The organism is Variovorax stachyos (genome assembly GCF_051400855.1).
GTDB lineage: Bacteria > Pseudomonadota > Gammaproteobacteria > Burkholderiales > Burkholderiaceae_C > Variovorax.
This window is the reverse complement of the sequence record NZ_JBLFFN010000010.1, coordinates 1-54833: the sequence shown is the minus strand read 5'-3', so window position 1 is coordinate 54833 and position 54833 is coordinate 1. Positions and strand designations below refer to the sequence as shown.

At 68.0% G+C, this 54833-nt stretch carries 52 protein-coding genes and 2 tRNA genes (1 of these 54 running past the window's edge); 32 read left to right on the top strand and 22 right to left on the bottom strand.

Translation table 11 applies throughout. From position 1 onward, the window contains the following. A protein-coding gene (locus tag ACMGEZ_RS18625) for an aldehyde dehydrogenase family protein (RefSeq protein WP_436823762.1) crosses the window boundary here: on the top strand, nucleotides 1–1310 show its 3' portion. 172 nt of this gene lie to the left of the window's left edge; the window shows 1310 of its 1482 coding nt (coding positions 173–1482); the start codon falls outside the window, past its left edge; it ends in the stop codon at nucleotides 1308–1310. A gap of 57 nt (nucleotides 1311–1367) precedes the next feature. Here the strand turns inward: ACMGEZ_RS18625 and ACMGEZ_RS18620 are convergent, their stop codons facing one another. Both ACMGEZ_RS18620 and ACMGEZ_RS18615 read right to left on the bottom strand, forming a co-directional pair. Then, nucleotides 1368–2549: a M20 aminoacylase family protein gene (locus tag ACMGEZ_RS18620; protein ID WP_436823761.1), complete on the bottom strand. Its 1182-nt coding sequence runs from the start codon at nucleotides 2547–2549 to the stop codon at nucleotides 1368–1370. Between the two features lie 242 nt (nucleotides 2550–2791). Next, nucleotides 2792–3481, bottom strand: coding sequence for a GntR family transcriptional regulator (locus tag ACMGEZ_RS18615; RefSeq protein ID WP_436823760.1), 690 nt, complete (start codon nucleotides 3479–3481; stop codon nucleotides 2792–2794). A gap of 75 nt (nucleotides 3482–3556) precedes the next feature. Between ACMGEZ_RS18615 and araD the strand changes: the two genes are divergently transcribed. From araD to ACMGEZ_RS18600, 3 genes are read left to right on the top strand one after another with little or no spacing between them, the layout of a single operon-like run. Further along, entirely contained in the window at nucleotides 3557–5284 is a 1728-nt protein-coding gene (gene araD / locus ACMGEZ_RS18610) for an L-arabinonate dehydratase (protein ID WP_436823759.1), read from the top strand. A gap of 37 nt (nucleotides 5285–5321) precedes the next feature. Then, nucleotides 5322–6032 (top strand): ribonuclease activity regulator RraA, encoded by a 711-nt coding sequence (locus tag ACMGEZ_RS18605; protein WP_436823758.1) that lies wholly within the window; start codon nucleotides 5322–5324, stop codon nucleotides 6030–6032. 35 nt (nucleotides 6033–6067) lie between these two features. After that, nucleotides 6068–7048, top strand: a complete 981-nt coding sequence (locus tag ACMGEZ_RS18600) for a Bug family tripartite tricarboxylate transporter substrate binding protein (RefSeq protein WP_436823757.1) — start codon at nucleotides 6068–6070, stop codon at nucleotides 7046–7048. A gap of 82 nt (nucleotides 7049–7130) precedes the next feature. Here the strand turns inward: ACMGEZ_RS18600 and ACMGEZ_RS18595 are convergent. Both ACMGEZ_RS18595 and bktB read right to left on the bottom strand, forming a co-directional pair. Continuing rightward, nucleotides 7131–7206: transfer RNA gene (locus ACMGEZ_RS18595), tRNA-Lys, on the bottom strand. 65 nt (nucleotides 7207–7271) lie between these two features. Then, nucleotides 7272–8453: a beta-ketothiolase BktB gene (gene bktB, locus ACMGEZ_RS18590; protein ID WP_436823756.1), complete on the bottom strand. Its 1182-nt coding sequence runs from the start codon at nucleotides 8451–8453 to the stop codon at nucleotides 7272–7274. Nucleotides 8454–8566: 113 nt separating this feature from the next. Between bktB and ACMGEZ_RS18585 the strand changes: the two genes are divergently transcribed. Then, nucleotides 8567–9274, top strand: coding sequence for an SDR family NAD(P)-dependent oxidoreductase (locus ACMGEZ_RS18585; RefSeq protein WP_436823755.1), 708 nt, complete (start codon nucleotides 8567–8569; stop codon nucleotides 9272–9274). A gap of 52 nt (nucleotides 9275–9326) precedes the next feature. On the opposite strand, the gene ACMGEZ_RS18580 is transcribed toward ACMGEZ_RS18585, so the two are convergent. Both ACMGEZ_RS18580 and ACMGEZ_RS18575 read right to left on the bottom strand, forming a co-directional pair. Beyond that, nucleotides 9327–9402 (bottom strand) — tRNA-Ala (locus ACMGEZ_RS18580). 52 nt (nucleotides 9403–9454) lie between these two features. Further along, the gene (locus ACMGEZ_RS18575; protein ID WP_436823754.1) at nucleotides 9455–10432 is read right to left on the bottom strand and encodes a GMP reductase; all 978 of its coding nucleotides are present in this window, start codon (nucleotides 10430–10432) and stop codon (nucleotides 9455–9457) included. A gap of 366 nt (nucleotides 10433–10798) precedes the next feature. On the opposite strand from ACMGEZ_RS18575, the gene trkA reads away from it, so the two are divergent. The 3 genes from trkA to ACMGEZ_RS18560 all read left to right on the top strand — a co-directional run bounded on the left by trkA (nucleotide 10799) and on the right by ACMGEZ_RS18560 (nucleotide 16433). Continuing rightward, entirely contained in the window at nucleotides 10799–12265 is a 1467-nt protein-coding gene (gene trkA, locus ACMGEZ_RS18570) for a Trk system potassium transporter TrkA (protein ID WP_436823753.1), read from the top strand. An 18-nt stretch (nucleotides 12266–12283) separates the two neighbouring features. After that, the gene (locus ACMGEZ_RS18565; protein ID WP_436823752.1) at nucleotides 12284–13750 is read left to right on the top strand and encodes a TrkH family potassium uptake protein; all 1467 of its coding nucleotides are present in this window, start codon (nucleotides 12284–12286) and stop codon (nucleotides 13748–13750) included. Nucleotides 13751–14069: 319 nt separating this feature from the next. Further along, nucleotides 14070–16433, top strand: coding sequence for a UvrD-helicase domain-containing protein (locus tag ACMGEZ_RS18560; RefSeq protein ID WP_436823751.1), 2364 nt, complete (start codon nucleotides 14070–14072; stop codon nucleotides 16431–16433). A 27-nt stretch (nucleotides 16434–16460) separates the two neighbouring features. On the opposite strand, the gene ACMGEZ_RS18555 is transcribed toward ACMGEZ_RS18560, so the two are convergent. From ACMGEZ_RS18555 to ACMGEZ_RS18545, 3 genes are read right to left on the bottom strand one after another with little or no spacing between them, the layout of a single operon-like run. Beyond that, a complete protein-coding gene (locus ACMGEZ_RS18555) occupies nucleotides 16461–17267 on the bottom strand; it encodes a BPSS1780 family membrane protein (RefSeq protein WP_436823750.1) in 807 nt (268 codons plus the stop codon). Between the two features lie 18 nt (nucleotides 17268–17285). After that, a complete protein-coding gene (locus tag ACMGEZ_RS18550; RefSeq protein WP_436823749.1) occupies nucleotides 17286–18338 on the bottom strand; it encodes a homoserine kinase in 1053 nt (350 codons plus the stop codon). Between the two features lie 12 nt (nucleotides 18339–18350). Next, nucleotides 18351–18707, bottom strand: a complete 357-nt coding sequence (locus tag ACMGEZ_RS18545; RefSeq protein WP_436823748.1) for a hypothetical protein — start codon at nucleotides 18705–18707, stop codon at nucleotides 18351–18353. Between the two features lie 96 nt (nucleotides 18708–18803). On the opposite strand from ACMGEZ_RS18545, the gene polA reads away from it, so the two are divergent. From polA to ACMGEZ_RS18530, 3 genes are read left to right on the top strand one after another with little or no spacing between them, the layout of a single operon-like run. Next, nucleotides 18804–21596 (top strand): DNA polymerase I, encoded by a 2793-nt coding sequence (gene polA, locus ACMGEZ_RS18540; RefSeq protein WP_436823747.1) that lies wholly within the window; start codon nucleotides 18804–18806, stop codon nucleotides 21594–21596. 38 nt (nucleotides 21597–21634) lie between these two features. Beyond that, nucleotides 21635–22924, top strand: a complete 1290-nt coding sequence (locus tag ACMGEZ_RS18535; RefSeq protein WP_436823746.1) for a M20/M25/M40 family metallo-hydrolase — start codon at nucleotides 21635–21637, stop codon at nucleotides 22922–22924. Nucleotides 22925–22932: 8 nt separating this feature from the next. Next, nucleotides 22933–23835 (top strand): LysR family transcriptional regulator, encoded by a 903-nt coding sequence (locus tag ACMGEZ_RS18530; RefSeq protein WP_436823745.1) that lies wholly within the window; start codon nucleotides 22933–22935, stop codon nucleotides 23833–23835. Nucleotides 23836–23857: 22 nt separating this feature from the next. Here the strand turns inward: ACMGEZ_RS18530 and ACMGEZ_RS18525 are convergent, their stop codons facing one another. Continuing rightward, the gene (locus ACMGEZ_RS18525) at nucleotides 23858–25069 is read right to left on the bottom strand and encodes a D-amino acid dehydrogenase (RefSeq protein ID WP_436823744.1); all 1212 of its coding nucleotides are present in this window, start codon (nucleotides 25067–25069) and stop codon (nucleotides 23858–23860) included. A 222-nt stretch (nucleotides 25070–25291) separates the two neighbouring features. Between ACMGEZ_RS18525 and ACMGEZ_RS18520 the strand changes: the two genes are divergently transcribed. The 5 genes from ACMGEZ_RS18520 to ACMGEZ_RS18500 all read left to right on the top strand — a co-directional run bounded on the left by ACMGEZ_RS18520 (nucleotide 25292) and on the right by ACMGEZ_RS18500 (nucleotide 29362). Continuing rightward, nucleotides 25292–26173: a transporter substrate-binding domain-containing protein gene (locus ACMGEZ_RS18520; protein ID WP_436823743.1), complete on the top strand. Its 882-nt coding sequence runs from the start codon at nucleotides 25292–25294 to the stop codon at nucleotides 26171–26173. Between the two features lie 132 nt (nucleotides 26174–26305). After that, nucleotides 26306–27064, top strand: a complete 759-nt coding sequence (locus tag ACMGEZ_RS18515) for an aspartate/glutamate racemase family protein (protein ID WP_436823742.1) — start codon at nucleotides 26306–26308, stop codon at nucleotides 27062–27064. 74 nt (nucleotides 27065–27138) lie between these two features. Next, nucleotides 27139–28056, top strand: a complete 918-nt coding sequence (locus tag ACMGEZ_RS18510; RefSeq protein WP_436823741.1) for a dienelactone hydrolase family protein — start codon at nucleotides 27139–27141, stop codon at nucleotides 28054–28056. Between the two features lie 65 nt (nucleotides 28057–28121). Beyond that, complete coding sequence (locus tag ACMGEZ_RS18505) at nucleotides 28122–28991, top strand: ZIP family metal transporter (protein ID WP_436823740.1); 870 nt, start codon at nucleotides 28122–28124, stop codon at nucleotides 28989–28991. Between the two features lie 143 nt (nucleotides 28992–29134). After that, nucleotides 29135–29362, top strand: a complete 228-nt coding sequence (locus tag ACMGEZ_RS18500) for a hypothetical protein (protein WP_436823739.1) — start codon at nucleotides 29135–29137, stop codon at nucleotides 29360–29362. Nucleotides 29363–29390: 28 nt separating this feature from the next. Here ACMGEZ_RS18500 and ACMGEZ_RS18495 read toward each other — a convergent pair whose 3' ends face one another. The 8 genes from ACMGEZ_RS18495 to ACMGEZ_RS18460 form a co-directional block, all read right to left on the bottom strand. After that, on the bottom strand, nucleotides 29391–29600 hold the full coding sequence (locus tag ACMGEZ_RS18495) for a dodecin (protein ID WP_436823738.1): 210 nt from the start codon (nucleotides 29598–29600) through the stop codon (nucleotides 29391–29393). 90 nt (nucleotides 29601–29690) lie between these two features. Further along, nucleotides 29691–30299, bottom strand: coding sequence for a DUF3299 domain-containing protein (locus ACMGEZ_RS18490; protein WP_436823882.1), 609 nt, complete (start codon nucleotides 30297–30299; stop codon nucleotides 29691–29693). A gap of 8 nt (nucleotides 30300–30307) precedes the next feature. Further along, nucleotides 30308–31570 carry an ABC transporter permease gene (locus tag ACMGEZ_RS18485; RefSeq protein ID WP_436823737.1) on the bottom strand — a complete coding sequence of 421 codons (1263 nt, stop codon included), beginning with the start codon at nucleotides 31568–31570 and terminating at the stop codon, nucleotides 30308–30310. Then, complete coding sequence (locus ACMGEZ_RS18480) at nucleotides 31567–32271, bottom strand: ABC transporter ATP-binding protein (protein ID WP_436823736.1); 705 nt, start codon at nucleotides 32269–32271, stop codon at nucleotides 31567–31569. The genes ACMGEZ_RS18485 and ACMGEZ_RS18480 overlap by 4 nt, the downstream gene beginning before the upstream one ends. Nucleotides 32272–32278: 7 nt before the next feature. Beyond that, entirely contained in the window at nucleotides 32279–32824 is a 546-nt protein-coding gene (locus tag ACMGEZ_RS18475; RefSeq protein WP_436823735.1) for a DUF2796 domain-containing protein, read from the bottom strand. After that, nucleotides 32821–33732: a sulfurtransferase gene (locus ACMGEZ_RS18470; RefSeq protein WP_436823734.1), complete on the bottom strand. Its 912-nt coding sequence runs from the start codon at nucleotides 33730–33732 to the stop codon at nucleotides 32821–32823. The genes ACMGEZ_RS18475 and ACMGEZ_RS18470 overlap by 4 nt, the downstream gene beginning before the upstream one ends. 16 nt (nucleotides 33733–33748) lie before the next feature. Beyond that, the gene (locus ACMGEZ_RS18465) at nucleotides 33749–34681 is read right to left on the bottom strand and encodes a DMT family transporter (RefSeq protein WP_436823733.1); all 933 of its coding nucleotides are present in this window, start codon (nucleotides 34679–34681) and stop codon (nucleotides 33749–33751) included. A gap of 10 nt (nucleotides 34682–34691) precedes the next feature. After that, complete coding sequence (locus ACMGEZ_RS18460) at nucleotides 34692–35831, bottom strand: aromatic ring-hydroxylating oxygenase subunit alpha (RefSeq protein ID WP_436823732.1); 1140 nt, start codon at nucleotides 35829–35831, stop codon at nucleotides 34692–34694. Between the two features lie 245 nt (nucleotides 35832–36076). On the opposite strand from ACMGEZ_RS18460, the gene xseB reads away from it, so the two are divergent. From xseB to ACMGEZ_RS18440, 4 genes are all read left to right on the top strand, one after another. Then, nucleotides 36077–36346, top strand: coding sequence for an exodeoxyribonuclease VII small subunit (gene xseB / locus ACMGEZ_RS18455; RefSeq protein ID WP_436823731.1), 270 nt, complete (start codon nucleotides 36077–36079; stop codon nucleotides 36344–36346). A gap of 35 nt (nucleotides 36347–36381) precedes the next feature. After that, nucleotides 36382–37296, top strand: coding sequence for a polyprenyl synthetase family protein (locus tag ACMGEZ_RS18450; protein ID WP_436823730.1), 915 nt, complete (start codon nucleotides 36382–36384; stop codon nucleotides 37294–37296). A gap of 16 nt (nucleotides 37297–37312) precedes the next feature. After that, nucleotides 37313–39196 carry a 1-deoxy-D-xylulose-5-phosphate synthase gene (gene dxs / locus ACMGEZ_RS18445; protein WP_436823729.1) on the top strand — a complete coding sequence of 628 codons (1884 nt, stop codon included), beginning with the start codon at nucleotides 37313–37315 and terminating at the stop codon, nucleotides 39194–39196. Between the two features lie 95 nt (nucleotides 39197–39291). Further along, nucleotides 39292–40371 carry a TRAP transporter substrate-binding protein gene (locus ACMGEZ_RS18440; RefSeq protein WP_436823728.1) on the top strand — a complete coding sequence of 360 codons (1080 nt, stop codon included), beginning with the start codon at nucleotides 39292–39294 and terminating at the stop codon, nucleotides 40369–40371. 32 nt (nucleotides 40372–40403) lie between these two features. Here ACMGEZ_RS18440 and ACMGEZ_RS18435 read toward each other — a convergent pair whose 3' ends face one another. The 3 genes from ACMGEZ_RS18435 to ACMGEZ_RS18425 are packed head-to-tail and all read right to left on the bottom strand — an operon-like array spanning nucleotide 40404 to nucleotide 43000. Next, nucleotides 40404–40865, bottom strand: a complete 462-nt coding sequence (locus ACMGEZ_RS18435; RefSeq protein WP_436823727.1) for a hypothetical protein — start codon at nucleotides 40863–40865, stop codon at nucleotides 40404–40406. After that, nucleotides 40862–42424 carry a TRAP transporter large permease gene (locus ACMGEZ_RS18430; RefSeq protein ID WP_436823726.1) on the bottom strand — a complete coding sequence of 521 codons (1563 nt, stop codon included), beginning with the start codon at nucleotides 42422–42424 and terminating at the stop codon, nucleotides 40862–40864. Before ACMGEZ_RS18430 ends, ACMGEZ_RS18435 begins: the two co-directional genes overlap by 4 nt. A 36-nt stretch (nucleotides 42425–42460) precedes the next feature. After that, complete coding sequence (locus ACMGEZ_RS18425; protein WP_436823725.1) at nucleotides 42461–43000, bottom strand: TRAP transporter small permease subunit; 540 nt, start codon at nucleotides 42998–43000, stop codon at nucleotides 42461–42463. A gap of 159 nt (nucleotides 43001–43159) precedes the next feature. Here ACMGEZ_RS18425 and ACMGEZ_RS18420 point away from each other — a divergent pair, with 159 nt between their 5' ends. Both ACMGEZ_RS18420 and ACMGEZ_RS18415 read left to right on the top strand, forming a co-directional pair. Continuing rightward, nucleotides 43160–44455: an SUMF1/EgtB/PvdO family nonheme iron enzyme gene (locus ACMGEZ_RS18420; RefSeq protein ID WP_436823724.1), complete on the top strand. Its 1296-nt coding sequence runs from the start codon at nucleotides 43160–43162 to the stop codon at nucleotides 44453–44455. 52 nt (nucleotides 44456–44507) lie between these two features. Beyond that, nucleotides 44508–45164: a TetR/AcrR family transcriptional regulator gene (locus ACMGEZ_RS18415; protein WP_436823723.1), complete on the top strand. Its 657-nt coding sequence runs from the start codon at nucleotides 44508–44510 to the stop codon at nucleotides 45162–45164. Nucleotides 45165–45187: 23 nt separating this feature from the next. Here ACMGEZ_RS18415 and paaY read toward each other — a convergent pair whose 3' ends face one another. Further along, a complete protein-coding gene (gene paaY / locus ACMGEZ_RS18410; RefSeq protein ID WP_436823722.1) occupies nucleotides 45188–45790 on the bottom strand; it encodes a phenylacetic acid degradation protein PaaY in 603 nt (200 codons plus the stop codon). A 175-nt stretch (nucleotides 45791–45965) separates the two neighbouring features. Between paaY and ACMGEZ_RS18405 the strand changes: the two genes are divergently transcribed. The 10 genes from ACMGEZ_RS18405 (at nucleotide 45966) to ACMGEZ_RS18360 (ending at nucleotide 54674) form a co-directional block, all read left to right on the top strand. Further along, nucleotides 45966–46769, top strand: coding sequence for an enoyl-CoA hydratase-related protein (locus tag ACMGEZ_RS18405; protein WP_436823721.1), 804 nt, complete (start codon nucleotides 45966–45968; stop codon nucleotides 46767–46769). A 14-nt stretch (nucleotides 46770–46783) separates the two neighbouring features. Then, a complete protein-coding gene (gene paaI / locus ACMGEZ_RS18400; protein ID WP_436823720.1) occupies nucleotides 46784–47221 on the top strand; it encodes a hydroxyphenylacetyl-CoA thioesterase PaaI in 438 nt (145 codons plus the stop codon). Between the two features lie 33 nt (nucleotides 47222–47254). Continuing rightward, a complete protein-coding gene (paaK, locus tag ACMGEZ_RS18395) occupies nucleotides 47255–48574 on the top strand; it encodes a phenylacetate--CoA ligase PaaK (RefSeq protein WP_436823719.1) in 1320 nt (439 codons plus the stop codon). 22 nt (nucleotides 48575–48596) lie between these two features. After that, on the top strand, nucleotides 48597–49604 hold the full coding sequence (gene paaA / locus ACMGEZ_RS18390) for a 1,2-phenylacetyl-CoA epoxidase subunit PaaA (RefSeq protein ID WP_436823718.1): 1008 nt from the start codon (nucleotides 48597–48599) through the stop codon (nucleotides 49602–49604). Continuing rightward, nucleotides 49526–49891, top strand: coding sequence for a 1,2-phenylacetyl-CoA epoxidase subunit PaaB (gene paaB / locus ACMGEZ_RS18385; RefSeq protein ID WP_436823881.1), 366 nt, complete (start codon nucleotides 49526–49528; stop codon nucleotides 49889–49891). The genes paaA and paaB overlap by 79 nt, the downstream gene beginning before the upstream one ends. A gap of 9 nt (nucleotides 49892–49900) precedes the next feature. After that, nucleotides 49901–50674: a 1,2-phenylacetyl-CoA epoxidase subunit PaaC gene (gene paaC, locus ACMGEZ_RS18380; protein WP_436823717.1), complete on the top strand. Its 774-nt coding sequence runs from the start codon at nucleotides 49901–49903 to the stop codon at nucleotides 50672–50674. After that, on the top strand, nucleotides 50674–51207 hold the full coding sequence (gene paaD / locus ACMGEZ_RS18375) for a 1,2-phenylacetyl-CoA epoxidase subunit PaaD (protein WP_436823716.1): 534 nt from the start codon (nucleotides 50674–50676) through the stop codon (nucleotides 51205–51207). Before paaC ends, paaD begins: the two co-directional genes overlap by 1 nt. 3 nt (nucleotides 51208–51210) lie before the next feature. After that, on the top strand, nucleotides 51211–52296 hold the full coding sequence (gene paaE, locus ACMGEZ_RS18370; protein WP_436823715.1) for a 1,2-phenylacetyl-CoA epoxidase subunit PaaE: 1086 nt from the start codon (nucleotides 51211–51213) through the stop codon (nucleotides 52294–52296). A gap of 36 nt (nucleotides 52297–52332) precedes the next feature. Beyond that, nucleotides 52333–53484: an ABC transporter substrate-binding protein gene (locus ACMGEZ_RS18365; protein ID WP_436823714.1), complete on the top strand. Its 1152-nt coding sequence runs from the start codon at nucleotides 52333–52335 to the stop codon at nucleotides 53482–53484. 161 nt (nucleotides 53485–53645) lie between these two features. Then, nucleotides 53646–54674, top strand: coding sequence for a branched-chain amino acid ABC transporter permease (locus ACMGEZ_RS18360; RefSeq protein WP_436823713.1), 1029 nt, complete (start codon nucleotides 53646–53648; stop codon nucleotides 54672–54674). The last annotated feature ends 159 nt before the right edge of the window (nucleotides 54675–54833 follow it).

Sequence of the window (54833 nt, the reverse complement as noted above, 5' to 3'; positions counted from 1 at the left end):
CCGTGGACGCAGCCCGGCGGGCCTTCGTGACGTGGTCCGTGAGCTCCCCTCGAGGCAGGGCCTCGATCCTCGGTCGCGTGCACAGCCTCATCCTCGAGCGGGCGGAGTTGTTTGCCCAGGTGATCTCGCAGGAAATGGGCGCTGCCATCAGCATGGCGCGCAGCGCTCACGTGCCCGTTGCGGCGGAGCACATCCGCGTGGCCCGGGAGCTGGCGGACAGCTATCCTTTCCTCACCCATCGGGGCGGCATGGCCATCATGCGAGAAGCCATCGGCGTGTGCGGCCTGATCACGCCCTGGAACTGGCCGCTCTACCAGATCACCGCCAAGGTCGGTCCGGCATTGGCAGCGGGATGCACCGTCGTCCTGAAGCCCAGCGAGCTGTCGCCCCTGAGCGCAATGCTGTTCGCCGAGGTGATGAGCGACGCCGGCGTTCCCGCGGGTGTTTTCAACCTCGTGAACGGCGCAGGGCCGGAGGTCGGTGCCGCCCTGGCAACGCACCCCGACGTGGACATGATCTCCATCACCGGATCGACCCGGGCCGGCGTCCTGGTGGCCCAGGCGGCAGCGCCGACGGTCAAGCGCGTGGCCCAGGAACTCGGCGGCAAGTCGCCCAACATCATCCTGCCGGGTGTGGATCTCGCACGTGCCATCCCGGCTGGGGTGGCGGCCGGCTTCCGCAATGTGGGCCAGTCCTGCAGTGCACCGACTCGCATGATCGTGCCGCGCGAGCGCCTGGCCGAGGTCGAACGGATCGCATGCGAGGCGGTATCCGGCTTGGTCGTGGGCGATCCGCGCTCGGAGAAGACCACGCACGGCCCGGTGGCGAATCGCGCCCAGTTCAACCGCGTGCAGGAAATGATCGGCGTCGGAATCGCCGAAGGCGCGCGGCTCGTCTGCGGCGGCCCCGGCAGGCCACAGGGGCTCGAGCGCGGCTTCTACGTCCGCCCGACCATTTTCTCCGACGTGCATCCGCAGATGCGGATCGCACAGGAAGAGATCTTCGGGCCGGTGCTTTCGATCATTGCCTACGACAGCGTGGACGAGGCCGTGGAGATTGCCAACGCCACGGTCTACGGCCTGGGCGCCCACGTCCAGGGCCACGATCTGGCCGCGGCGCGTGCGGTCGCGGCGCGGATCCGCTCCGGCCAGGTGCACATCAACTACCCGGCCTGGAGCCCCCATGCCCCCTTCGGCGGATACAAGCGCTCGGGCAACGGACGCGAATACGGGCTGGAGGGCCTCCAGGAATACCTCGAAACCAAAGCCATCCTCGGGTACTCGGATGGCCCGGCGCTCAGTGCCCCCTGAAAGAGCGCCGGTGATTCGCGGCGCGAAGGCCGGTGTGGACGTTGACCGTGAGAGCGCTCACGCCGCGAGCGCGCGCTCGGCGACTTCGCAGAGCCACCGCACGCCGAGCGGCAGTGCGTCGTCGTTGAAGTCGTAGCACGGGTGGTGCAGCGCGCGCTCCCCATCCGGCCCGGGGTCGGCGCGGCCCTGGCCCAGCCACAGGTAGGCGCCCGGACGGCGCTGCAGCATGAAGGCGAAATCCTCCGAAGTGAAGGCGGCGCGCGGCGCGGTATCGGCCTGCAGGCCGACGGCCCGGGCCGCGGCGAGCGCGAGCGCCGCTTCTTCCGGCGTGTTGAGCGTGGCGGGGTAGTAGCGCACGTAGCGCAGCTCGGCCTGCACGCCGCTCGCCAGCGCCACGCCATCGATGGTGGCGCGCAACGCGGCCTCGATGCGGTCCTGCGAAGCCGGATCGAAGCTGCGCACCGTGCCGGTGATCGAGACCTCCGCCGGCAATACGTTGTGGCTGTGGCCGCCCTCGATGCGCGTGACCGAGAGCACTGCCGATTCGCCCGGATCGATGCGCCGCGAGACGATGGTGTGCAGCTGCGCGACGAGCTGGCTTGCCGCGAGGATGGCGTCGGGCGTGTGATGCGGCTGCGCTGCATGGCCGCCGCTGCCGCGCAGCACGATGTCGAAGCGGTCGGCCGCCGCCATGATCGGGCCGGCCCGCGTCTGCGCGCTGCCCAGCGGCAGGTCGGGCCAGTTGTGCAGCGCGTAGACGCTGTCGCAGGGGAAGCGCTCGAACAAGCCGTCCTCGATCATGGCGCGCGCGCCGCCCTTGCCTTCCTCCGCCGGCTGGAAGATGAAGTGCACCGTGCCGTCGAAGCGCCGCGTGCGTGCCAGCTGGCGCGCGGCGCCGATCAGCATGCTGGTGTGGCCGTCGTGGCCGCAGCCGTGGTGAACCCCTTGCGTGCGGCTGGCATGGGCGGCGCCCCCCAGCTCGACCATCGGCAGCGCGTCCATGTCGGCGCGCAGGCCGACGCTTCGCGAAGCGCTGCCGCAGCGCAGCGTGCCCACCACGCCGGTCCCGCCCAGGCCTTCATGCACCTCGAGGCCGAGCAGGCGCAGCGCCTGGGCCGCCACGCCGGCCGTGCGCCGCTCAGCGAAGGCGAGCTCCGGATGCGCATGCAGGTCGCGGCGCAGTGCGATCAGCTCGGGCAGCAGATCGGCCACCGGTGCAGCGATCGCGTCCAGGCTCAACGCACGGCCCCGATCGCGCCGGCAAACGCTGCCAACGTGTGGAAGTGGTACACGAAGGCTAAGGCGGGGGCCTTGAAATCCTCGAGGGACATGGAAGAGCTCCGGTCATGGCGGGATGCCATTCCACAGGAGGATAGGGGCGGACGCCTGGACCTCGGAGCCGAACTGGGGCCGCGTCGCAGCACGGGATTTTTTTGTTGGCGCCGTTCCGGCATGTTCTTGCAGGCGGTGCCTGCGCTCGCTCAGGGCGCGATGTAGTCGGGGTACTGCCTGCAGATTTCATCCACGGCGCTGAGCGTCCCCGACAGGTGCTTGCGCAGCGCGGCCTGGGCGGCCGCCGGATCCTTCCCCTCGATGCCGCGCACGATGGCGCGGTGGTCGCGCAGGATCGCCTCGGTCTTGCCCGCGGTCGGCAGGTGCAGGCGGCGCAAGCGGTCGACGTGGCCCGAGACACGGCCCACCAGCTCCCACAGGTCAGGCACGCCGCCGGCTTCGTACATCAGGCGATGGAAGGCGCGGTCTGCGCCCACGAAGTCGCCATAGCGCTGCGCCGCCGACAGCGCTGCCTGCTGGGCGATGGTGGCCTTCAACGCCTCGACCAGGCCGGCAGGCGCCTCGAGCGCGAGCTGGTGCACCAGCTCCAGCTCGATCGAGCGGCGCAGGAAATGCGCCTGGCGCGCGGCCGCGATGTCGATGCGGCTGACCAGCGTGGCGTGCTGCGGGAACACGTCCACCAGGCCTTCCTCGCTCAGGCGCAGCAGCGCCTCGCGCACGGGCGTCTGGCTCACGCCGAAATGGTCTGCCAGCGCCTGCCTCGCCAGCACGGTGCCGGGGACCAGGTCCAGCGAGAGGATGGCGTCGCGCAGCTTTTCGAGCACCTGGGGCGCGGCCAGGCGGGTGCGGTCGAGTCGGATCTTCGGAAGGGCACTCATCGGGGGTCGGATTCTGGCATTGACGCACTAATATATTAGTGTTTTAATTCGCCCGCACGCCCAGAGACAGCCCTGATGAAACGCCCCTACGAATTCCTGCGCAGCGCCCGCTGGTTCGCGCCCGACGACTTCCGTTCCTTCGGCCACCGCTCGCGCGTGCTGCAGATGGGCTACAGCTATGACGACTGGATGGGCAAGCCCGTGATCGCCATCGTCAACACCTGGAGCGACGCCAACCAGTGCCACGCGCACTTCAAGCACCGGGTGGAGGACGTCAAGCGCGGCGTCCTGCAGGCGGGCGGCTTCCCGCTGGAGCTGCCGGCCATCTCGCTCTCGGAAAGCATGGTCAAGCCCACGACCATGCTCTACCGCAACTTCCTGGCCATGGAAACGGAAGAGCTGCTGCGCAGCCACCCGGTGGACGGCGCGGTGCTGATGGGCGGCTGCGACAAGACCACGCCCGGCCTCACGATGGGTGCGCTCAGCATGGGCATCCCCTTCATCTACCTGCCGGCCGGCCCCATGCTGCGCGGCAACTGGAAGGGCAGGGTGCTGGGTTCGGGCTCCGATGCCTTCAAGTACTGGGACGAGCGCCGTGCCGGGCGCTTGAGCGAGCAGGCCTGGTCCGAGATGGAGGCCGGCATCGCCCGCAGCCACGGCACCTGCATGACCATGGGCACCGCCGCCACCATGATGGGCATCGCCGAGGCGGTGGGCCTGAGCCTGCCGGGCGCCTCCAGCATTCCTGCGGCGGACGCCAACCACACCCGCATGAGCGCCGAGTGCGGACGCCGCATCGTCGAGATGGTGTGGGAAGACCTCACGCCCGCGAAGCTGCTCACCCGCGCCAACTTCGAGAACGGCATCGCCTGCGCGATGGCCATGGGCTGCAGCACCAACGCCATCATCCACCTGATCGCGATGTCGCGGCGCGCGGGCCACCCGGTAAGCCTGGACGACTTCGATGCCTTCAGCCGCCGCGTGCCCGTCATCGCCAACATCCGGCCCAGCGGCGATGCCTACCTGATGGAGGACTTCTTCTACGCCGGCGGCCTGCCTGCGCTGCTGGAGCGCATCCGAGGCCACCTCAAGACCGAGGCGCGCACCGTCAACGGCCGCACGCTCGGCGAGAACATCGCAGCGGCCGAGGTGTACGACGACGACGTCATCCGGCCGCTCGCCAACCCCATCTACGCCGAAGGGGCGCTGGCCGTGCTGCGCGGCAACCTGGCGCCCGACGGCGTGGTGATCAAGCCCAGCGCCTGCGCACCGCACCTGCTGCAGCACACCGGCCGCGCGCTGGTGTTCGACGACTACCCGGCGCTCAAGGCAGCCGTGGAAGACCCGGACCTGGACGTGACGGGCGATGACATCCTGGTGCTGCGCAACGCCGGACCGCGCGGCGCCGGCATGCCGGAGTGGGGCATGCTGCCCATCCCGACCAAGCTGCTGAAGCAGGGCGTGAAAGACATGCTGCGCCTGTCCGACGCACGCATGAGCGGCACCAGCTACGGCGGCTGCCTGCTGCACTGCTCGCCCGAATCGGCGATCGGCGGCCCGCTCGCGCTCGTGAAGACTGGCGACCGCATCAGCGTGGACGTGCCGGCGCGGCGCATTCACCTCGAGGTCAGCGACGAGGAACTCGCCCGACGCAAGGCCGCCTGGACGCCGCCGCCGCCGCGCTACGAGCGCGGCTATGGCTGGATGTTCGGCCGCCACATCAAGCAGGCCGACGAGGGCTGCGATTTCGATTTTCTCGAAACCAGCTTCGGCAAGCCGGTGCCCGAGCCCGACATCTTCTGAGCGCCCTTCCAATTTTTCTCGAGAACGGAGACGACCCTTGAATCCCGCCACCCGCGAGCAGCTCATGAAGGTGAGCACCGCCACCTTGTGCACGGCCTTGTTCAAGCGCGGCCTGCGCCACCAGTTCATCCAGGACGTGCGGCCGCTCGACCCCGGCCTGCCCAACATGGTGGGCGAGGCTTTCACGCTGCGCTACATCCCCGCGCGCGAGGACCTGAATCCCATCGGCGTCTTCCTCGACCGCAACCATCCGCAGCGCCAGGCGGTGGAGCAGTGCCCTGAAGGCGCCGTGCTGGTGATCGACAGCCGCAAGGACGCGCGCGCCGCCTCGGCCGGCGGCATCCTGGTTACGCGGCTGATGAAGCGCGGCGCCGCCGGCGTGGTGACCGACGGAGGCTTCCGCGACAGCCCCGATATCGCCAAGCTGGGATTTGCGGCGTATCACAGCCGCCCCAGCGCACCGACCAATCTCACGCTGCACCAGGCCATCGACATCAACGTGCCCATCGGCTGCGGCGACGCGCCGGTGTTTCCCGGCGATGTGATCGTGGGCGATGCCGAGGGCGTGATCGTCATTCCCGCCTACATGGCCGACGAGATTGCCGCCGAAGCGACAGAGATGACCGTCTTCGAGGACTTCGTGCAGGAAAAGGTGCTCGAAGGCCGCTCCATCCTGGGCCTGTACCCGCCCACCGACGAACAGAGCCGCGCTGACTTCGCGGCCTGGCGCCAGGTTCACGGCCGCTGAGGAATTTCATTCCGACGATTGAGGAGACAAAAACCATGCGTTTCACCCGACGCGCCGCGGCCCTGCTTCTGGCCGCGCTCGCCCCTGTCGCCACCTGGGCCCAGGCGCCTGAATGGCCCGCCGCCAAGCCCATCGTCTACGTGGTGCCCTTCACGGCAGGCGGCTCCACCGACATCGTGGGGCGCACGCTCGCCCAGAAGCTGGGCGAGAGCCTCAAGCAGTCGGTGGTGGTCGAGAACAAGCCGGGCCAGGCAGGCGGCATCGGCGCCGCCTACGTGGCCAAGGCAGCACCCGACGGCTACACGCTCTTCGGCGGCACCATCAGCACGCACGCCATCAACGCCAGCCTCTACAAGAAGCTGCCCTACGACCCGATGAAGGACTTCGAGCCGGTCTCGCTGGTTGCGCGCCTGCCCAATGTGTTGATCGTCAACAGCCAGCTCGGCGTGAACTCAGTGGCCGAACTGGTGGCCCTGCTGAAGAAGGACGAGAGCAAGCGCACCTTTGCCTCTTCCGGCGCCGGCACCTCCACCCATCTGGCCGGCGAGATGTTCGCCGACCTGATCGGCGTGAAGCTGACCCACGTGCCGTACAAGGGCACGCCGCCCGCCATGACCGACGTGGCCGCGGGGCTGGTGCCCTTCATGTTCGACCAGGTGACGGCGGCGCTGCCGCTGGTCAAGAGCGGCAAGCTCAAGCTGCTGGCCGTGACGACGGGCAAGCGCATCGCGCTGGTGCCGGAGCTGCCGACGATGATCGAATCCGGCATTCCGGGCTTCGAGATGTCGTCGTGGCAGGCCGTGTATGCGCCCAAGGGCACGCCCAAGCCGATCGTGCAGCGCCTCAATGCCGAGATCGTCAAGGCGCTCAAGCAGCCCGATGTGCAAGCCAGGCTTTCGGACCAGCTCGCAATGGAGATCGTGGGCAGCACGCCGGAAGAACTGCACGACCACATGGCCAGGGAGATCCCGCGGTGGGCCGAACTGGTGAAGAAGTCCGGGGCGACGGCAGATTGAGGGCGCCCGCCCGGAGCCGCCTCCAAAGAAAAAAGCCCGCCATCTTTGGGATGGCGGGCTTTTCAGCGTTGGCGCGGTATTTTGGTGGGCCCTGAGTGACTCGAACACTCGACCTACGGATTAAGAGTCCGCTGCTCTACCAACTGAGCTAAGAGCCCCTGATCGACATTGCTGTCATTCAGGCAATCCAAAGATTATAGCCAGAAATGTTTCCGCCCTCGGCTCAGGCGCGCTCAAAAATGCAGGCGATGCCCTGCCCGCCGCCGATGCACATGGTCACCAGCGCGTAACGGCCCTGAACCCGCTCCAGCTCGTACAGGGCCTTGACGGTGATCAGCGCGCCGGTGGCGCCGATCGGGTGGCCGAGGGAGATCCCGGAGCCGTTGGGGTTCACCTTCGCAGGGTCGAGGCCGAGGTCCTGCGTGACCGCACAGGCCTGCGCGGCGAAGGCCTCGTTGGCCTCGATCACATCCATGTCCGAAGCCTGGAGGCCCGCCTTTTCCAGCGCCTTGCGCGAGGCCGGTACGGGCCCGATGCCCATGTAGTTCGGGTCCACGCCGGCGAAGGCATAGGCCACGATGCGCGCCATCGGCTTCAGGCCGCGGCGCGCCGCCTCTTCCTTCTCCATCAGCACCACGGCCGCGGCGGCGTCGTTGATGCCAGAGGCATTGCCGGCCGTCACCGTGCCGTTCTCCTTCAGGAAGGCGGGCTTGAGCTTGGCCATGTCTTCCAGCTTGGCGTCGAAGCGCACGTGCTCGTCGGTGTCGAACTGCGTCGGGCCTTTGCGGCTCTGCAACGGCACCGGGACGATCTGGCTCTTGAAGTAGCCGCCCTCGATCGCCTTCTGCGCACGCTGGTGGCTGGTCAGGGCGGTCTGGTCCTGCATCTCGCGGCTGATGTTCCACTTCTTCGCTACGTTCTCGGCAGTGACGCCCATGTGGATGTTCTCGAAGGGGTCGTGCAGCGCGCCGATCATCATGTCGACCAGCTTCATGTCGCCCATGCGCACGCCCCAGCGGGCAGTGAGCGAGGACAGCGGGGCGCGGCTCATGCTCTCGGCGCCGCCGCCGACGGCCACCTTCGCGTCGCCGAGCTGGATGCTCTGCGCCGCGCTCACGATCGCCTGCAGGCCCGAGCCGCAGAGGCGGTTGACGGTGAGCGCAGGCGTTTCTTGCGCGCAGCCGCCTTCGATGGCAGCCACGCGGGCCATGTACATGTCGCGCGGCTCGGTGTTGACCACGTGGCCGAAGACCACATGGCCCACGTCCTTGCCGTCGACCTTGGCGCGCGCGAGCGCTTCCTGGGTCACCAGCGCGGCGAGCCGCGTGGGCGGCACGTCCTTGAGCGCGCCGCCGAAGGTGCCGATCGCGGTGCGAACGCCACTCACAACAACAACTTCTTTCATGACAAGTCTCCGAGTGCAGTGAAGGGGGACGAAAGGGGGAGGGGGAAGGGCAATGATGCACGTTTCCTGCGTGGCCGCGGCGTTACGATGCCTGCCCGAACAAGGAGCCGCGAATGATCGACCCCAACACCTCCCGCCACATCGTGGTGACAGGCGCCGCCGGCGCGCTGGGCCGCGCCGTCGTGCAGCACTTCCTCGACCAGGGCGCCCGCATCGCGCTGCTCGACCACCGCATGGAGCACATCGTCAACGTCTTCCCGGGCCTCGACAACTCGCAACACCTGTTGCTCGAGGTTGACGTCACGTCCGTCGAGAGCATGGGGGATGCGGCGGGTCGCATCCTCGCAGCCTTCAAGCAGGTCGATGCGCTGGTGCACATCGCCGGCGGCTTCGAGATGGGCGGAGAGGTGCACGCGCTGAGCCGCGCTGCTTGGGATCGCATGATGAACCTGAATGCATGGTCTTTCGTCGCGGTTTCGCAGGCGCTGGTGCCGTCGATGATCGAGCGCAAGGCAGGCAGCGTGGTCGCGGTCACGGCCAAGAACGCGGCGCGCGGGACCGCGGCCATGGCGGCCTATATCGCGTCGAAGAGTGCGTTGCAGCGCCTCGTCGAGGCTTCGGCTGCCGAATTGAAGCCGCATGGGATCACGGTGAACAGCATCGCCCCCAGCGTGCTGGACACGCCGGCCAACCGCCAGGCCATGCCCGATGCCAAGCCCGAGAGCTGGGTCTCGACGGCCGTGGCGGCGCAGACCATCGGTTTCCTGGCCTCGCCCGCAGCCGCGGCGCTGCACGGCCAGCACCTGACGCTGGACGCCTGAAAAGACCCTGAAAGCAAAAGGCCCCGGCGGATGCCGAGGCCTTTGAAAGAGTTGGTGGAGAGGAGGAGGATCGAACTCCCGACCTCCGCATTGCGAACGCGGCGCTCTCCCAGCTGAGCTACCCCCCCAACGCAGCGCAAATTCTAACCAGAATCGAGCGGCCCGGGCGTGGCCGGCGGCTTACATCAGCAGGTGCTCGCCCGCGTTGTCGCCGCCCAGCGTGACGTAGTTGACCTTGCGGATGTCCATGAGCTTGCGCCCGCCCGCGTAGCTGATGGAGCTCTGGATGTCCTGCTCCATCTCGACGAGGGTGTCGGCCAGCTTGCCCTTGATCGGCTCGAGGATGCGCTTGCCTTCGACGTGCTTGTACTCGCCCTTGTTGAAGTCGCTGGCCGAGCCGTAGTACTCCTTGAAGAGCGCGCCGTCGACCTCCACCGTCCTGCCCGGCGATTCCTCGTGGCCGGCGAACAGCGAGCCGATCATCACCATCGAAGCGCCGAAACGGATGCTCTTGGCGATGTCGCCGTGGTCGCGGATGCCGCCGTCGGCAATGATGGGCTTGGTCGCCACCCGCGCGCACCACTTGAGCGCCGACAGCTGCCAGCCGCCGGTCCCGAAGCCGGTCTTGAGCTTGGTGATGCAGACCTTGCCCGGCCCGATGCCGACCTTGGTCGCATCGGCGCCCCAGTTCTCGAGATCGATCACCGCCTCGGGCGTGCCCACGTTGCCCGCGATCACGAAGGCCTTGGGCAGCTTCTTCCGGAGGTAGGCGATCATGTTCTTCACCGTCTCGGCGTGGCCGTGTGCGATGTCGATGGTGATGTATTCGGGCGCGAGGCCCTCGGCGGCCAGGCGGTCCACCGTCTCGTAGTCCGGCTTCTTGACCCCCAGCGAGATGGACGCGAAGACGCCCTTGGCGTGCATGTCCTTCACGAACTGCACGTTGTCGAGGTCGAAGCGGTGCATCACGTAGAAATAGCCGTTCTGCGCGAGCCAGGTGCAGATGGTCTCGTCGACCACCGTCTTCATGTTGGCAGGCACCGTCGGGATGCGGAAGGTGCGGCCGCCCAGCGTGACGCTGGCGTCGCACTCGGAACGGCTTTCCACCACGCATTTGCGCGGCAGGAGGAGGATGTTGTCGTAGTCGAAGATCTGCATGAAACCAAGCTCCTGAGGAGGTCGTTGAAGAACGAATGAGCGCTTGGTCTGGCCGGTTTTCGAGTACGTTCCGCAAGGGAAGCGCGCGCAAAAAACCGGGCGCAAGAAACTTGGGCCCGGTGAGCGATTCTAGTAGTGCGACGGCGCGTGTGCCGGCTGGTTTCGGAATACCAGCTATACATGAGGGCTGATGAGCCTCCGGTGCAGTGCACGCACGCGATTGCCTGGCGCACCAAGTGAACCCTAGGTTAAACCACCCAGCTTCTTGTCAGCGCCACGCGCCGCTGCATGCTGGACCAAGGGCGTAGAAACACCACTCTCGGGCGATCCCTTCGGGCGTATAAATCGATCCGAAGGGTCTACACCTTGAGAATAATCATTGTCGGCGCAGGCCGAATTGGCGAGAGCGTTGCCGGCACGCTCGTGTCGGAGCGCAACGACATCACGGTCATCGACACCGATGTGGCACGCCTGCGCGAACTCGAAGAGCGCGTCGAACTGCGCGGCGTGGTCGGCAGCGGCATCGAGCCGGACGTGCTGGCCGAAGCCGGTGCGCGCGACGCCGACATGCTGATCGCCTGCGCCGCTCAGGATGAGACCAACCTGGTCTGCTGCAAGGTGGCACACCAGGTGTTCGGCGTTCCGACACGCATCGCGCGCGTGCGCTCCAATGCATTCAAGGACGACAGCCCGCTCCTCGGCAAGGAAGGCTTTGCCGTCGACCGCGTGATCTGCCCCGAGGAATCGCTGACGCGCTACATCGGCAAGCTGGTGGAGTACCCCGAGGCGCTGCAGGTGCGCGAGTTCGCCAACGGGCTGGCCTGCCTCGTGGCGGTGCGCGCCGTGGCGGGTGCGCCAATGGTGCGCCACAGCATCGCCGAGTTGAGCGAAACCGTGCCCGGCGCGGACATGCGCATCGTCGGCATCTACCGCCGGCTTGAAGGCGAGCCCGACCGCTTCATTGTCTGCGAAGGCAAGACGCTCATAGAGCCAGGCGACGAGGTGTTCGTGCTGTCGGCACGCGAGCACCTGCAGTCGGTGCTGTCTGCGCTGCACCGCTACGACCGGGCTGACCATCGCGACGTGGAGCGCATCATGATCGCGGGCGGTGGCCGCGTGGGGCTGCGGCTCACAAGACAGCTCATCGAGACCGGCCGCAACTACCGCATCAAGGTGCTGGAGCGCGACCATGCACGTTGCGTGCAGCTCGCCTCCGAACTGCAGCACAGGGTGCTGGTGCTGCACGGCGACGGGACCGATGAGGACTTGCTGGAAGACGAGGGCATCGAGAACATCGACCTGTTCCTCTCGCTCACCAGCGACGACGAGGACAACATCATGGCCAGCCTGCTGGCCAAGCGCCTGGGCGCGACCCGCGTGCTGGCGCTCATCAACCGGCGCAGCTATGCCGACCTGATGCATGGCACGCAGATCGACATCGCGCTGTCGCCCGCGCAGACCATGCTCGGTGAACTGCTGGCCTATGTGAGGCGCGGCGACGTGCATGCGGTGCACAGCCTGCGGCGTGGCGTCGCCGAAGCCTTGGAAATCGTCGCGCGCGGCGACCGCAAGACTTCGCGCGTCGTGGGCCGCAGGATTTGCGAGCTCAATCTGCCCAAGGGCGCGCAGGCCGGGCTGATCATGCGCGGGTTGCCGGAGCTCGGCGAGGGCGCCGTCCCGTCCGGCCAGGCGCCGATGACGCCGGCGAAGGTGATCATCGCGCGCGGCGACACCGTCATCGAGAGCAACGATCACGTCGTGATCTTCGTGCCGCGCAAGCGCCAGCTGCGCGACGTGGAGAAGTTGTTCAGCGTGAGCGCGACTTTTTTCTGACGGCGTCGCCCTCGTTCCATGAGCGACTTCTTCCCGGCGTTGCGCGTGCTCGGCGCGCTCCTGTGCTTCTTCTCGCTCGGCATGTTCGTGCCGTGGGTCATCTCGTGGACGCACGCCGACGGTCTGCGCCATGTGTGGGCCCTCTCTGCAGCGATCTCATTCGTGTGCGGAGCGGCGTTGTGGGTTGGGCTGCGGCGCTACAGGCACGAGCTGCATCCGCGCCACGGCATCTTCCTGGTGTCGTTCACCTGGGTGCTGCTGCCGCTCTCTGCCACGCTGCCGCTGATGTGGGCGCTCGACACCATCGGGCGGCCGATCAACTTCACGCACGCGTATTTCGAGGCCGTGTCGGGCATCACGACCACGGGCGCGACGGTGCTCTCCAAGCTGGACGAGTTGCCCGTGTCAATCAATGTGTGGCGCACCTTCCTGCAATGGCTCGGCGGCATGGGGATCCTGGTCCTGGCCGTGGCCATCCTGCCGCTGCTGGGTGTGGGCGGCAGCCAGCTCTTCAAGGCCGAGGTGGCCGGCCCCATCAAGGACAGCAAGCTCACCCCGCGCGTGAAGGAAACCGCCAAGGGGCTGTGGGGCATCTACGCGACCTTCTCCGCGCTCTGCTTCCTTGCGTACTGGGCCGGCGGCATGACGGCGATCGACGCACTGATGCACATGTTCTCTACCGTGAGCCTGGGCGGACTCTCGTCGCACGACGCGAGCTTCGCGCACTTCGCCTCGCCGCTGCTCGAAGGGGTGGCCGTGCTTTTCATGCTCGCGGCCAGCTGCAACTTCGCGCTGTATTTCGTCGCGATGCGAAAGGGGCGCTGGCGCGGCTTCTGGCGCGACCCGGAGCTGCGCGCCACGCTCGTCGCGCTGATCGGAAGCGGGTTTCTGGTGGCGGCGGTGCTGTGGGTGAAAGGCACCTACGGGCCGCTGGATGCGCTGCGCCACGGCGTGTTCCACGCCATCTCGGTCGGCAGCACCACCGGCTATGCCACCGTCGACTACCTGCACTGGCCGGTGTTCGCACCGCTTTTCATGCTGCTGCTCTCAGGCGTGGCGACCAGCGCCGGGTCCACGGGTTGCGGCATCAAGATGGTCCGGGTACTCATCCTTGTGAAGCAGGCGCGGCGTGAGATGGAGCGACTCGTCCATCGGCACGCGGTTCAACCGGTGACTCTCGGCAGCATGGTTGTCGACCACCGCGTGATCTTCTCTGTGCTGGCCTTCATGTTGGTCTACGGCGTGACGACGATCTCGCTGAGCATGTTGCTGGTGCTGACCGACCTCGACCCGGTCACCGCCTTCAGCGCCGTGCTGGCCAGCGTGAATTGCACCGGGCCGGGGCTCGGCACGGTCGGGCCCGCCGGCAACTTCAGCGGCCTGACGAATTTCCAGCTGTGGGTGTGCACCTTCGCAATGGTGCTCGGCCGGCTCGAAATGCTGAGTTTTATCGCGCTTCTGACCCCCGCGTTCTGGCGCAAGTAGGTGCGGGCGGACGGGGCGCGATCGCTATGCGCCGCCTCGGTCAACGCTCACTGCCGGCCGGGCATACGCAAGGATTGTCTGGCGCACCGGTTTGGCTAGCCTGTCGATGAGATATCTATCTTCCGGTTTGCCGAGTGCTGACTTCGGCGGGAGCCCCGAGCCGTGTGTGTAGCGGAATGTCGAGTCACTTGGGACGCTGCCTACAAATACATCGTCCGTAACGGCTGAGTCACGGATCAGCGGAAAGGGTTCGATTGCATCTCATCCGCCCCGGTCGGCGCGCGCTGCTGCTGCGCGACCATGCTTCCTACAATGCACCATGCTGTTCGAAGACCCCGCGCCCGCATCCCCCTTGCTGCAAAACCTCAACCCCGAGCAGCTCGCCGCCGTCACGCTGCCCGCCGGCAACGCCCTGATCCTCGCCGGTGCCGGCTCCGGCAAGACCCGGGTCCTGACCACCCGCATCGCCTGGCTGCTGCAGACCGGCCAGGTGTCGCCCGGCGGCATCCTGGCCGTCACCTTCACCAACAAGGCGGCCAAGGAAATGATGGCGCGGCTCACGGCGATGCTGCCCGTCAACGTGCGCGGGATGTGGATCGGCACATTCCACGGCCTGTGCAACCGCTTCCTGCGCGCGCACTGGAAGCTCGCCGGGCTGCCGTCCACCTTCCAGATCCTCGACACCCAGGACCAGCTTTCGGCCATCAAGCGGCTGATGAAGCAGTTCAACGTCGACGAGGAGCGCTTCCCGGCCAAGCAGACCCAGTGGTTCATCGCCGGCGCCAAGGAAGACGGCCTGCGCCCGCGCGACATCGAGAGCCGCAGCGAGGACGACCGCAAGAAGGTCGAGCTCTACCAGCTCTACGAGGAGCAGTGCCAGCGCGAAGGCGTGGTCGACTTCGGCGAGCTGATGCTGCGCAGCTACGAGCTGCTGCGCGACAACGACCCGGTGCGCGAGCACTACCAGCGGCGCTTCCGCCACATCCTCATCGACGAATTCCAGGACACCAATCGCCTGCAGTACGCCTGGATCAAGATGCTCGCCGGTCACACGGTGGAGGGCCGCTTCGTGCCCGGCGACAACAGCGTGCTCGCGGTCGGCGACGATGACCAGAGCATCTACGCCTTTCGCGGCGCGCGGGTTGGCAACATGGCCGACTTCGTGCAGGAGTTCGAGGTCACGCACCAGATCAAGCTGGAGCAGAACTACCGCAGCTACAGCAACATCCTCGATTCCGCCAACGCGCTGATCAGTCACAACAAGAAGCGGCTGGGCAAAAACCTGCGCACCGACCAGGGGCCCGGCGAGCCGGTGCGCGTCTACGAATCCACCAGCGACTTCGCCGAGGCGCAGTGGATGGTGGAGGAGATGCGCCAGCTCGTGCGTGAAGGCATCGAGCGCAAGGAGATGGCGGTGCTCTACCGCAGCAACGCGCAGAGCCGCGTGATCGAGACCGCGCTCTTCAATGCTGCCGTGCCCTACCGCGTGTACGGCGGCCTGCGCTTCTTCGAGCGCGCCGAGATCAAGCATGCGCTGGCCTACCTGCGGCTGCTGGAGAACAAGGACGACGACACCAGCTTCCTGCGCATCGTCAACTTCCCGCCGCGCGGCATCGGCGCGCGCAGCATCGAGCAGCTGCAGGACGCGGCCCGGGCCGCGGGTAGATCGCTGCACGATGCGGTCGCTGCCGTCGGCGGCAAGGCCGGCGCCAACCTGTCTGCCTTCGTCGCCAAGATCGACGTGCTGCGCGAGCAGACGCAGGGCCTGTCCTTGCGCGAGATCATCGAGCTGGTGCTGCAGCACAGCGGCCTGATCGAGCACTACCGCAGCGAGCGCGAAGGCGCCGACCGCATCGAGAACCTGGAGGAACTGGTCAACGCGGCCGAGAGCTTCGTCACACAGGAGGGCTTCGGCCGCGATGCGGTGGCGATGCCAGTGGACGAGCTGCGCCAGTCGCCGGCCAGCCAGGGGCTCGATCCCAACCTGCCGATCACCGACGAGCCGCTGGTGCCGGACGCCGAGACCGGCGAAACCATGAGCCCCCTCGCTGCCTTCCTGACGCACGCCGCGCTGGAATCGGGCGACAACCAGGCGCAGGCCGGGCAGGACGCGGTGCAACTGATGACCGTGCACGCGGCCAAGGGCCTGGAGTTCGACTGCGTGTTCATCACCGGCATGGAGGAGGGCCTCTTTCCGCACGAGAACTCGTTGTCGGACTACGAAAGCCTGGAAGAGGAACGCCGGCTGATGTACGTGGCCATCACGCGTGCACGAAAGCGCCTCTATCTGAGCCACTCGCAAACGCGCATGCTGCACGGCCAGACCCGCTACAACCTCAAGAGCCGCTTCTTCGACGAGCTGCCCGAGACCGCGCTCAAATGGCTGACACCGAAGAACCAGGGCTTCACGCCTTCGGCTTTCGGCTACGGCGGAGGCTACGCGAGCACGCGCGGCGGCAGCTACGGCAGCAAGGAAAGCTTCGCCAGCCCGCCCGTGCCGCCGCAGAAGACCGCGCCTTCGCATGGCCTGCGTTCGGGCATGCAGGTCTTCCACAACAAGTTTGGCGAGGGCACCGTGCTCGCGCTGGAGGGCACCGGCGACGATGCGCGGGCGCAGATCAACTTTCCGCGCCATGGCATCAAGTGGCTGGCGCTGTCGGTGGCGAAGCTGACGCCGGTCTAAGCCCTTCGCTCGGTTCGCGTTCCCGTATCAGTCCGCCCGAAAACTGTCCCTGAAGGTGAACCAGGTCGAGCTCAGCGACATGGCTGCCAGCACCAGGGCGCTGCCGATCATCAGCGCGCTGCCGATGGCCGAGGCGCCGCCGCCTCCCATGCCGATGGCGCCGACACCGACCAGCACCGTGGCCAGCAGCCCGATGGCGATGCCGGCGACCAGGAACACGCCGAACCACGAGAGGCAGAACATCGCGTAGGCGCCGAAGTTGCGGAACAGCGCGACCAGGCTGAAGAACAGGCTCTTGACCGGTTCGACGTGATGCCAGTGCACCAGCGCCGGCGCATGCCACATGGCGAGCGACAGCGGCAGATTGAGCACCATGACGAACAGGCGCGCGGTCTGGAAGTCGCTGCTGGCCATCACCTCGGGCGCGAGCGTCTCGTCGAGCAGGTAGGCGCGCGCCAGCTGCCCCCCGTCCAACAGGGCCGAGACGCCCACTGCCAGGATGAAATAGGCGGCCGAGATCAGGCCCAGCACGATCATCGGCCGCCACTCGCTGCGCACCGCTTCGGCCGCGGCCGCGAACATGGCCGGCGCGGCCGGCTTCTGCCGGTCGTTGGCATAGGCGACCGAGGTGGCGACCATCAGCCCCAGCGTCATGAAGGGCAGCAGGATCGGCGCAAGCACGCTGCCGATCAGCGGCAGCTGGGAGGCGATCGAGATCGACGCCATGAACAGGAAGAACAGCGAGATGAAGGCCAGCGGCTGCCGCCAGAAGGTCTTGAGCCCGACGCGGACCCATTCGGCGCCGGTGCGTGCCGGCACGAGGTTCAGTTTCATGGATGGACCGGCCCCCGTTCAGGCGGCCTGCGGCTCGCCGCGGGCGGCGGAAAAGGGGAGAACGGGCGCGGCGGGTGCGCTGGAGCGCTCGCGCAGCACCCGCTCGAAATGCGTGGGGTCATGGGCCTTGAGCATGCTCGCTTCGCGCGGCAGGTGGAAGTCCCACAGCCGGGAGATCCAGAAGCGCAGGGCGGCAGCGCGCAGCATGGCGGGCAGCAGGGTGCGCTCGGCGCCGGTCAGCGGCCGGACAGTGCCGTAGGCGGCCAGGAGGGCGTTGGCGCGGACCGCGTCGTGCCGGCCGGTGGGAAGGTCGATCGCCCAGTCGTTGAGGCACACCGCCAGGTCGAAGAGCCAGGTGTCGGTGCCTGCGAAATAGAAGTCGAACACCCCGGTCAGGCGCGGCACCTCTTCACCGATGGCGAACATCGCGTTGTCGCGGAACAGGTCGGCGTGCACCGGACCGCAGGGCAGTGCCGCGTAGGCGGACGATTCGGCGATGTGGTTCTGGTAGGCCAGCTCGCTCTTCAGAAGCGCGGCCTGCGGGGCCTCGAGGTGGGGCAGCACCACCGGCGCGGTGTCGTTCCACCAGGCCAGGCCGCGAAGATTGGGCTGGATGCGGGGGAAGTCGCGCGCGGCCTGGTGCATGCGCGCCAGCAGGCGGCCCAGCTCGGCACAATGCGCCGGGGTGGGCGCCAGCTCGCTCCTGCCTTCGAGCCGCTGCACCAGCGCCGCCGGCTTGCCCGCGACCCGGTGCAGGAACTCGCAGGGCGCGTCCGCCGGGATGGAAAGAGGATGCCCGAGGGGCGGCTCGATCGCCGGGTCGGCGACCGGTTCGGGCACCGGGATGCCGCGCGAGGCCAGGTGCTTCATCAGGCAGAGGTAGTAGGGCAGTTGATGCGGCCCCAGGCGCTCGAACAGCGTCAGCACGAATTCGCCCGAAGCGGTGCTGGCGAAGTAGTTGGTGTTCTCGATGCCGCCCTCGATGCCTCGCAGCGCGGTGAGCGGACCCAGGCCGAGGCGCTGGACCAGCGCATCGGCCTCGTCGAACCCGACTTCGGTGAAGACCGCCACGGCCGCCCGTGCTCAGAACTTGAGCACGTTCCAGACCCGCGCGCCGTTGCCGTTGCCGCCGCCCGCGTCGGTGGGCCCCTGCCGATCGAGCCCGGTGTTGTTGGGGAGCACCTCGTAGGAGGGCACGTTCGCCTTGGGCTGGACCGTGATGCTCTGGGTCCGGCCGCCGTAGCGCACCTCGTCGACGCGGGCACCGGAATCCTCGACGTGGATGTGCTCGATCTTCTGGTTGCGGCGCGGCGACTCGGGCGTGGCCTGGGCCGCATCGGGCGGCGGCGCGCTCTGGGCATGAACGGCGGCCAGCGGTGCGGCGCCGGCCAGCGCGGCCAGCAGGGCGGCGCGGGCAAGCAGAAGAGGAGTGGAGGACATGGCTCGATTGTAGGCGGGGCCTCAGGGCCTGCTGTCAGCCGGAAGCGACGTTCCCCGTCGTGCTGAGGCCCAAGCGCGGCACGGCAAAATGCTTCGATGACCGACAAGAAAACATTGCTGCTCGTGGATGGCTCGAGCTATCTCTACCGCGCCTTCCACGCGATGCCCGATCTGCGCGCGGTGCCGGGCGATCCCGGCAGCCCGGCGACCGGGGCCATCCGGGGCATGATCAACATGCTGCAGGTGCTGCGCCGCGAGGTGCGGGCCGACTACGCCGCCTGCGTCTTCGACGCGCCCGGGAAAACCTTCAGGGACGCGTGGTATCCCCAGTACAAGGCCAACCGCTCCGCGATGCCCGACGACCTGCGCAGCCAGGTCGAGCCCATTCATGAAGTCGTCAAGCTCCTGGGCTGGCCGGTGCTCTGCGTGCCCGACATCGAGGCCGATGACGTGATCGGCACCCTGGCGCGCACAGCGGCGAACCAGGGCGTCGAGGTGATCGTCTCCAGCGGCGACAAGGACATGAGCCAGCTGGTCGATGAGCACATCACCATCATCGACACCATGAGTGGTAAGAAGCGCGACGTGGCCGGCGTCACGGCCGAGTTCGGCGTGCCGCCCCACCTGATGGTCGACTACCAGACGCTGGTGGGCGACAGCGTGGACAACGTGCCCGGCGTCGAGAAGGTCGGCCCGAAAACGGCCGCCAAGTGGCTGCTGGAGTACGGCTCGCTCGATGCGCTCATCGCCCGCGCCGGCGAAGTCAAGGGCCAGGCGGGCGAGAACCTGCGCAAGGCTTTGGACTGGCTGCCGCAGGGCAAGCGGCTGGTCACCATCCGCACCGATTGCGAGCTCGACGGCCATGTGTCCGGGCTCCCGTCGCTCGAAGGCATTGCCATCGGCCCGCAGCAGGTCGACGAGCTGAAGAGCTTTTACGAGAGGTACGGCTTCAAGAGCCTCGTGAAGACGCTGGAGGCGCATGAAGTCCCGCCCGAGCTCATCGAGGAGAACAAGGCGAAGCGCGGCCCCGAGGGCGGCACCGGCCTGCTCGAGGAGCCGGCCGCCGACGCCGCGGCCAAGGCCAGCAACCTGGTTTACGACATCGTCCTCGACTGGGCGCTCTTCGACACCTGGCTGGCGAAGATCGAGGCGGCCGAACTGGTCGCGCTGGACACGGAGACCAACTCGCTGGACGAGGTCCACGCCGAGATCGTGGGCATCAGCTTCAGCGTCAAGCCGGGCGAGGCGGCCTACATCCCCCTGGCGCACAACTACGGCGACGCGCCGGCGCAGCTGCCGCGCGACGAGGTGCTGGCAAAGCTCAAGCCCTGGCTGGAGGACGCGACGAAGAAGAAGCTGGGCCAGCACGTCAAGTACGACCGCCACGTGTTCGCCAACCACGGCATCGAGGTGCGGGGCTACGCGCACGACACCATGCTGCAGAGCTACGTGCTGGAGGTGCACAAGCCGCACGGCCTGGCCAGCCTGGCCGAGCGCCACCTGGGCCGCAGCGGCATCGACTACGAGGACCTGTGCGGCAAGGGCGCGCACCAGATCCCATTCAGCCAGGTGTCGATCGACAAGGCGGCCGAGTACGCCTGCGAGGACTCCGACCAGACGCTGGACGTGCACCTTGCGCTCTGGCCCAGACTGCAGGCGGACGACAAGCTGCGCTTCGTCTACGAGCTGGAAATGGCCTCCAGCGAGACGCTCTACCGCGTCGAGCGCAACGGCGTGCTGATCGACGCGCCCACGCTGGCGGCGCAGAGCAACGAGCTGGGCAAGCGCATCATGGCGCTGGAGCAGGAGGCCTACGAGCTCGCGGGCCAGCCCTTCAACCTGGGCTCGCCGAAGCAGATCGGCGAGGTCTTCTTCACCAAGCTGGGGCTGCCGGTGGTCAAGAAGACGCCCAGCGGTGCGCCGAGCACCGACGAGGAGGTGCTGGAAAAGCTCGCCGAGGACTTCCCGCTGCCGGCCAAGATCCTCGAGCACCGGGGCCTGTCCAAGCTCAAGGGGACCTACACCGACAAGCTGGGCCAGCTGGCGCATCCGCGCTCGGGCCGCGTGCACACGCACTACGCGCAGGCCGTGGCGGTGACGGGGCGGCTGTCCAGCAACGAGCCCAATCTCCAGAACATCCCGATCCGCACCCCCGAAGGGCGGCGCGTGCGCGAGGCCTTCGTGGCGCCGCCGGGCAGCGTGATCGCGAGTTCCGACTACTCGCAGATCGAACTGCGCATCATGGCCCACATCAGCGGCGACGCTTCTCTGCTGCGCGCCTTCACCGAGGGCATCGACGTGCACCGCGCGACCGCGGCCGAGGTCTTCGGGGTGGCGGTGGACCAGGTGTCGAGCGAGCAGCGCCGCTATGCCAAGGTCATCAATTTCGGGCTGATCTACGGCATGAGCAGCTTCGGCCTGGCGCGCAACCTCGGCATCGAGACCAAGGCCGCGGCGTCCTACATCGACCGCTACTTCGCCCGCTACCCGGGCGTGAAGATCTACATGGACGAGACCAAGGCGCTGGCCAAGCAGCGGGGCTACGTGGAGACGGTGTTCGGCCGGCGCCTCTACCTGCCCGAGATCAACTCGCCCAACGGCCCGCGACGCGGCGGGGCCGAGCGGGCGGCCATCAACGCGCCGATGCAGGGCACGGCGGCCGACCTGATCAAGCTCAGCATGGTCAAGGTGCAGGAGGTGCTCGACGCCGAAAAGCGCCGTACCAAGATGATCATGCAGGTGCACGACGAACTGGTGTTCGAGGTGCCCGAGGATGAAGTCGAGTGGGTCCGCAGCGAGATCCCGCGGATCATGGCCGGCGTGGCGGAGCTCAAGGTTCCGCTGCTGGCCGAGATCGGCTTTGGCCCGAACTGGGACAAGGCCCACTGAAAGAAGACAAAGAAGTCAACCCAAGGAAAGACAAGAAGATGAAGCTCTCCCATTCCCTCCGCACCTTCGCGCTCGGCGCCGTCTGCGCCGCCTGGCTGGGCATCGCCTCGGCAGCACCCGACGAGCGCATCGCCGCGCTGGCCGCCAAGGAAAAGCCCGCCCTGCTCGACACCTTGAAGCAGCTGGTCTCGATCGAATCTGGCAGCCGCGACCTCGAAGGCCTGGACAAGATCGCCAACCTGATCGCCGAGCGGCTGAAGGCGATGGGCGGCCAGGTCGAGCTGGTCGACCCGACGGCCGAGGCCTACCGCATGGAGGACACGCCGGAGAAGATCGGCAAGGCGGTGCGTGCCACGTTCAAGGGCACCGGCAGCAAGAAGATCATGCTGATCGCCCACATGGACACGGTCTACCAGATCGGCATGCTGAACAAGCAGCCCTTCCGCATCGAGGGCGACAAGGCCTACGGCCTGGGCATTGCCGACGACAAGCAGGGCGTGGCCGTCATCCTGCACGCGGTGGCGCTCCTGAAGGCGCTGGACTTCAAGGAGTACGGCACGCTCACGGTGCTGATCAACGGCGACGAGGAAATCAGCTCGCCCGGCTCGCGCGCGCTCATCAGCCGGCTCGGCGCGGAGCACGACGTGGTGATGTCGTACGAGGGCGCCTCGGTCAAGGAAGACAAGCTCTCGCTGGCCACCGCCGGCATCGCGTCGGTGTCGCTCAACGTCACGGGCAAGGCCTCGCATGCGGGGTCGGCGCCGGAGCTGGGCGTGAACGCGCTGTACGAGCTCTCGCACCAGATCCTGCAGATGCGCGACCTGTCCGATCCGGCGACCGGGCTCAAGATGAACTGGACCATCTCGAAGGCGGGCTCCAATCGCAACGTGATCCCCGCGTCGGCAAGCGCGGGGGCCGATGTGCGAGTGCTCAAGGTCAGCGACTACGACCGCATCGAGAAGCAGGTGCAGGAGCGCGTGAAGAAGCAGCTGATCCCCGAGGCCAAGGTCGAGATGAAGTTCGAGCGCCGGCGCCCGCCGCTGGAGGCCACCGACGCTTCGCGCGCGCTCGCCTCGCATGCGCAGGCGATCTACAAGGAACTGGGCCGCGATCTGGGCGCGGACGACAAGGTGGCCGGTGGCGGCACCGATGCCGCCTTTGCCGCGCTGCAGACCAAGGCGCCAGTGGTGGAGCGCTTCGGCTTGCAGGGCTTCGGCGCGCACTCGGCGGATGCCGAGTACGTGTTGATCGACTCCATCGAGCCGCGGCTTTACCTGGCGGCGCGGATGGTGATGGACATCTCGCGCGGCAAGGTCGCGGCCAAGTAAACCGCTCGATGCGCCTGCGCCACATCGAGGTCTTCAACGCCATCATGCTCACCGGCAGCGTGAGCGCGGCGGCCAGGCTCATCAACATCACGCAGCCTGCCGTCAGCCGCACGCTGCAGCACGCGGAGATCCAGCTGGGCTTCCCGCTGTTCCAGCGTGCCAAGGGACGGCTCACGCCGACCACCGAGGCGCAGGCGCTCTATCCGCATATCGAGCGCCTCTTCGCGCAGCTCGACGAGGTGCAGCGGCTCGCGGCCCACCTGCGTACCGGCAGCGATGCCGGCGAGCTGCGCATCCTCACGGTCCTGGCGCTGAGCTATGAGGTGCTGCCGCGTGCGCTCAAGGCCTTCCGGCAGAAGCATCCGGGCATCGCCGTCACGGTGGAATCGCTGCATTCGCCGCAGATCATGTCGGCGCTGCTGCGGCAGGAGGCCGACGTGGGCTTCGCCTTCAGTCCCGCGGTGCATCCCTCGCTCACCCAGGAAACGCTCGCCGACAGCCGCATGGTGTGCATCGCGCCCAAGGGGATGTTGCCGCGCGCGCTGGTGCGCAACGGCTCCGCGGCACTGCACGACCTGGTCGACCTGCCCGTGGTGGGCCTCGACAGCCGGGACCCCGTGGGCACCAGCCTGAGCCAGGCTTGCCGGCAGGCCGGCGTGGGCTTCCAGCAGGCGGTGGTCACGGTGCAGACCTACCATGCCGCGCTGGCCATGGCGCACCACGGGTTGGGTGTCGCCCTGGTCGACGGTTGCACCGCCGGCTCGGCCGATCGCGACAAGGTGGATGTGCTGGCGCTCGAGCCGCGCATTCCGGTGCCGATCCGTGCCTTGCGATTTGCCGAGCGGCCCGATTCGGTGGCGGTGCGCGGCATCACGCGCTGCATGCGCGAGGCGATCGAAGGGGTGGCCTAGGGCCTGTTGACGTCAACGGGCCCTAGGCCGCCAATTGCCGCGCTACGCGCTCAGCCGATCCGAAAGCCAGCGTGAAGCCAAGGGCGCCGTGGCCGGTGTTGAACACCACGTTCGACGGCGCACCGGCCAGTCGCCCGACGATGGGCACGCCTGTCGGCGTGGCCGGGCGCATGCCGGTCCAGGGATGGAGCGCCTCCATGCGGCTGGCCTGCGGAAACACGGCGCGCGTCGCCGCCGCCAGCGACTCGATGCGCGTGGCCGGGATGCTGGCATCGTGCCCCACCAGCTCGGCCATCCCCGCCACGCGCAGGCGCGAGCCGATTCGCGCGAACACCACCTTGCGTGCGCTGTCGGTCACGCTGACCTGCGGCGCGTCATCGGGCGCACCATCCACATCGACCGTGATGCTGTAGCCCTTGAGCGGATACACCGGCAGGTAGGCGCCGAGCTGGCGGCCCAGCCGGTGCGAGGCGGTGCCGAGGGCCATGACGAAGGCGTCCGCCTCCACGTTGCCTGCGCTGGTCTGCGCCGCTGCCACGCGGCCATCGCGCCGGTCGAAGCCCTGCACCTCGCAGTCGAGCAGGAAGCGCACGCCGCGCGCCCGCAACGCCCGCTCCAGCGCAATGCAGAGCTTGAGGCAGTCGGCCGCGCATTCGCTGGGCGTGTGAACGGCGCCTGCCATCTGCGTGCGGTAGGCGGCGAGCGCGGGCTCGATCGCGATGCATTCGTCGGGCGTGACCAGGCGCTGCTCGCTGCCCATCGTGCGCTGGAGCTCGAGTTGACGGCGGGCGGCGTCCAGCGAGGCGGCACTTCCATACAGCACCAGCTTGCCGGTGCTGGAGAAATCGCAATCGGGCTCGAGCTCGGCCAGCATGGCTTCGAAGGCGGCGCGGCTTTCGGCCGCCAGTGCGAGCAACCGGGCCGTGGTTTCGCGCGAGGTGCGCGCATTGCAGGCCGCGAGAAATGCCACGCCCCAGCGCCATTGCAGCGGATCGAGCTGGGGCCGCAGCTTCAGCGGGGAAGAGGGCGAGAACAGCAGCTTGGGCAACTGCTTCCAGATGGAAGGGTCGGCCAGCGGCTGCACGTAGGAGTAGCTCAGTTGAGCGCCGTTGCCCCCGCTTGCGCCGGACCCGGGCGCCGCGCGATCGATCACGCTCACCTGCACGCCCCGCTGGCTCAACTGCCACGCCGTGGCCAGGCCCACGATGCCGGCACCCAGCACACCCACATGCATGACGCTATCTTCCTGTCGCTTTGTTGGAATGCGCCGACTCTAGGTCCTGGCCGCGCGTGCGTGAAATGCCAAAAGCGTCGCAGCCCATAGCCAAAGCTCATGCCCTCTGGGAAGAAGGCCATAACTTTTGGTCATGGCCGTGGGCGCAAAAGGAATTGTGACGGACGCGCGAATCGTTCCTACACTTCGCAACACATTCCAAATCCGACCGAAAGGGCTCGCATGAAGATTTCCGTACTGATGGCCGCAGTGGCGCTCGCCGCTGCCGCAACGGGCGCGCAGGCTGCCGACACCCTCGCCAAGATCGCCGCTTCCGGCAAGATCACGCTCGCCTACCGCGAGTCCTCGGTGCCCTTCAGCTACCTGGATGGAGGCAAGCCGATCGGCTTCTCGGTCGAGCTCTCCAACGCGGTGGTCGAGGCGGTCAAGAAGAGGCTCAACAAGCCCAACCTCGAGGTGGCGATGATGGCCGTGACCTCGCAGAACCGCATCCCGCTGCTGAGCAACGGCACCATCGACCTGGAGTGCGGCTCCACCACCAACAACAGCGCACGGGCCAAGGACGTGAGCTTTGCCATCAACCACTTCTACACGGGCACGCGCCTGCTGGTGAAGAAGTCCTCCGGCATCAAGGACTACGCCGACCTCGCGAAGAAGACGGTCACCAGCACCACCGGCACCACCAACGCGCTGGTCATGCGCAAGTACAACGCCGAGAAGAACCTCGACATGGACATCGTGCTGGCCAAGGACCATGCCGACGCCTTCCTGCTGGTCGAGAGCGGCCGCGCGGTCGCGTTCGCGATGGACGACATCCTGCTGTACGGATTGATGGCCAACGCGAAGAACCCGGCCGAGTTCGAGGTGGTGGGCGAGGCACTGCAGGTCGAGCCCTATGCCTGCATGCTGGCCAAGGACGACACGGCCTTCAAGAAGCTGGTCGACGACACCTTCATCGGCCTGATGAAGAGCGGCGAGTTCGAGAAGCTGTACAACAAGTGGTTCCTGCAGCCGATCCCGCCCAAGAACGTGCCGCTGAACCTGCCGATGAGCCCGCAGCTGCGCGAGAACATCAAGTCGCCCAGCGACAAGCCTGCCACATAAGCTCTCCCGCAGGCTTCGCGCACTTCGTGTCGCTCTCGCCAACCCCCTTCCGGGGGCGACACCAGCGGCCCGGCAAAGCCGGTTCCGCGGTGTCTCTGGAATGAAGCCAGGGCTCATTGGGAACCTCGACCTGTGACTCACGTCGTCGGTATCTTGGGCGGCATGGGGCCGGCTGCGGGCGCCGACTTCGTGCGTCTCTTCGTCGAAGCCTGTGCCCGGCTCATGCGCGACCGCGGCGAGCCCGTGCGCGACCAGGCCTTTCCCGAGCACTGGCTCGCGCAGGTGCCGGTGCCCGACCGCAGCGGCGCGCTCGAATCGAGCGCGCTCGGCGCCCACCAGCCACTCGAGCCCATGCTGCAGGCGCTGGGACGGCTGGCCGCCTTGGGCAGCCGCGCCGTGGCGATCGCCTGCAACACCGCCCATGCCTGGCACGCCACCCTGCAGGAGCGATTTCCGCAGATCGAGGTATTGCATGTGGCGCGCGAGGTCTCGGCGCAGCTCGCGGCCGAGGGCGTGCGCGGCACGGCGCTGATGGCGACCGAAGGGACCTACCGCGTGGGCCTCTACGAGCAGGCGCTCGCCGATGCGGGCCTGGCCTGCCATCTGCCACTGGCCGAGGAGCGCAGGCTGCTGATGCGCGGCATCTACGAGGGTGTGAAGGCCGGCGACATGCGCCTGGCGGAGCGTTGCTTCAGCCGGGTCGCACTGCAACTGGCGGATCGGCATGGGCCCGTAGCCCTCGTCATGGGCTGCACCGAGATCCCGCTGGGGCTGCAAGGCTCGGCGGCCGTGGCCGGGCTGCGGCTGGTCGATCCGGCGCGGGTCCTGGCTGCGGCGCTCGCCCTGCGGGCCTATGACGGGGTTCCAGCGTCACAACGGATTCACGCCTGATCGCCTACAGTGCGGCCTTTGTGCCGGCGCGCGGCTGCGTGCCTGGTTGTCGATCCTTCGAGGAGTTCGTACCGATGCCCCTGATGCCCCATCCCCAGTCCGGTTCCGATCTGCAAGCCGAGTTCGATTCGCTTCGCCCAGGCGAGAGCACCGAGCAAGGCACCACGCGCCGCACTGCGCTCAAGGCCGCCATCGGCGTCGGCTATGCGGCGGCCACGCTGCCCATCGCGGCGCAGACCGCGATCAACACCTCGGCCGACGGCCTGAAGGCCGGCCCCGTCAAGTACAGCGTCAACGGCTTCGACGTGCCGGCTTACGCCGCCGCTCCCGCCGGCAAGACCGGCTTGCCCGTGGTGCTCGTGGTGCAGGAGATCTTCGGCGTGCACGAGTACATCGCCGACACCTGCCGCCGCTTCGCCAAGGCCGGCTACTACGCGATCGCGCCCGAGCTCTATGCGCGCCAGGGCGATCCGCGCAGCTACACCGACATCCCCAAGTTGCAGGCCGAAGTGGTCAGCAAGGTGCCCGACGCGCAGGTGATGGCCGACCTCGACGGCGCCCTGAAGTACGCCGCGGCCAACGGCGGCGACGCCGGCGAGGCCGCGATCACCGGCTTCTGCTGGGGCGGCCGCATCGTCTGGCTCTATGCGGCCACCGGCAAGGTCAAGGCGGGCGTGGCCTGGTATGGCCGGCTGGTCGGGCAGCCCGGAGCGCTGACGCCGAAGCACCCGATCGACCTGGTCGCCGATCTGAAGGCGCCGGTGCTCGGCCTCTACGGCGGCAAGGACCAGGGCATCCCTCTTGACACGGTTGATAAGATGAAAGCGGCTCTGGCCACCGGCTCGCCGGCGGCCAAGGCCTCCCAGTTCGTCGTGTACCCCGAAGCGGGCCACGCCTTCCATGCCGACTACCGGCCGAGCTACGTCGCGGGCCAGGCCGAGGACGGCTGGAAGCGTGCCTTGGCCTGGTTCAGGACCCACGGCGTGGATTGAGAAAGCGCTGCTTTCTGCCGAAAGCCGTCCGATGGGCGGCTTTTGTTTTTTCTCGTGAAGCCGACATGAACCTGCTCATCATCATCGCCGCGACCCTCGTTGCCGGCATCGGAAGTGTCTGGATCGCCGCGCTGCTGTTGCGCGTGGGCGTGCGCCGCGGCGGCGGCGTCGATCCGCAGCACCTGCTGAGCCTGGCGGCCGGCGCGCTGCTGGCCACCGCCTTCATGCACCTGCTGCCCGAGGCCTTCGAGAGCCGCATCGAGCCGGGCCTGCTGTTCGGCGTGCTGCTCGGCGGGCTGGTGCTGTTCTTCCTGCTCGACAAGGCCGAACTCTGGCACCACGGCCATGAGCACCATCATGGCGAGCAGGAGCACCACGACCATGGACACGGACACGCGCATTCGCACGGCCACGACCATCTGCGCAAGGGCGGCGGCTGGGCAGTGCTCACCGGCGACAGCGTGCATTGCTTCGGCGACGGCATCCTGATCGCCTCGGCCTTCATCGCCGACCTGCGTCTGGGCCTGGTCGCGGCGATCGCGGTGCTGGCGCACGAAGTCCCGCACCACATCGGCGACCTGGTCGTGCTGCGCCAGAGCTCACCCAATGCAAGGGCCGCGTTGGTCAAGGTGTCGCTCGCCGGCACCATGACGGCGCTGGGCGGCCTGGCCGGCTGGTGGCTGGTGGACCAGCTCCATGGCTGGCTGCCCTACTTCCTGGTGCTGGCCTCCAGCAGCTTCGTGTACGTGGCGCTGGCCGACCTGATCCCGCAGTTGCAGAAGCGTCTGGGCGCGCGCGAGACCGCATGGCAGATCGCCTGGCTCGCTGCGGGCCTCCTGCTGGTGATGGGTGTCAGCCGCCTGGCCCATGGCGAACACGAACATGCCCACGAGCACGCCGAACCCGCTCACGAGGAACACGGACACAGGCACTGAAGGCAGGCACTGAAGGGCGCGGACGCGGCACTCTCCGACACGCCGCCCGTTCGGTCAGTTGCAAACTCGGGCTACCCAAGTCGGGCGAGGAGGCTCACACTTGGGGCTCGCCAACGCGAGCCATAACAGCCTAGGAGCCGATCATGAACCGCGCCGATCCACCGCTGCGCTCCGTCGAACCCGTCGACGATCCAGCGGAAGAAGAATTCGAGGACGATGAGCTGTCCGCAGATGAAGCTCTGGACGACGAAACCGAAGTAGCCGACGAGCTTTCCGAAACCGGCATCGACCTGAGCGACGCCAGCGAGCTCGATGCCGACAACGTACCGGCCGACGAGGAATCCGATCGCGTCATGCAGGCGCCGGACTGAGACGCCCGCACCGGGCCTTTCTTTCTCTTCAGTCCTCGAGGGTGAAGCCCACTTTCAGCGTGACCTGCCAATGCGCGATCTTGCCGTCCTGCACGTGGCCACGGGTTTCGGTGACCTCGAACCACTGGATGTTGCGCACCGACTCGTTCGCTTTGGCGATGGCACGCTGCACGGCGTCGTCGCTGCTCGTGGGCGAGGAGCCGGTGAGTTCGAGGAGTTTGTAGACGTGATTGGACATGGAGCGCTCCTTGGGTAATGAAACCGGGCGCGCTGCCGTCGAAAGGGCAGCGTCGCGTTCATCATAGGCTTCAGGCCCTGCATCTGTCCGCTACTTCGCTCCACCGGTGTACTTGGTGACGCTCTCCGCCGTCATGTGGTAGCCGCTCACGCCCATCATCGAATCGTTGCGCAAGGTCTGGAGCTTGCCGGTGATCCACACCGTGTCCATGGCGCGGAACTTCGCGCCCTGGCGCGGGCGCACGTGCACGATCTGATTGGCCGGCGGCGGCGGGGTGTGGATGCAGGCGCCGAAGTAGGGCACCAGCAGGAACTCCGTGACCTCGCCCTTGTTCTCTTCCAGCGGCACGATGAAGCCGGGCAGCTTGACTTCCACGCCGTTCATCGCCGGGTTGGTGGGCGCGTTGTTCGAGACTTCCTGCATCTTCATCAGCAGCTCGTTGGCGCGCGGATCGCCGTCCTCGAGCTTGCTCAGGTCCATGCCCTTGAATTCCTTCATCGGGTCCCAGTCCTTGGGCACCAGTTCTTCCCAGGCGATCAGCCGCGGCTGGCCCGGCGCGGGCTTGGCGGCGGCGTTCTTGCCGCCCAGAGGATTGGTGGCCGAGGTCGACTGCGGCGCCGGATCGGCCGCGAAGGCCGCGAAGGCCGCGAAGGCCGCGGCGCACAGCGCCAGGAGCAGGGGACGCAATGTCTTCTTCATCATCATGTTCAGGTCCTTGGGGAGAGGCCGTCGGCGAGCGAGAGACGGTAGGCGCGCACGCCCGGCAGCAGGCTGGCCAGCCAGCCCGCCGCCAGCAGGCCGGCGAGCAGGGTCCATTCGTTGAGTGTAGGTTCGGACAGCGAGAGTGCCAGCCCGAACTGGGCCTGCAGCCATGGCGAAAGCAGGGCAATGCCCAGCGCCGCCGCGACGAGGCCGAGCACCACGCCCAGCATCGTGACGATCGCGCCTTCGAGGGCCAGCAATGCCAGCACATGGCGCAGGCTGGCGCCCACCGCGCGCAGCACCGCGAGCTCGCGGCGCCGCTCGTTCAACCCGGCCATCACCACCGACACCAGCCCTGCCAGGCTGACCAGCGCGACCAACGCGGCCATCAGAAGCAGCGCGTTCTCGCCGACGCCGATCACGCTCCACAGCTCGTCCAGTGCCACGCCGGGCAGGATGGCCATCAGCGCCTCGGGCTGGTAGGTCGAAACCCAGCGTTGCACCGAGAACACCGCGGCCCGGTTCTTGAGCCCGACGAGTGCGGCGGTCACGGTCTTGGGCTTGAGATCGAACTTGCGCACCTGCTCGGCCGGGATGCGCACGCCCGGCAGCGGCGCGCCGCCGCGCCATTCGAGGTGCAGGGCCTCCATCGCCTCCAGGCCGATGTGGACCGTGCGATCGACCGGCGTGCCCGTGCGCGCGAGCACGCCCGTCACGACGAAGGGCTTGTCCGCGTGCTCGGCCGCGTTGAGCTCGCCGCTGCCGTGTGCCAGGGTGATGCGCTGGCCCACGTGGTAGCCCAGCCGATCCGCTACCTCGGCGCCGATCACCGTGTCGAAGAGTTCGGCGAAGGGCTTGCCCTCGCGCAGCCGCAGCGGCTGGCGGTTGCCGTAGCGGAAATGCTGGAAGTACTCCGGCGAGGTCGCGAGCACCGCGAAGCCGCGGTGCGAGTCGCCCAGCGACAGCGGCACCACCCAGTCCACGCCCGGGTGCGCTGCCAGCGCCTGCACGCTCTGCCACTGCATGTTGTTGGTGGCGGCGCCGATGCGGAACACCGAATACAGCAGGAGTTGCGAGGAACCGGTGCGCGCGCCCACGATCAGGTCCGTGCCCGAGACGGACGCGGAGAAGTTGTCGCGCAGCTCGGTGCGGATGCGCTCGACGCCCAGCAGCAGAAAGGTGGACAGCGCGATCGACAGCACCGTGAGCGCCAGCGTGAAGCGGCGGTTCCAGGCGCTCTTCCAGGCGATCGTGATGAGCGTCCTCATGCCTGCGCAAGCTCCACCGCGCGGTTGATCTCGGGCAGGAGCAGATGCCGGCCGAAGCGCGCCGCGATGCGCTGGTCATGGCTCACGAACACCAGCGCGCTGCGGTTCGCGCGGCAGGCCTCGACGAGCACGTCGAGGAAGGCCTCGCGGCGGTCCTCGTCCAATGCCGAGGTGGGCTCGTCGGCGATCACGACCTCGGGGTGCCCGATGAGCGCGCGGGCCGCGGCCACGCGCTGCTGCTGGCCGACCGACAGCTGCATCGCCTGGCGTTTCCACAAGGCTTGCGGCAAGCCCATGGCTTGGAGCAGTTGCGCGGCCTGCGCGCGGGGGCCGCCTTCGCGCCCGGCCTGCTCGCGGCGGCGCGCCGAGAAGCGGCAGGGCAACAGCACGTTGTCGAGCACGCTCAGGTAGGGCAGCAGGTTGAACTGCTGGAAGATGTAGCCCACGTGCGCAACGCGCTGGCGGTCGCGCGCGGCGCCCGAGAGCGCGGCCCAGTCCTGGCCGAGCAGGGTGGCGCGGCCCGCGTCGGCCACCAGCACGCCGGCCAGCAGCGACAGCAGCGTGCTTTTGCCGCAGCCGCTGGGCCCATGGAGGAACACGGCCTCGCCGGCCTCGATGTCGAGTCGCTCGATGTCGATGCAGGGGACGGAGGCGCCGGGCCAGGCAAAGCGCAGCGCTTCGACGGAAAGTACAGCGCTCACCGAGCCGTCACTTGCCGCCCCACGTCAGGCGCGTCGCGGGGCGCTTGAGCGTGCGCTTGAACTGACCATCCGGCGAGACGATCTGGACGTCGACCTGGCGCACGCCCTTGAAAGCATTGACCAACGCCAGCTCGATGAACTTCGCCTCCGTGGCCTTGGTGCAGTTGAACGCGAAAGTCCCATCGAGATCCGCATGGCCTTCACCCGCGCCGGTCTCGGCCTTGCCCAGGCCCAACGCCGCGGAACGCAGCGTGACCGGCCCGAGCTTGCAGTTGGCGGCGGGGTCGATCTTGAACAGCTGATCGGCCGCGCGCAGCTGCGCAACGGCGTCGTCGGCCATCTTCTTCTCGGCCTCGGTCTTGGGCGCATGCTCGTAGCCGACGAAGTTCTCGAGTGGCGATTCCATCTCGATCACCACGGTCGGCCCCTCGATCGCGATGTCGAGCTTGAGCTGGCCGTGCACATGCGCGCGTGCCTGTGCCGTCGCGGCCAATGGGGCTGCCGCGACCAGGCCCGTGAACGCGAAGGTCCAGAGAAGGCGTTGAAGATTCATGCGTCCGCACCTTGCCGGGTCGGCAGTCCCGGCGTGTTGCTCCATTCGCTCCAGCTGCCGGCATAGAGCGCGGTCGGTCCGAGCCCGGCAATCTGCATCGCGAGCACGTTCGGCACGGCGCTCACGCCGCTGCCGCAGTGGTGGACAACCGTGGCGGGGTCCCGGCCCTGCAGCAGCGCTTCGAACTCGGCGCGCAGCTGCGCGGCCGGCTTGAACTTGCCCTCGGGGCCGAGGTTTTCGGTGAAGGGCCGGTTCAGGGCCCCGGGGATGTGACCGGCGATCGGGTCCAGAGGTTCCACCTCGCCGCGATAGCGGGCGGCGGCGCGGGCATCGATCAGCGTCTGGTCAGCTTTCTCCAGCCGCGCGGCAACGGTGCGTGTGTCGACCAAGGTCACGAGCGGTTCGCCGGCGACGAAGTTCGACTGGAATCGAGCAGGCTCTTCGCCTTGGCTGATCGCGCCGCCCGCCGCCTGCCACGCCTGGAGGCCGCCGTCGAGCACGGCCACGGCGTCGTGGCCCATCCACTTCAGCATCCACCAGAGCCGGCCGCAGTAGTTGGCGCCGTTGCGGTCGTAGACCACGGCCTGCATGTTGTTCGCAAACCCGATGCTGGAGAGCCAGGCCGCGAACTTCTCGCGGCTGGGCAGCGGATGCCGGCCGCCCGATGCGGGCGGGCCCTCGTCGGCCTGCGCCACGACGACTTCGCCGTTCGCGCCCGGCACGCCATGCCTGGCGCTCAGGTCGGTGTCGAGGTTGACGTAGATCGCTCCGGGGATGTGGGCCGCGCGGTACTGCGCGAGGCCGGCCTCGGGCTTCATCAGGTCGAAGCTGCAGTCGAACACCATCTGCGGGGCCCCGCTGCGCTGCAGGTCCATGAGCTGGTCGACGGAGATCAGGGTCTGGTACATGGCAGTCCTTCCTTGCTCAATGTTCTTCGGCGGGCGCCTTGGGCAGCGAGCGCTCGCGCAGCACGGTGGCCGCAATGCCGCTGCCGACGATCAGCACCATGCCGGCCCAGCCGGCCGCGTCGATGCGGTCACCGAACAGAAGCACACTGTAGATTGCCGCAAAGACAATGCCGGAATATTGCAGGTTGGCCACGACGAGCGTACCGCTTTGGGTCTTGGCGCTGGCATAGGCGCGCGTCATGCAAAGTTGGCCCAGGGCCGCGAGCACGCCGACCGGCAGCAGCCACGCCGCGTGCGCCCAGGTCCATTGCGCCCAGGGCGTGAAGCTGCCCAGAAGCGTGACGAGGCCGCCCGCCACGGCCGAGCCGACCGCGAAATAAAAGACCGTGCGCGACTCGGGCTCGCCCACGCGCGAGAGGGCAACGACCTGCATGTAGGCGAAGGCGGCAGTCAGGCCCGACAAAAGGCCCACCAGCCCCGCGAAGCCCTGGCTTTCGCCGACGCTGGGCTTGAGCATCAGCACCACGCCGCCGAAGCCCGCCAGCACGGTCAGCACCAGCGGGCCCTGCAGCGGCGGCCGCGCCACGCGTCCGTCGCGGCCGGGCACCGGCACCCAGGCGAGCAGGGCCCCGCCGACCAGGAAGGCCGCGATCCACACGCTGCTCATGTAGTTGAGCGTCATGGCGGTCGCCAGCGGCAGGTGGGCGATGGCATAGAACCAGGCGCCCATCGAGAACACGCCGATCAGGCTGCGCCAGGCGTGCATGCCAGGGTAGGGCGTAGCCAGCGTGACGCCGCGCTGGCGCGCCAGCGCCCACAGGAACAGCATGCCGATCAGGCCGCGGTAGAGCACCAGCTCTGCGCTCGTGAACCAGGCCGAGGCGATCTTCACGCACACGCCCATGGTGGCGAAGATCAGTGCGGCGAGCACCATCCAGAGGGCTTGCATCCCTCCGGCTCTAGGCAGCCATCTCGCGGCGATACCACTCGTGGAACTGCTGCATCCCGTCTTCCATCGGGCTCTGGTAGGGGCCGCTCTCGTCGACGCCGCGCAGCATCAGCGCGCGGCGGCCGGCGTCCATGCGCTCGGCGATCTCGTCGTCTTCCACGCAGGTTTCCATGTAGGCGGCCTGCTGCGCCTCGACGAACTCGCGCTCGAAGGCGACGATCTCCTCGGGGTAGAAGAACTCCACCATGTTGAGCGTCTTCTGCGGCCCCATCGGGTGCAGCGTCGAGACGGTGAGCACGTGCGGGTACCACTCGATCATCACGTGCGGGTAGTAGGTGAGCCAGATCGCGCCGTACTTGGGCGGCTTGCCCTCGCGGTACTTCAGCAGCTGCTCCTGCCACTTCTGGTAGACCGGGCTGCCGGCGCGGCCCAGGCGGTTGGCGACGCCCACCGTCTGCACCGAGTGGTGGAGGCCGAATTCCCAGCGCAGGTCCTCGCAGGTGACGAAGCTGCCGAGACCGGGGTGGAAGGGACCGACGTGGTAGTCCTCGAGGTACACCTCGATGAAGGTCTTCCAGTTGTAGTTGCACTCGTGCAGCTCGACGCGGTCCAGCGCATAGCCCTCGAAGTCGAGGTCCGCGCGCGGGCCGAGTCGGGCCAGGTCGGCGGCGACATCGCGCCCCGCGCCCTGCGGGCTGCGCTCGAACAGCAGACCGTTCCACTCGGTCAGCGGATAGTTGTGCAGGTCGAGGCAGGGGTCCTGCGCGAAATGCGGTGCGCCGATCAGCTTGCCGGTGGTGCGCGGGTCGGCGGCGGCGTAGGTCCAGCGGTGCAGCGGGCACACGATGTTGCCGCCGCCGGCCTGCGGATCGAGCTTGCCCCGGCCCTGCAGGATCAGCGCCTGGCGATGCCGGCACACGTTGGAAATCAGCTCCACGCCCTTGGGCGTGTGCACCAGTGCGCGGCCCTGCTGCTCCTGCGGCAGGGCGTGATAGTCGCCCGGTTCGGGCACCGCGAGCCGGTGGCCGACGTAGCGCGGACCGCCGGCGAAAAGGGTTTGCAGCTCGCGGGCATAGAGCGCCTCGTCGAAGTACGCGGAAACCGGGAGTTGGCTTGAAGCCTGCTGCAGTTGAAGACTTAAATCAGACATGGGTGACCTGACCAAGCTCCCCACAGGGAGGAAAGAACGAAAGGCGGTGCCGCTGAAGCTTAGGCGGCCCCAAGAAAAATCGCCGGCGGACGCCGGCGCGAGAGCAGGAAATTGTACCCCGGGGAAAATATGCGTGCTGCTGCTTTGCCCTCCATGCGGAGGGCTTTCCAGGCGGGGCAGAGGCCGCCGCGGGGCGTGCCCTGGTGCCCCCGTCCTAAAATGCCCGGTTTCATCCCCATCCCCGCATGCCCAAGGTGCCCCCTACGTCCTCACCAGCTTCTTCACCCGCCGCTCCCGACACCGGCGCGCTGCCCGCGAGCTACGAAGCCGGGCTTCAGGAACTCGAAAAGCTGGTGGCCGAGCTCGAATCGGGGCAACTGCCGCTGGACCAGTTGCTCGGCAGCTACCAGCGGGGCGCAGCGCTGCTGGCCTTCTGCCGCGACAAGCTGCAGGCAGTCGAAGATCAGATCAAGGTGCTCGACGCGAACGGCCTCAAGGCCTGGGCAGGGGAATGAGCGCCGTTCGGCCGCCCCAAGGCGAAGGTGTTCCGATGGCCGCCGCAGATGCCCTGCGCTGGGACGCACAGCGGCTTGCGGCCTGGAGCGAGCCACTGCTCGCACGCGTCGAGGCCGCGCTGTCGCGGTGGGTGGGTGTCGACGCGCCGGTGCTGCTGGGCGATGCGATGCGCTATGCGGTGCTCGACGGTGGAAAGCGGCTGCGGCCCTTGCTGGTCTTCGCCGCCAGCGAGTCGGTGGGCGGCCAGGCCGAGGCCGCGCTTCGCGCCGCTTGCGCGGCCGAGCTGATCCATGCCTATTCGCTGGTCCACGATGACCTGCCATGCATGGACAACGACGTGCTGCGCCGCGGCAAGCCCACCGTGCACGTGAAGTTCGGCGAGGCCGACGCGCTGCTGGCCGGCGATGCCCTGCAGGCGCTGGCCTTCGAGCTGCTTACGCCCGAGGACGAAGGCGTCGCGCCCGTGGTGCAGGCTCGGCTGTGCCGCCTGCTGGCACGCGCGGCCGGCAGCCAGGGCATGGCCGGCGGCCAGGCGATCGACCTGGCCAGCGTCGGCCTCGCGCTCGACGAGGTCCAACTGCGCGAGATGCATCGCCTGAAGACCGGCGCCCTGCTGCAGGGCAGCGTCGAGATGGGCGCCGCCTGCGGCACCATCGACGCCCCGGGGCTCGATGCGCTGCGCGCCTACGGCGCCGCAATCGGCCTGGCCTTCCAGGTCGTGGACGACATCCTCGACGTCACGGCCGACTCGCAGACCCTGGGCAAGACCGCGGGCAAGGACGCGGCGAGCGACAAGCCCACCTATGTCTCGTTGCTCGGCCTCGACGGCGCGCGTGCGCAGGCGCGCGCGCTGCTGGTCGACGCGCTGCAGGCGCTCGACCGCAGTGGGCTGGCCGATACCGGCGCCCTGCGCGCATTGGCCTACATGGTCGTGGACCGCGATCGTTAGAGAACTACAAACCCCCATGGCCCCGCTGCTCCCCACTCTCCACGACCCCTCCGCCCTGCGCCATTTCGACCGCGCCCAGCTCAAGCAGCTGGCCGACGAGGTGCGCAGTTGCGTGCTCGACAACGTCTCGCGCACCGGCGGGCACCTGAGCTCCAACCTCGGCACGGTCGAGCTCACGGTGGCGCTGCACCACGTGTTCAACACGCCGCACGACCGGCTGGTGTGGGACGTGGGCCACCAGACCTATCCCCACAAGATCCTTACCGGCCGGCGCGAGCGCATGCCCAGCCTGCGCCAGATCGGGGGCATCTCCGGCTTCCCGCAGCGCAGCGAAAGCGAGTACGACACCTTCGGCACCGCGCACTCCTCCACCAGCATCTCGGCCGCGCTCGGCATGGCGCTGGCGGCCAAGCAGAAGGGCGAGGACCGGCACGCGGTCGCGATCATCGGCGACGGCGCGATGACCGCCGGCATGGCCTTCGAAGCGCTCAACAACGCGGGCGTGTACGACTGCAAGCTGCTGGTGATCCTGAACGACAACGACATGTCGATCAGCCCGCCCGTGGGCGCGCTCAACCGCTATCTCGCGCAGTTGATGAGCGGCAACTTCTACGCCGCGGCCAAGAACGTGGGCAAGAGCGTGCTGCGCGCCGCGCCGCCGCTGTTCGAGCTGGCCAAGCGCCTGGAGCAGCATGCCAAGGGCATGGTGGTTCCGGCCACGCTCTTCGAGCAGTTCGGCTTCAACTACGTGGGGCCGATCGACGGGCACGACCTCGATTCCCTGGTGCCCACGCTCGAGAACCTCAAGCACCTGCCGGGCCCGCAGTTCCTGCACGTGGTCACGAAGAAGGGCCAGGGCTACAAGCTGGCCGAGGCCGACCCGGTGGCTTATCACGGGCCCACCAAGTTCGATCCGGCCATCGGCCTGGTCAAGCCTGCCACCGCGCCCAAGCAGACCTTCACGCAGGTCTTCGGCCACTGGCTGTGCGACATGGCGGCACAGGACAGCCGGCTGGTCGGCATCACGCCCGCGATGCGCGAGGGCTCCGGGCTGGTGGAGTTCGAGCAGCGCTTCCCCGAGCGGTACTACGACGTCGGCATCGCCGAACAGCACGCCGTCACCTTCGCCGCGGGCCTGGCCTGCGAGGGGCTCAAGCCGGTGGTCGCGATCTACTCGACCTTCCTGCAGCGCGCCTACGACCAGATGATCCACGACGTGGCAATCCAGAACCTGCCGGTCGTGTTCGCGCTCGACCGCGCGGGCCTGGTGGGTGCCGACGGCGCGACTCATGCGGGCGCCTACGACATCGCCTTCATCCGCTGCATCCCCAACATGAGCCTGGCCTGCCCAGCGGACGAGGCCGAGTGCCGGCAGCTGCTCTCCAGCGCCTTCGCGCAGGACCATCCGGTGGCGGTGCGCTATCCACGCGGCGCCGGCGCCGGCGTTGCGACCCCGCCCGGGCTCGAGCCGCTTCCCTTCGGCAAGGGCGAGCTGCGCCGTTCGGGACAGCGCATCGCGATCGTGGTCTTCGGCACCTTGCTGTACCCGGCGCTCAAGGCCGCCGAGGCGCTCGATGCCACGGTGCTCAACATGCGCTGGGTCAAGCCGCTCGACGTCGAGCTGCTGCTGAAGACCGCGACCACGCACGAGTGCATCGTGACCCTCGAGGAAGGCGCCGTCATGGGTGGCGCGGGCAGTGCCGTCATGGAGGCGCTGCAGGCGGCCGATGTGCAGCGGCCCGTGCTGCAGCTGGGCCTGCCCGACCGCTTCATCGAGCACGGCGATCCGGCCAGGCTGCTGGCGAGCATCGGGCTCGATGCGGCCGGCATCGAGCAATCGATACGCGAGCGCTTCGGCGCGAGCAAGCCCGCAGGGAAAACCCGCCCCGGCGCCATGTAAGCATTTTTTACAATCTTGCTGCCTCGACAACAGAGTCGGCAACGCGGCCACGAGCCGCGTTCTTGTTTTTTCCAAGCACTCGGAGTCAACCTCAAATGGATCGTCGTTCCCTCATCAAAAACGCAGGCATCGCCGGCGTCCTCGCTGCCGGCATCGCGCCCGCAGTCCACGCCCAGGCGGCAGTGCGCTGGCGCCTGGCCTCGAGCTTTCCCAAGTCGCTGGACACAATCTATGGAACGGCCGAGGTGTTCGCCAAGCAGGTGAGCGACGCGACGGGCGGCAAGTTCCAGATCTCGGTGCATGCGGGCGGCGAGCTGATGCCGGCCTTCGGCGTGGTGGACGGCGTGCAGAACGCCTCGGTCGAGATGGCGCACACCGCGCCCTACTACTTCTACGGCAAGGACCCGACCTTCTGCCTCGGCTGCGCGGTGCCCTTCGGCATGAACACGCGCCAGATGAACGCCTGGATGTACGAAGGCAACGGCCTCAAGCTGATGCGCGCCTTCTATGCCAAGTACAACATCTTCAACCTGCCCGGCGGCAATACGGGCGCGCAGATGGGCGGCTGGTTCCGCAAGGAGATCAAGTCGGTCGCCGATTTGAAGGGCCTGAAGTTCCGCACCAACCCCTTTGCGGGCAGGGTGCTCGAGCCCTTCGGCATGATCCCGCAGTCCATTCCCGGCGCCGACCTGTACCCCGCGCTCGAGAAGGGCACGCTCGATGCGCTCGAATGGGTCGGTCCTTACGACGACCAGAAGCTGGGCTTCAACAAGGTCGCGAAGTTCTACTACTACCCCGGCTGGTGGGAAGGCGGCCCGCAGCTGGACTTCTACATCAACACCAAGGCATGGGAAGGCCTGTCGGCCGAGTACAAGGCCATCGTCGAAGCGGCAGCCGCGCAGGCCAACATCACGATGACCGCGAAGTACGACGCGCGCAACCCCGTGGCGCTCAAGCAGCTGGTCGGCTCGGGTACCGTCCTCAAGCCCTTCACGCAGGACGTGATGAACGCCGCCTTCAAGTCCGCCCAGCAGATCTACTCGGATCTGAACAACACCAACCCGGAGTGGAAGAAGATCTACGGCGACTGGGCCAAGTTCCTGGCCGACCAGAATGCGTGGTTCCGCTTCACCGAAGGCACCTTCGATCGCTTCATGCAGCAGCAGAAGCTCTGATCCGGACCGTTGCCAACAAGAAACTCCGCTGCCTACAGCGGGGTTTTTTTATGCCCCATGCGCTCGGCCACGCGTTGGGCAAACCCCGTCAGCAGCCGCGCATCGGCGGAGTGGAACCAGGTGACCGCCGGGCCTTGCCGCACCAGCAGGCGCGGCGCGACGATGCGGTCGAGCCAACGCCAATGCACCAGCTTGAGCTGCGTGACCTTGGCCGCGTCCGCTCGCCGGTTCCAGATCCAGGTCTGCGTCAGCACATCGCCTTCCAGCCGGGTGCGGCTGTAGACGATCCAGTAGCCCACCCACACGATGCAGAGCGCGGCCCCGCCGAACAGCAGCAGGCTCGGCGTCGACCACTCTGCGCTGCGCAGCGCGGGCAGGCTCCACAGGCCGAAGGCGAGCAGGTCGACGACCAGCACCACGGCCAGGATTCGCACCAGCGGCGGATAGGCGGGGCTTTCGAGCGGCCCGCCGGTGTCGGCCTCGGCGGCGCTCACTGCTTGCTGTCGGGCCCGGGCCCGGGCGCGGGGGCGGGCGCCGCTGGTTCGGGCTCGGGCATCGGCAGCGCATCAGGCTCGCCGGACTTCCTGTTGCCGAACGGGTCGTCCATGTTGATGCCGCTGCTGCCGGGACCCTGCAGGTCCGTCGGCATCTCCAGCTGGATCTTGTCGACGTCGACCTCGACCTTCTTGTCGAGGAACACGGTCACGGTCTGCGGGAAGAAGATCACGATGCCCACCAGCAGCAGCTGCAATCCGACCCACGGAATGGCGCCGAGATAGATGTCGCGCGATTCGATCTTGCGCGGCAGCGCGCCGTTCTTGAACAGCGTGTCGGCGATACCGCGCAGGTAGAACAGCGCGAAGCCGAAGGGCGGGTGCATGAACGAGGTCTGCATGTTCACGCACAGCAGCACGCCGAACCACACCATGTCGATGCCCAGCTTGGCCGCCACCGGGCCCAGCATCGGCAAGATGATGAAGGCGATCTCGAAGAAGTCGAGGAAGAAGGCCAGGAAGAAGACGAAGATGTTCACCGCGATCAGGAAGCCGATCTGCCCGCCTGGCAGGCCCGAGAGCAGGTGCTCGATCCACTTGCCGCCGTCCACCCCCTGGAACACCAGCGAGAACACGCGCGAGCCGATCAGGATGAAGACCACCATCGCGGTGAGGCGCATGGTGCCGTTCATCGCTTCCTTCAGCATCGGCCAGTTCAGCCGCCGGTGGATGGCGGCCAGGACCAGCGCGCCCACGGCACCCATCGCGCCGGCCTCGGTCGGCGTGGCGATCGCGTGGTCCATGAAGGGCAAACCGCCCATCGAGCCCAGCACCGCGAAGATCAGGATGGCCGAGGGAATGATGCCGCGCAGGCACTTGGCCCACAGCGTCCAGCCATGCAGCGTTCGCGCCGAGGGCGGCACGCCCGGCACGTAGCTGGGCCGGATGCGCGAGACCAGGAAGGTGTAGATCGCGAAGATCAGCACCTGCAGGATCGAAGGACCCCAGGCGCCCTTGTACATCTGGCCGACGTCGGTGCCGAGCTGGTCGGCCATCACGATCAGCACCAGCGAGGGCGGCACCAGCTGCGTGATGGTGCCCGAGGCCGCCAGCACGCCGGCGGAATAGCGCATGTTGTAGCCGTAGCGCATCATCACCGGCAGCGAGATCATCGCCATCGCGATCACCTGGCCGGCCACCGTGCCGGTAATGGCGCCGAGAATGAAGCCCACGATGATCACCGAGTAGCCCAGGCCGCCGCGGGTCGGGCCGAAGAGCTGGCCCATGGAGTCGAGCATGTCCTCGGCCAGGCCGCACTTCTCGAGCACCGCGCCCATCAGCGTGAAGAAGGGAATGGCCAGAAGCGTCTCGTTGGACAGGATGCCGAACACGTTGAGCGGCAGGTTGGCCATGAAGCCCGGCGGGAACCAGCCCATCTCGATCGCGATGAAGCCGCTGAGGAGGCCGAGCGCCGACAGCGAGAACGCCACCGGAAAGCCGATCAGCATGATCAGCACCAGCCCCGCAAACATGATCGGGGCGAAATTTTCCATCTGCATTTTCTTGTCCTGGGAAGCGGTGCGTCGGGGTGGTGCTTACTGCACCGGCTTCTCGTAGTGCGTGTCCATCTCGATCAGGCCGCGCAGGTAGGCGATGCGCTTGATGACCTCGGCCACGCCCTGCAGGAACACGGCCCCGAAGCCCAGCGGCATCATCAGCGCCGCCGGCCAGCGGATCAGGCCACCAATGTTTCCGGACATTTCGCCGCTCCTCAGCATGCCGAGGAAGAAGGGGAGGGTGAGCCAGAACAGCAGGCCCATCACCGGCAGCAGGAAGAAGAGCAGCCCGAAGAGATCGACGTAGACCGGGCCGTTGCCCTTGAGCTTGCCGTAGATGATGTCGACGCGCACATGCTCGTTGAGCTTGAGCACCAGCGGCGCGCCGAGCATCACGGTCGCCGCGAACAGGTACCACTGGATCTCGAGCCAGGCGTTGGAGCTGACGTCGAGGCCGTAGCGTACGAAGGCGTTGCCTGCGGAGATCAATGCGGCGGCGAGCACGGCCCATGCCGCCAGCTTGCCGAGCCGGGCGCTGATCCAGTCCATGGCCAGCGCGAACTTGAGGAATGCGGACAAGGTATGTCTCTGTGGGGTGGTTTCGGCGCCAGTCGGGTAGGGTCGGCGCAAAGCCCGGAATGTTAACTCGCCGCCGCAGAGCGCCCGTCCGGCGCACTTGGCGGGTTTACCCGGGGAAGTCCTCCCGCGAGGTGCAAGGGCGGTGGCCATAATGAACTCATGCCTTCGAGTCCGCCGTCCCGCACGCCCTTCGGCAGCTCCGGCCCGCCTCCCCATGCCATCGATTCGCCCGAGATGCGGCGCGCCGGCCGCGAGCTGCTCTCGCTGGCCCTGATCGACGCGCGCAACCACACGCTGCACCTGCTGTCGCTCTACGAGCAGGCGTTGGGCTCCGAGACACTGGCGGTGCCGCGGCAGCAAGGCATCGATCCGCCGCTCTGGCTCGCCGGCCACATCGGCTGGTTCTCCGAATGGTGGATCGCGCGCAACACGCAGCGCGCATTCGGCCCCGACTGCCCGGTGCGGCCGACGCGGCTGGCTGCCATCGAGCCGCAGGCCGATGCCTGGTGGAACCCGGCGCAGATCGATGCCAAGGCGCGCTGGTCGCCGGAGCTGCCGGATCTCTCGCTGACCAAGGCCTATCTGCTCGAGACGCTCGAGAGCACGCTCGAACTGCTCGAGCATGCGGTCGAGACCGATGCCGGCCTCTACTTCTACCGCCTCGCCCTGTTCCATGAAGACCTGCGCGGCGAGCAGCTTGTCGTGATGGCGCAGACCCTCGGCCTGCCGCTGGGCATCGAGGCCCGTCCCGCGCCGGTGGAACACGGCCCGCTGCTGGTGCCGGCCACCGCCTGGACGCTCGGGCTCGACGAGCCCGGCTTCGCCTTCGCGCAAGAGCGCGGCCAGCGCACGCTGGAGGTGCCGGAGTTCGAGATCGATGCCCAGCCCGTCACCTGGAGCCAGTACGTGGAGTTCGTCGACGACGGCGGCTACGACCGCGAAGAGCTGTGGCTGCCGGGCGGGCTGGCCTGGCTCGCCGGCCAGACCGAAGGGCGCCGCGGTCCGCGCCATGTGGAGCAGATCGGCGCGGCGCGGCGCGGCAGCGGCGGCTCGGTGCTGCAGCAGCGATTCGGCCGCCCCATGCGCGCGGCCGGCAATCAGAGCGCGGTGCATGTGAGCTGGTGGGAAGCCGATGCGTGGGCGCGCTGGGCCGGGCGCCGGCTCGCGACCGAAATCGAATGGGAGATCGCCGCCCACACCGCCGCGCGGCGCGGCTTCCGTTGGGCCGACGTGCACGAGTGGACCGCAGGCACCCTGCAGCCCTGGCCCGACTTCCGTGCCGACCCGTGGAGCGCCGGCACCGAGTTCGATCCGCAGCCCGCCTTCGGCGCGGCGCGCGTGCTGCGCGGCGCTTCCACCGCCACCCGCGCGCGCCTGCGATCGCCCAAGCGCCGCGGTTTCGCCTGGCCGGATCGGGACGACGGGTTCTTCGGTTTCCGGACCTGCGCGCTCTAGCGGCGTGCCATCATCGGCGCCGGCACAACATCGACTGAAAGGGCGCTGCCGGATGGCTCGCGTGCGTGACCCGGCTGGCTACGACGGCCAGCGAGAAATGATTCTTTCGAACGCGGCGCAGCTGTTCGCGCAGCGCGGCTATGCGGGCACGTCGATGAACGAGGTGGCCGCGGCTTGCGGCGTCTCCAAGGCCACCCTCTACCACTACGTGCGCGACAAGCACGACCTCGCCGTGCGCATCGCCGAGGAGCACGTGCAGCGCCTCGAAGCGGTGGTGGACGAAGTGCTGCGCGAACACGACACGCCCGAGGCCCGCCTCGGCGCGCTGATCCGCAGCTTCGTGGCCGAATACGCGATGGCGCAGAACGCCCAGCGCGTGCTGACCGAGGACGTGCGCTTCCTGCGCGAGGAGGATCAGCAGCGCATCCTCGGCGTCGAGCGGCGCGTGGTCGCCGCCTTCGCGCGCACCATCGCCGAGGTGCGCGGCGACGATCCGGCGAGCAAGCTCGGCAAGCCGATGGCGATGCTGCTCTTCGGCATGATCAACTGGATGTTCACCTGGATGAAGCCCGGCCGCGAGCTCGACCACGAGGCGATCGGCGAGATCGTCGCCGACCTGTTCTTCGGCGGCGTGCGGGCCGTGGAGCTGCCGTCGGCACTGGCGGCGAAGGGCGAGCGCGCGCTGGCCGGCGCGCGCAAGCTGCGTTGAAGCGCCAGGAGAGAGAGGCGGGCTCAGCCGCGCCGCGTGGCGATCAGCGGGCGCACGTCAGGCGACTGCAGGCGCGGCCGGTTCTCCTCCGCCGCCGCCAGCGGCTGCACCTCGACCAGGCTGGCGAGGCAACGGCGGGTGAGGTCCTGGTAGGTGCGCGTGCCTTCCTGCTTCCAGGCGATCTCCTCCTCGCCGAGCTGGCGCCGCACGCGCGCCGGCACGCCGGTCACCAGGCTGCGCGCCGGCACCTTCATGCCGGCCGGCACGAAGGCGCAGGCCGCGACGAAGGCCGATTCGCCGATCTCGGCCTCGTCCATCACCACCGCGTTCATGCCCACCAGCGCATCGCGCCTCACCACGCAGCTGTGCAGCACCGCGCCGTGGCCGATGTGGCCGTCTTCCTCGACCACCGTGTCCTGGTCCGGGAAGCCGTGGATCACGCAGTTGTCCTGCACGTTGGCGCCGCGCTCGAGCACGATGCGCCCGAAGTCGCCGCGCAGGCTGGCGCAAGGTCCGACGTAGCAGCCGGCGCCGACGATCACGTCGCCGATCAGCACGGCGGTGGGGTGCACGTAGGCGCCGGGGTCGACCACGGGCACCACGCCTTCGAGCGCATAGCAGGGCATGAACTCCGCTCCGTACTGGTTGGAAAAATGGGCGGCCCGCGCTAGCCTTCAGGGTTAGCACCGAGGACTAAAGCTTGCGAGGGCAAGATCGCGAATCCTATAATCAACCGAACGGTCGGTCAATTATTCGGGGCGCATCCTCTGGCCGATCGTCAATTCCACCAGCAGCACCACGATGAACGAACCCTTGGTACGTAGCACGCAATCGGGCGCCGTGCGCATGCTCCAGCTCAATCGGCCGGAGGCGCTCAACAGTTTCACCTCGCAGCTGCATGCCGCGCTCATGGCCGCGCTCGACGAGGCCGCGGATGATTCCGCAGTGCGCTGTGTCGTGCTGGGCGGCGCGGGGCGCGCCTTCTGTGCCGGCCAGGACCTGTCCGACCCGATGGTCGCGCCGGACTTCACGCCCGGCGCCGCGCCCAAGGACCTGGGCCAGGTGATCGAGTCGCTCTATGCCCCGCTGGTGCTGCGCATCCGCTCGATGCCGGTGCCGGTGATCGCCGAGGTGCATGGCGTCGCCGCCGGCGCAGGTGCCAATCTCGCACTGGCCTGCGACCTGGTCGTTGCCGGCCGTTCGGCCAGCTTCATCCAGGCCTTCTCCAAGATCGGCCTGGTGCCCGACACCGGCGGCACCTGGCTGCTGCCGCGCCTGGTCGGCCAGGCGCGCGCGCTGGGCCTGGCCATGCTGGGCGACAAGCTGCCGGCGGCCGACGCAGCCCAGATGGGCCTGATCTGGAAATGCGTGGAGGACGACGAGCTCAGCCTCACCGTCGACTCGCTTGCGCAGCGCCTGGCGGCGATGCCCGTGCGCGCCCTGGTGGCCACGCGCAAGGCGCTGGCCGATGCAGAGACGCTGGACCTGCCCGCAGCGCTGGCGCACGAGGCCACCTTGCAGCGCGAGCTCGGCGCCGCTGCCGACTACCGCGAAGGCGTCGAGGCCTTTCGCGCCAAGCGCCTGCCGCAGTTCAACGACCGTTGAGAAAGCCCCGATCGATGAGCGACACCCATGCCCAGCACACCGCCGAACGCGTGCGCGATGCCATGTTCGCCAGGGACCGCGCCGTGCGCGGCCTCGGCATGGAGATCGAGGCCATCGCGCCCGGCCGCGCCGACGTCACCATGACCGTGCGCGAGGACATGCTCAACGGCCACGACATCTGCCACGGCGGCTTCATCTCGGCCCTGGCCGACTCGGCCTTCGCCTATGCCTGCAATTCCTACAACGAGGTGACCGTCGCATCCGGCTTCGGCATCGACTTCGTCGTGCCGGCGCGCGAGGGCGACCGGCTGGTTGCGCGCTGCACCGAGGTCTCGAAGACGGGCCGCACGGGCGTCTACGACACGGAGGTGCTGAACCAGCGCGGCGAGCGGGTCGCGGTGTTCCGGGGGCGTTCCTACACGCTCAAGGGCAAGCCGGTCGCGTCGGCCTGAATCGCACCAGCCTCAGGATTACAGGAGACATCCATGCCCGTCCGACGCCCTTCGCCTGGCGATCTCGAGCCCATCGAAACCGCGAGCCGCGACGAGATCGCTGCGCTGCAGCTGCAGCGCCTCCAGGCCACGCTGCAGCGCGCCTACGACAAGGTGCCCCACTACCGCAAGGCCTTCGACTCACGCGGCGTGCATCCCGGCGACCTGAAGCAGCTGAGCGACATCGCGAAGTTCCCCTTCACCGTCAAGAAGGACTTGCGCGAGAACTATCCCTTCGGCATGTTCGCCGTGCCGCGCGAGCAGGTGGCGCGCATCCACGCGTCCTCGGGCACCACCGGCAAGCCGACCGTCGTGGGCTACACCCTACAGGACATCGAGCACTGGGCGAACCTCGTTGCCCGCTCGATCCGCGCCGCGGGCGGGCGGCCCGGCGACATCGTGCACGTGGCCTACGGCTACGGCCTCTTCACCGGCGGCCTGGGCGCGCACTACGGCGCCGAGCGCGCCGGCTGCACCGTCATCCCGATGTCCGGCGGCCAGACCGAGAAGCAGGTGCAGCTGATCCGCGACCTCCAGCCCGACATCATCATGGTCACGCCCAGCTACATGCAGGTGATCATCGAGGAGTTCCAGCGCCAGGGGCTGGATCCGCGCGAGAACTCGCTCAAGGTCGGCATCTTCGGCGCCGAGCCCTGGACCGAAGCCATGCGGCGCGAGATCGAGCACAAGGGCGGCATGGACGCGGTCGACATCTACGGCCTGTCGGAAGTGATGGGCCCCGGCGTGGCCAGCGAATGCATCGAGAGCAAGGACGGCCCGGTGGTCTGGGAAGACCATTTCTACCCCGAGATCATCGACCCAGAGACCGGCGAGGTGCTGCCCGACGGCGAAGAGGGCGAGCTGGTCTTCACCTCGCTCACCAAGGAAGCGCTGCCCATCGTGCGCTACCGCACGCGCGACCTCACGCGCCTCTTGCCGCCCACCTCGCGCAGCTTCCGCCGCATGGGCAAGATCGTCGGGCGCAGCGACGACATGCTGATCATCCGCGGCGTCAATGTCTTCCCCACGCAGATCGAGGAGATCGTGCTCGCGCACGAGAAGCTCTCGGGCCAGTACCTGATCAAGGTCAGCCGCGAGGGCCACCTGGACAGCGTGGAAGTGCGCTGCGAGCTGCAGCAGGCCGCCGCCGGCATTCCCGACGCCGAGTGCGACCAGATCGCCCAGTGGGTGCAGCAGCGCGTCAAGACCCTGGTCGGCATCTCGACCACGGTGCTGGTGCAGCCCCCTGCCACGCTCGAACGCACGCTGACCGGCAAGGCCCGGCGCGTGGTCGACGAGCGCCCCAAGACCTGAGAAATTGCTGAAAGGACACGCCATGTACACCCAAGCCATGGACACCATGGGCAAGGACAAGGACGGCCCCAAGGCCGTGCGCTCGGCCGAGGACGTGCGCCTGCAGGAGCGCTTCGACGAGCGCATCGACGCCGGCGGCTTCATCGAGGCCAAGGACTGGATGCCCGAGCACTACCGCAAGACGCTGGTGCGCCAGATCAGCCAGCATGCCCATTCCGAGATCGTCGGCATGCTGCCCGAGGGCAACTGGATCAGCCGGGCGCCCACGCTGAAGCGCAAGGCCATCCTGCTGGCCAAGGTGCAGGACGAGGGCGGCCACGGCCTCTACCTGTACGCCGCGGCCGAGACCCTGGGCACCAGCCGCGACCAGATGCTCGACGCGCTGCACAGCGGCAAGGCCAAGTACAGCTCGATCTTCAACTACCCCACGCTGACCTGGGCCGACATGGGCGCCATCGGCTGGCTGGTGGACGGCGCGGCGATCATGAACCAGGTGCCCATCTGCCGCTGCTCCTACGCGCCCTATGCGCGCGCCATGATCCGCATCTGCCGCGAGGAAAGCTTCCACCAGCGCCAGGGCTACGAGGCACTGCTCACCATGATGCAGCACGGCACCGAGGCCCAGAAGGCCATGGTGCAGGACGCGGTGAACCGCTGGTGGTGGCCCTCGATCATGATGTTCGGTCCGCCCGACGACCAGTCGCCCAACAGCGCGCAGTCGATGCGCTGGGGCATCAAGCGCTTCACCAACGACGAGCTGCGGCAGAAGTTCATCGATGCCGCGGTCGAGCAGGCCAAGGTGCTGGGCGTGACCCTGCCCGACCCCGACCTGAAGTGGAACGAGGAGCGCCAGGCGCACGACCACGGCCCGATCGACTGGGCCGAGTTCTGGCGCGTGATTGGCGGCGACGGTCCGTGCAACCGCGAGCGGCTCGGCGCGCGCGTCAAGGCCTGGGAAGAGGGCGCCTGGGTGCGCGAAGCCGCATTGGCTCATGCACGCAAGCAGAACCCGCTGAAGGAGGCCGCATGACGACTGAACAAGAGTGGCCGCTGTGGGAAGTCTTCGTCCGCAGCAAGGCAGGGCTGGACCACAAGCATTGCGGCAGCCTGCACGCGCCCGACCCCAAGATGGCGCTCCAGATGGCGCGCGACGTCTACACGCGGCGCCAGGAAGGCGTGAGTGTGTGGGTGGTGCGCTCCGACCAGATCGTCGCCAGCGACCCCGGCGACAAGGACATGTTCTTCGACCCGGCGGAAGACAAGGTCTACCGTCACCCGACCTTCTACGCCTTGCCGAAGTCGGTCGACCACATGTGACGTGACGCCATGCAAGCATCCATCGAACTCGACCGCAGCCCCGCCGTGCAGTACCTGCTGCGCATCGGCGACACTTGCCTGATCCTGGCGCAGCGCCTGGGCGAATGGTGCGGCCACGCGCCGGTCCTGGAGGAGGACATCGCCATGACCAACATGGCGCTGGACCTAGTCGGCCAGGCACGCGCGCTTCTGACCCGCGCGGGCCAGATCGAGGGCCGCGCGCACGACGAAGACCAGCTCGCCTTCCTGCGCGACGAGCGCGACTACTTCAACGCCACGCTGGTCGAGCTGCCGCGCGGCGACTTCGCCTTCAGCGTGCTGCGCAACGCGATGGTCGCGACCTTGCTCAAGCTGCTGTGGGAAAGGCTCGAATCTTCGAGCGATGCCGAGGTGGCCGCCATCGCGGCAAAGGCCATCAAGGAAGCGCGCTACCACCAGCAGCATGCGGCCGACTGGGTGGTGCGCCTGGGCGACGGCACCGACGAATCGCGTGCGCGCATGGAGGCCGCACTGGCCCAGCTGTGGCGCTACGTGCCCGAGCTCTTCGCGTCGGATGCCATCGACGAAGCGGCGCGCGCCAGCGGCCTGGGGCCGGCCTGGTCCGAGCTGCGCGAGGCCTGGTTCGCCGAGATGGGTTCGGTGCTCGAGGAGGCCACGCTCTCCATGCCCGCCGAGTCGCCCTTCCTGAGCACCGGCAAGCGCGGCGTGCACAGCGAGCACATGGGCTACATCCTGGCCGAGATGCAGTTTCTGCAGCGCGCCTATCCCGGCGGGGTGTGGTGATGGATGCGTTGCGCCTCGCGGCCCCGGACGAGGCGCGCGTTGCGCGCGCCTGGGAGGTGCTGGGCACCGTCCTCGACCCCGAGGTCCCGGCGCTGTCGGTCTGCGACCTGGGCATCGTGCGCGAGGTCCTGCCGCGGGGGGAGGGGCTGGAAATCGTGCTGACGCCGACCTATTCCGGCTGCCCCGCCACCGAGGTGATCGAGCGCAGCGTGCTCGATGCCCTCGACGCCGCGGGACTCGGCCCGGCCCGCGTGACGTTGCGCCGTGCTCCGGCCTGGACCACCGACTGGATCAGCGCCGAAGGCAAGCGCAAGCTGCGCGAATACGGCATCGCCCCGCCGGGAGCGGCCGCCTTGCCGGGCGGCGCGGTCCCGATCCGCCTGGTGCGCCGACCGCCGGCCGCGCCGGTGGCCTGCCCGCACTGCGGCAGCGCCCACACCGAGCGCCTTTCGGCTTTCGGCTCCACGGCCTGCAAGTCGCTCTACCGCTGCCTCGATTGCCGCGAACCCTTCGAGCACTTCAAACCCCTCTGAGCCATGAGCGTCATCTTCCATCCGCTGCGCGTGCGCAGCATCGAGCCCGACACCGCCGAGGCGGTGATCGTCTCCTTCGACGTGCCGGAAGAACTGCGCGGCGTGTTCGGCTTCACCCAGGGCCAGTACCTCACGCTGCGCAAGGAGATCGACGGCCAGGACCTGCGCCGCTCCTATTCCATCTGCGCCGGCGTCGACGACGGCGAGCTGCGCGTGGGGGTGCGCAAGGTGCAGCAGGGCCTGTTCTCCAACTGGATCAACAGCAGCCTCAAGCCCGGCGACACGCTGCAGGTGATGGCGCCGCAGGGCCGCTTCTTCGTACCGATCGAGCCCGAGGCGCGACGCCACCACGTGGGCATCGCCGGCGGCAGCGGCATCACGCCCATCCTCTCGATCATGAAGACGGTGCTGGCGCGCGAGCCGCATTCGCGCTTCACGCTCATCTATGGCAACCGGCAGCTTCGGTCCACGATGTTCAAGGAGGAGATCGAGGACCTGAAGAACCGCTACATGACGCGCCTGTCGGTGCAGCTCGTGTTCTCCGACGAGCACACCGACGTGCCCATCAACGCCGGCGTCATGAACCGCGAGAAGATCGCCGAGTTCCTGCAGGGCCTGGTGCCGCCCGGGAGCATCGACCACGTCTACATCTGCGGCCCGTTCCAGATGAACGACGAGGCCGAGGCCGCGCTGCTCGCGGCCGGCGTGCCCGAAGAGCGCATCCACATCGAGCGCTTCGGCCTCGCCCAGTCGCCCACCGGCACGGTGGGCGCCGTGGTGCACGCGCCGCAGCCGGGCGATGCCGAGACGGCGCGCATCACCATCGTGCGCGACGGGATCGCGCGCGAGATCCCGTACTCCCTGGGCCAGCCCAGCATCCTGGACGCGGCGTCCTCCGCCGGGCTGGAGGTGCCGTACTCCTGCACCTCGGGCGTTTGCGGCACCTGCCGCGCCAAGCTCCTGGAAGGGGAAGTGCGGATGGAGCGTAACTTCGCGCTCGACAAGAATGAGGTTGCGGGCGGCTTTATCCTCACCTGCCAGGCACACCCCCTGACCGAGCGTGTGCGGCTGTCCTTCGACGAACGCTGAACGCGGGCGATTTCTCAACTCACCGGAGACTGCTTCATGAATTCCTTCACCCGCCTCGGCGTGGCACTGCTGTGCGCCATGGCCTTCGTCGCGCACGCCGACATCAATGTCGGCGTCACCCTTTCGGCGACCGGGCCGGCCGCCTCCCTCGGCATTCCCGAGAAGAACACCATCGCGCTCATGCCCAAGACCATCGGCGGGCAGAAGATCAACTACATCGTGCTCGACGATGCCTCCGACACCACGGCTGCGGTGTCGAACACGCGCAAGCTGATCAGCGAGAACAAGGTCGACATCGTGCTCGGCTCGACCGTCACGCCCAACTCGCTGGCCATGATCGACGTGGTGGCCGAGGAGAAGGTGCCGATGATCTCGATGGCGGCCTCGTCGCGCATCGTCGAGCCCATGGACGCCAAGCGCAAGTGGGTCTTCAAGACACCGCAGAACGACATCATGATGTCGCTCGCGATCGCCGAGCACATGGCTGCCAACGGCGTGAAGACGGTCGGCTTCATCGGCTTCTCCGATGCCTACGGCGAAGGCTGGTTCCAGGAATTCACCAAGGCCGCCGACCTGAAGAAGCTCAAGGTCGTGGCCAACGAGCGCTATGCCCGCAGCGACACCTCGGTCACCGGCCAGACGCTCAAGCTCATCTCCGCCAAGCCCGACGCGGTGCTGATCGCCGGCTCCGGCACCCCGGCCGCGCTGCCGCAGAAGACGCTCAAGGAGCGCGGCTACGCCGGCAAGATCTACCAGACCCACGGCGTCGCCAATACCGACTTCCTGCGCGTGGGCGGCAAGGACGTCGAGGGTACGCTGCTGCCCTCCGGCCCGATGCTGGTGGCGTCGCAGCTGCCCGATTCGCATCCGCTCAAGAAGTCCGCGCTGGCCTACGTCAACGCCTACGAGGCGGCCTATGGCAAGGGCAGCGTGTCCACCTTCGGCGGCCATGCCTGGGATGCCGGCCTGATCATGAGCGCCGCCATTCCCGTCGCGCTCAAGAAGGCGCAGCCCGGCACGCCGGCCTTCCGCGCCTCGCTGCGCGATGCGCTGGAAGAGGTGAAGAACGTCCCCGGCGCGCATGGCATCTTCACCATGTCGCCGACCGACCACCTGGGCCTGGACCAGCGCGCGCGCGTGATGGTCAAGATCGAGAACGGCGCCTGGAAGTACCAGCCGGCGGACTAAGCTCTCCCCCAGGTTGGCTCACTTCGTGTAGCCGCCCACCCCCTACCGGGGGCAACACCAGCGGCCCGGCAAAGCCGGTTCCGCGGTGTTTCCCGAAGGGGGCCCGCGTTTTGGAGCAATCAGTCAATTGGAGCCTTGGCGCTCTGCGTCGGAGTGGATGCATGGATTTGCAAATCGCCCTGATCCTGGGGCAGGACGGCATCGTGAACGGCGCGATCTATGGGCTCATGGCCCTGGCGCTGGTGCTGGTGTTTTCGGTCACGCGCGTGATCTTCATTCCGCAGGGCGAATTCGTCGCTTTCAGCGCGCTGTCGGTGGTGGCGCTGCAGGCCGGCCGGGTGCCGGCCACGCTGTGGTTGCTGCTGGCGCTGGCCGTCGCCGCGCTGGCGGTGGAGCTGTGGCGCTGGAAGCGCGGCGCGGTGGTGGACTGGGTGTCGACGCTCGCCTGGTGCGTGGCGCTGCCGCTCGCGGCCTGCGCGCTGGTGCTGCTCCTGCGCCCCGAGTCGCTGGCGACGCAGACGCTCACCGCACTCGCCGTGATCGTGCCGCTGGGTCCGCTGCTGTACCGGCTGGCCTATCGGCCGCTGGCCGATGCGACCGTGCTCACGCTGCTGATCGTGTCGGTGGCGCTGCATGGCGTGCTGGTCGGGCTGGGGCTGCTCTTCTTCGGTGCCGAGGGCTCGCGCACGCCGGCCTTTTCCGAGATGCGGCTGGACCTGGGCGGCGTTGCGGTCACCGGCCAGTCGCTGGTGGTGGTGGCGGTCACGGCTGCGCTGGTGGTCCTGATGTTCCTGTTCTTCGAGCGCTCCATCGTGGGCAAGGCGCTGCGCGCGACCGCGATCAATCGTGTCGGCGCGCGGCTGATGGGCATTCCCACGGGGCTCTCGGGTGACCTGAGCTTCGCGCTGGCGGCGGCGATCGGCGCGGTCTCCGGGCTGCTGATCGCGCCGATCACCACCATCTACTACGACACCGGCTTCCTGATCGGGCTGAAGGGCTTCGTTGCGGCGATCGTCGGCGGGCTGGCGAGCTACCCGCTGGCGTTGGTGGGCGCGCTGATCGTCGGGCAGCTCGAGGCCTTCTCATCCTTCTGGGCGAGTGCCTTCAAGGAGGTGTTCGTGTTCACGCTGATCATTCCGGTGCTGTGGTGGCGGTCGCTTAGCAGCAGGCATGTGGAGGATGAGGAATGAGTGCGGCTGTCTTGCTCCCTGCCCCTCCGGGGGAGGGTTGGGGTGGGGGCACTCGTTCGTTTGATTTCGAACGTTGCTGTTGTGTTGAGTCCGGAGCCGGGAATTCGCCCCGGCGGGCGAGTCACTTTCTTTGTCTCGCCAAAGAAAGTAACCAAAGAA

What these genes read in the sequence shown, in the direction of transcription:
- ACMGEZ_RS18510 (WP_436823741.1), top strand. Translation starts at nt 27,139, where the DNA reads ATGCCCCTGATGCCCCATCCCCAGTCCGGTTCCGATCTGCAAGCCGAG.
- ACMGEZ_RS18495 (WP_436823738.1), bottom strand. Translation starts at nt 29,600, where the DNA reads ATGTCCAATCACGTCTACAAACTCCTCGAACTCACCGGCTCCTCGCCC.
- paaI (WP_436823720.1), top strand. Translation starts at nt 46,784, where the DNA reads ATGAGCGACACCCATGCCCAGCACACCGCCGAACGCGTGCGCGATGCC.
- araD (WP_436823759.1), top strand. Translation starts at nt 3,557, where the DNA reads ATGAAACGCCCCTACGAATTCCTGCGCAGCGCCCGCTGGTTCGCGCCC.
- ACMGEZ_RS18520 (WP_436823743.1), top strand. Translation starts at nt 25,292, where the DNA reads ATGAAGATTTCCGTACTGATGGCCGCAGTGGCGCTCGCCGCTGCCGCA.
- ACMGEZ_RS18430 (WP_436823726.1), bottom strand. Translation starts at nt 42,424, where the DNA reads ATGCAGATGGAAAATTTCGCCCCGATCATGTTTGCGGGGCTGGTGCTG.
- ACMGEZ_RS18535 (WP_436823746.1), top strand. Translation starts at nt 21,635, where the DNA reads ATGAAGCTCTCCCATTCCCTCCGCACCTTCGCGCTCGGCGCCGTCTGC.
- ACMGEZ_RS18440 (WP_436823728.1), top strand. Translation starts at nt 39,292, where the DNA reads ATGGATCGTCGTTCCCTCATCAAAAACGCAGGCATCGCCGGCGTCCTC.
- ACMGEZ_RS18565 (WP_436823752.1), top strand. Translation starts at nt 12,284, where the DNA reads ATGAGCGACTTCTTCCCGGCGTTGCGCGTGCTCGGCGCGCTCCTGTGC.
- ACMGEZ_RS18560 (WP_436823751.1), top strand. Translation starts at nt 14,070, where the DNA reads ATGCTGTTCGAAGACCCCGCGCCCGCATCCCCCTTGCTGCAAAACCTC.
- bktB (WP_436823756.1), bottom strand. Translation starts at nt 8,453, where the DNA reads ATGAAAGAAGTTGTTGTTGTGAGTGGCGTTCGCACCGCGATCGGCACC.
- ACMGEZ_RS18450 (WP_436823730.1), top strand. Translation starts at nt 36,382, where the DNA reads ATGGCCGCCGCAGATGCCCTGCGCTGGGACGCACAGCGGCTTGCGGCC.
- ACMGEZ_RS18545 (WP_436823748.1), bottom strand. Translation starts at nt 18,707, where the DNA reads ATGTCCTCCACTCCTCTTCTGCTTGCCCGCGCCGCCCTGCTGGCCGCG.
- ACMGEZ_RS18585 (WP_436823755.1), top strand. Translation starts at nt 8,567, where the DNA reads ATGATCGACCCCAACACCTCCCGCCACATCGTGGTGACAGGCGCCGCC.
- ACMGEZ_RS18420 (WP_436823724.1), top strand. Translation starts at nt 43,160, where the DNA reads ATGCCTTCGAGTCCGCCGTCCCGCACGCCCTTCGGCAGCTCCGGCCCG.
- ACMGEZ_RS18405 (WP_436823721.1), top strand. Translation starts at nt 45,966, where the DNA reads ATGAACGAACCCTTGGTACGTAGCACGCAATCGGGCGCCGTGCGCATG.
- ACMGEZ_RS18470 (WP_436823734.1), bottom strand. Translation starts at nt 33,732, where the DNA reads ATGTACCAGACCCTGATCTCCGTCGACCAGCTCATGGACCTGCAGCGC.
- paaY (WP_436823722.1), bottom strand. Translation starts at nt 45,790, where the DNA reads ATGCCCTGCTATGCGCTCGAAGGCGTGGTGCCCGTGGTCGACCCCGGC.
- ACMGEZ_RS18485 (WP_436823737.1), bottom strand. Translation starts at nt 31,570, where the DNA reads ATGAGGACGCTCATCACGATCGCCTGGAAGAGCGCCTGGAACCGCCGC.
- ACMGEZ_RS18555 (WP_436823750.1), bottom strand. Translation starts at nt 17,267, where the DNA reads ATGAAACTGAACCTCGTGCCGGCACGCACCGGCGCCGAATGGGTCCGC.
- paaC (WP_436823717.1), top strand. Translation starts at nt 49,901, where the DNA reads ATGCAAGCATCCATCGAACTCGACCGCAGCCCCGCCGTGCAGTACCTG.
- ACMGEZ_RS18530 (WP_436823745.1), top strand. Translation starts at nt 22,933, where the DNA reads ATGCGCCTGCGCCACATCGAGGTCTTCAACGCCATCATGCTCACCGGC.
- ACMGEZ_RS18360 (WP_436823713.1), top strand. Translation starts at nt 53,646, where the DNA reads ATGGATTTGCAAATCGCCCTGATCCTGGGGCAGGACGGCATCGTGAAC.
- polA (WP_436823747.1), top strand. Translation starts at nt 18,804, where the DNA reads ATGACCGACAAGAAAACATTGCTGCTCGTGGATGGCTCGAGCTATCTC.
- ACMGEZ_RS18505 (WP_436823740.1), top strand. Translation starts at nt 28,122, where the DNA reads ATGAACCTGCTCATCATCATCGCCGCGACCCTCGTTGCCGGCATCGGA.
- ACMGEZ_RS18525 (WP_436823744.1), bottom strand. Translation starts at nt 25,069, where the DNA reads ATGCATGTGGGTGTGCTGGGTGCCGGCATCGTGGGCCTGGCCACGGCG.
- ACMGEZ_RS18490 (WP_436823882.1), bottom strand. Translation starts at nt 30,299, where the DNA reads ATGAAGAAGACATTGCGTCCCCTGCTCCTGGCGCTGTGCGCCGCGGCC.
- ACMGEZ_RS18365 (WP_436823714.1), top strand. Translation starts at nt 52,333, where the DNA reads ATGAATTCCTTCACCCGCCTCGGCGTGGCACTGCTGTGCGCCATGGCC.
- paaK (WP_436823719.1), top strand. Translation starts at nt 47,255, where the DNA reads ATGCCCGTCCGACGCCCTTCGCCTGGCGATCTCGAGCCCATCGAAACC.
- ACMGEZ_RS18460 (WP_436823732.1), bottom strand. Translation starts at nt 35,831, where the DNA reads ATGTCTGATTTAAGTCTTCAACTGCAGCAGGCTTCAAGCCAACTCCCG.
- dxs (WP_436823729.1), top strand. Translation starts at nt 37,313, where the DNA reads ATGGCCCCGCTGCTCCCCACTCTCCACGACCCCTCCGCCCTGCGCCAT.
- xseB (WP_436823731.1), top strand. Translation starts at nt 36,077, where the DNA reads ATGCCCAAGGTGCCCCCTACGTCCTCACCAGCTTCTTCACCCGCCGCT.
- ACMGEZ_RS18465 (WP_436823733.1), bottom strand. Translation starts at nt 34,681, where the DNA reads ATGCAAGCCCTCTGGATGGTGCTCGCCGCACTGATCTTCGCCACCATG.
- ACMGEZ_RS18575 (WP_436823754.1), bottom strand. Translation starts at nt 10,432, where the DNA reads ATGCAGATCTTCGACTACGACAACATCCTCCTCCTGCCGCGCAAATGC.
- paaA (WP_436823718.1), top strand. Translation starts at nt 48,597, where the DNA reads ATGTACACCCAAGCCATGGACACCATGGGCAAGGACAAGGACGGCCCC.
- ACMGEZ_RS18500 (WP_436823739.1), top strand. Translation starts at nt 29,135, where the DNA reads ATGAACCGCGCCGATCCACCGCTGCGCTCCGTCGAACCCGTCGACGAT.
- ACMGEZ_RS18615 (WP_436823760.1), bottom strand. Translation starts at nt 3,481, where the DNA reads ATGAGTGCCCTTCCGAAGATCCGACTCGACCGCACCCGCCTGGCCGCG.
- paaD (WP_436823716.1), top strand. Translation starts at nt 50,674, where the DNA reads ATGGATGCGTTGCGCCTCGCGGCCCCGGACGAGGCGCGCGTTGCGCGC.
- paaE (WP_436823715.1), top strand. Translation starts at nt 51,211, where the DNA reads ATGAGCGTCATCTTCCATCCGCTGCGCGTGCGCAGCATCGAGCCCGAC.
- ACMGEZ_RS18415 (WP_436823723.1), top strand. Translation starts at nt 44,508, where the DNA reads ATGGCTCGCGTGCGTGACCCGGCTGGCTACGACGGCCAGCGAGAAATG.
- ACMGEZ_RS18475 (WP_436823735.1), bottom strand. Translation starts at nt 32,824, where the DNA reads ATGAATCTTCAACGCCTTCTCTGGACCTTCGCGTTCACGGGCCTGGTC.
- ACMGEZ_RS18600 (WP_436823757.1), top strand. Translation starts at nt 6,068, where the DNA reads ATGCGTTTCACCCGACGCGCCGCGGCCCTGCTTCTGGCCGCGCTCGCC.